The organism is Maribacter algicola (assembly GCF_003933245.1).
In the GTDB taxonomy this organism is placed as follows: Bacteria; Bacteroidota; Bacteroidia; order Flavobacteriales; family Flavobacteriaceae; genus Maribacter; species Maribacter algicola.
The window spans coordinates 1,153,432-1,211,102 of sequence record NZ_QUSX01000002.1; the positions used below are offsets into that span (position 1 = coordinate 1,153,432).

A 57,671-nucleotide genomic window follows, 5' to 3' on the forward strand; every position below is an offset into this window, starting at 1 on the left:
GTAAATATGTACTATTTCAAGGAACCCAAGGGGAATATATTAAAAAAGGCGTGGATGTCCTTAGTAGGTACGGTAAAAATATTATACTATATCCTTACGATAAAAGCGGATGTTATTCATGCGCAATCCCCAAATACAACCCTTTTCCCCTGGTTATTGGGAAAGAAATTCGTATCTACGGTTCATACGGACACTATTAGGCCTAACTTCTCCTACAAACACCCCCATTTATTGATTGCAGTAAGTAGTGGCTCCAAGGACTTTACCGAAAAGGTCATGGGCACCGATCCAAAAACCGTTAGGGTCGTACATCACGGGATTTCAAAACGTTTCTCCGAACCGGTTCCCAAAGCTGAAATCATTGAACTCAAGGAGAAAAACAATATTCCAAAGGATAAGTTGATTGTTGGTTTTGTAGGCCGATTGGTCAAGGCAAAAGGACTCGACGTACTGATTGAAGCCGTTGCCAACCACCTACCAAAAAATACCCTTGAAAAGATTCATTTGGTGTTCGTTGGGCATTATGATAACTCCACCGATGAAAAATGGCTGATGGATTTGATCGTGAACGGTCAATTACAGGATAGGTATAGTATACTCCCCTTCCAAGATCCAAAACCTGTGTATCAAATGTTCGATATTTTTGCACTTCCTTCTAGAATTGACACCTTTGGCTTGGTCGCCGCCGAGGCCATGATGAGCGGATGTTGTACTATTCGGGCGAATTCCTATGGTGCGGAAGACCAGATTGATTCTGGAAAAAATGGCTTTATCTTCAAAATGGACGATGCAAAAGAGCTGGCGGAATACCTGAATTTGGTCATCAACGATACCGACTTAAGGGAACGACTCGCAGAAGCGGGAAAGAAAAAGGCCTTGGAATTGTTTACCAAAGAGAAAATGGTGAAAAGGACCGTAGAGGTATATAAGGAACTACAGACCTTCTAAATATACGGACGCCAGAGGTTTCATACTTGGGGTAAAATTGTCCATCCCATGCCCTCAGGTTCATTGTTCTTATTCAATCCTTCAACTACCGAGGCTTACTTCGTATCCAATGACCAGATGGTGTTCCTTTATACAATAGCTGCAGCATCCTAACGTTTAAGGTTCTGTAGGCCCAACAGTATTGATGAAGTTGGACAAATCTACAGTTAATTTAAAAAATGGTTTGATATCCAAAATGGTTCCTATGAGACTTTATTATAATAAGTGTACCATTTTTGTTTTCTTTGCGCTATGAACAAACTGCTAGGATACGGGTCCTTTTTTCACGCTGTCACTCCCGATGGATTTAATACATCACATTCCAATTTCATGGAAGAATATCAATTGTTCTATACGGGGAGATATGCCTTAAAGGCAGTTTTTAATGGAATTCTTCAAGAGAAACCCAATGCTAATATTTGGCTGCCAAACTATTATTGTCCCTTTGTTAAGGATTGGTTGGAAAAGGAGTTTAGGCAGATTCGTTACTATAATATTGATCCCTTTGACACCGATGCTGTCCTGGATTATAAGCAGTTTCCAGCTACCGATATCGTCCTCTTTAACAATTATTGGGGACTCAAGGAAAATTCTATTCCAGAAGGTTCTAGACCCATTATTGTAGAAGATCATTCCCACGGATGGCTTAGTCCGGGCTGTGGGCAAAGCAATGCCGATTTTTGCATCGCTTCACTACGTAAAACCCTCCCCGTTCCTTTGGCTGGAATCGCTTGGAAACCTAAGAACAGTAACTTGTCCATTGACCTTTCGTCTTACGGGAGCCAAAAAACAACTGCTGAAAACCCAATGGTCAAAGCTTGGAATGGAATACAGGAGGCCATGATCTTGAAGTCAAAATGTGACAAGGAATCGGATAAAAAACGTTTTCTGGAGGTACATGGCGAAGGTGAATCCATCTTGGGGGAAGAACAAAGGATATGGCCCCTCGATATTGAACATGAAAAAAGGATCAGGGAATACCTGTTCTTAAACTATGACGATTACAAAGAGAAAAACCTTACATATATCACCGGGAAAATAGTGCCAACAAATCATTTTAAGATTTTGGAAACCAAGACCAAGGGAATTCCTTTTGGGCTTCTCTTGATCTTTAAGGAACGTGAAATGCTACAGGGGCTTAAATCTTATTTGATACAGGAGCAAATTTATCCCGCAGAACTTTGGCCAAAAAATGAAATGGACCAAAAATTCAAGTATCTCTTGAACGTTCATATGGATTTCCGTTATTCCCAAAAGGACCTGGATTATATTTTGGCCAGAATAAACAATTGGAACCAACAACAAACAGCCTAAGCATGTATAAAAAATATTTTAAAAGACCCTTGGACTTTTTTCTTTCTTTACTCGGATTATTAGTGGTTTCCCCAATACTTCTATTGGCCATTATCGCCATTGCGATCAGCTTTCGGGAAAATCCATTCTTTACCCAGAAAAGACCCGGCAAACATGAAAGAATATTTTCCGTTCTGAAACTAAAGACAATGAACAGTAAAAAAGACAAGGACGGAAATCTTCTACCGGACAAATTCAGATTAACGCCCTTTGGTATTTTCATAAGAAAGACCTCTATTGATGAATTACCCCAACTGGTAAATGTGCTTAAGGGCGACATGAGCCTTATTGGTCCTAGACCGCTGTTGATACGGTATCTCCCATACTATTTGGAAAACGAAAAACCGCGTTTTCTAATTCGCCCCGGAATTACAGGACTTGCCCAAATTTCCGGTAGAAATTACATGACCTGGGAAGAACGTTTTGAAAAAGATATTGAATACATGAACAATATGAGTTTCAAAATGGATTTATATATCATCTGGAAAACCATCCAAAAAATATTCAATCCGGGTGAAATAGAAGTAGATCCCAATTCAAACCCCGCCATGTTGGCCATGGACCTACAACGAAAAGAGTGGCCGGAATTTAAAAACGTAAAGCCCTGAATTAAGGATTAATTTTCAAGAGCCCGAAAAAAGTGTTATGGGATTTTGCCAGCGATAAATTCCAAATTCCACAGACTACAAAACTTTATGGAAGTTGCGCTTTTGGTAATTTTCAAGTATCCTAAAAACACCTAAAGTTAAACCCAAATTATGCATAAGGGGAGTGTCGTGAAGGTAAAAAGCGCAATAAAATAAATTGGTTTGGAAATTTTGGCATAGCACCGCTATGGTGAAATTGAAAATATAGCGTAGCGTTTTATTTTGAAGCGATTTTTAGCTGTAACAGCTTTTCTAAAGAATAATCCGGGTTAAACTACCAAGGGAGGATTTTAATGTAGAGACTTTACTAAGAAGTAGGTGCATCCAGAATAAGTGGTTGCTTTAATATAATAATGGATTTTTCTAAGATCCCCAAATTATCCACAAAGGTAAATTCAAGATTTCCAACCTACCTTTCCCTATATCTTGGAAAAAAGCCAGACGTAATTTCATCATTTTGGGGTTTTCCTGCCCTAAAATTAAGATCTTTATAGACTTCTGGCATGATAACCTTTCGACCGGTATAAAAGTCTATGTCAGTATCCAAAGGAAAGTACTTTTTCTTATATTGATACAATTTGTCCTCGGTTCCATCCGATAGCCCACCCCCAATCATGTAATAAGACATTCCTCTTTCGTGGGCCCATTTGACGGCATTGATCTTTAAAAACTCATTGGGCCTTAATTTAAAGAATTCGGAGTCCGTTCCGCCCAAGAAGGAATAGATCGTATTTTCTGAAATAAGAAAAAACTCGGAAGAAATAGGAATACCATTAAAATGAACAAGGCCTACCGCCAGGTTGGATGGGTTCGCCTTCGCAAAATTCAAAAAGTAGGATTCAGGATGATAAAAGGAGTCAATAGCGTCCCTTCTATCCATCGTTCCAATATAGACCTTATAAAAGTCTTTGATATCCTTTTCATCTATGTTTCCATGGGCTATACTGAACACAAGGCCAGACTTCTCTGCCTTTCTAAACTGGTTACGTGTATTGGATTTAAGATTGGACCAAAATTTATCCCAATCGGTAATATCGCCTTTAACGTTCAACAAGGTATGGACGGCCTTGCCTGAATAATGCTTATAGTTCCCAAAAAAATTAAATCGCAAGAACTCCGTAACAACATTGTTTTTTTTGTACCAAGCGTCCAACTCCGTCCAAAATGACATAATACCCTCTTGGTCTAAATGGGAGCTAAAAAAGGGCCCATTGTAACCCCAAGGACTACTGACATCGAAATATCCCGTATCCTCACCATTCAAATGAATATTCCTAAGCAAAAAGGGCATAACGGCAATCACCTTGCCGTCCTCAGAAGTAAAAAGAAAATAATTCAGTCTTTGTTGGTCGTTCTGGTTGCTATTCAGTAATTCATATCTATAATAAGCACTTTCACAACCTACATCATCAAGTGCCTGATGGTAGAGATCGATATTTTCAGCGCTTTCAAAAGTATATTTCCTTAGGCCAAAAACCTGAGTGGTCGTCATAGTATGCTTGTTTAAAATTGTAAAACGCGAATGAATAAAAAGAATTGCCCTAGTTGAAAAGAAATTTAATTTATTACAAAGATTAAAAACAGGACCCTTTTAGATTAAAATAATTCAAACATAGCTATTCGTATTTGTTCACCAATTAATCTTCCATATTTGGTTTTTAACAGAATTTTATGGTAATTTTAGCACCTCCCCCAAATTATTAAAGTAAAAGTGTATGAGAAAATTTGCTTTGGGGGCTTTTTTGATTGTATTAGTTTCCGCAACTTATATAAGTTTCGCTCCTATATTTTATGAAGCGGGTCTAACCAACCCTGAGTCAGTAGGCCCTTTTTTAAACGGTAATTTTCCGGATAAAAGCGCATCGGACGAAAAATATCAAATTGCGTTTCCAAATCTTTCTTTTGATTCACCACTTACGTTTTCAACAATACCCAACACAAACAATCTTATTGTGGCACAACAGAATGGAATGATATTCCAGTTTGAAAACAACAACAACGTAACCCAAAAAAATATAGTGGCCGATCTTTCCAGTAAAGTTGGAGTTGTTTGGGACGGTGGTTTTTTAGGATTAGCAATTCATCCAGAATTTGGACACTTGAATAAAAACTATTTTTATATATACTACACTACAAAGGATGGTCAAGAGAGAAATTACCCTGATTCATTTGTTTCAGGTTTTGGCTGTAATAGGGAAGATTACTGGGGAGGTTTTTTGATTTTGGAAAGAATTTCGGTCGACCCTAATACGCTTACTCGAATCCCCGGGGAAGATCTTATAATGATAAAAAGACGAATGTTCAGCTCTACCCATAGGGGTGGGGGTCTTACCTTTGGCAACGATGGATTTTTATACCTGGCTACCGGGGACCAATCGGCTTATGCAAAACCCCAGGATATTACCACGAATCTGGACGGAGGGGTGCTGCGTTTGGATGTTGACCAAAATTCAGCGAAAAGTCATAACGTTATTAGAACACTTTCTGAAGGTGGCAGATTTTTAGATGAAATCTCCGGTATTGGATATGGGATTCCTAATGATAACCCATTTCCAAGCCCAGATGGAAGTCATTTTGAGGAATATTATTCCATTGGCCATAGAAATCCCCACAGAATGACCTTAGACAAGATTACAGGGTCTATTTTTATTGGAGAGGTAGGAGAAAACCGACATGAGGAAATTAACAGAGTAATAGCCGGAAAGAATTATGGTTGGCCAGTATACGAAGGAGATTACTATAGGGGAACTGCTTGTGTAGGACTTTTGGACGGCATGGCCCACGAATCTCCCCTATTAACTTTTCCTAGGTCAGACGCCAACGCAATTATTGGGGGATACGTCTACAGAGGGTCAGAAATGTCCCAATATTTTGGAAAATATATTTGTGCCGATTATGGGGTTGGCGAGGAAATTTGGGCCGTAGACCCAAATGATGGATCCTTCGAAGTAATCACACAATTTTCACCTACAAATATTATTTCCTTTGGTCAAGATCAACAAGGCGAACTTTATTTATTAAGTGAGGGAAACAACGTAAAATTGTACAAATTGACACAAGGAGGCCCTTTTCAAGGTAATTTACCGCAACTTCTTTCAGAAACCGGAGCCTTTTCAAATTTAGAAAACTTAGTTCCAAATGAAGGACTAGTTCCATACGATCTTATTGAATCATTTTGGTCCGATGGCGCTGAAAAGAAGCGATGGATGGTAATTCCAAATGACGGTACCCATGACCAAGTGGATGAACAAATTCAATTTTCAGAAAATGGAAATTGGGGATTTCCAATTGGGACAGTTTTGATCAAACACTTTGAACTTCCCTTGGATGCAAACAACCCCTCCCTTACCAAAAGATTGGAAACACGATTTTCAGTCAAGGCCAGTGATGGATCTTTTTATTTCGTGACATATAAATGGAATAATGAAGAAACCGATGCAGTATTGCTAAATTCTGGCTTGGACGAAAATATTGAAATCAGAAATTCCAATGGTTCTACATCAATCCAAAAGTGGACCTATCCCTCCACACAGGATTGTGTAGCTTGTCATAATCCTGCCACGGGAGGAAGTTTAGGACCAAGAACACGTTACTTGAACTCGCAATATACCTATGAAAAAACGGGGGTAAGGGCGAATCAATTGGTTACCCTTAGTCATCTTGGCATTTTAAATCAAGTGATTGATGATAGCAGGACTCAGAACTATCTAACTTATAAAGCACTTAATGATGGAAGTGCTACCCTTGATGAAAAAGCGAGATCCTATCTTGACCTCAATTGCGCCTACTGCCATAGGCCGGGAGGCACAGGTGATAGGGCACAATTTGATTTGCAATTATTCAATAGCTTGCAGGAGACAGGTTTATTAACCTCAGGAATCAACACCCCCCTTGGAATTTCAGGTGAGAAAATACTATATGCTGGAGACGCATCAAAATCAATATTGTATCATAGAATAAATTCTGATGACCCCTCAATAATGATGCCCCCAATAGCAAAAAACAAAATAAATGAAGAGGGGGTCGTTTTAATAGAAAATTGGATTAATCAAATGGAGTCGACTTCCCCTCCAAATCCTGTAGGCGACTGCAACGGCCAGCTCGCAGATGTCACGGAACCCGTGGGAAGCGGCACCATCACATCCAGGAACGACTTCGTGCCGGCCGAGGACAGGTTCAAGGCCTTCGACAACAAAAGTACGAGCGGGGACCACTCAAAATGGCTGGACGCCGGAGGCGTACCCTCATCGGCAAGCCCAAGCTGGATCCAGATAACCCTCCCGCAGCCCAGGCGCGTGGAACAACTGGCAATCACAAGTGCCAACGACGACTACGGAAGGGACCCAAAAGACTTCAGGCTAATGGCCTCCAACGGCGGAACCTTCGAAATGGTTGGCTCGTGGTCCGGGGAGGAGTTCGCACAACGATACCATAAAAGAACTTTCGACCTTTCAGCTCCGGGAACCTACACTACTTACAGGCTGGAAATAACCAAGAACGACCTGAACGCGGAAATGACACAGATCGCGGAGATAGAACTCATGGGGTGTGTGACAATGGAGACAAATTTAAGCGTAGGACTTTCGGCTAGTTTACAGCCTGAAAGCAATATAAACAATGCATCAAAATTTATCATAGCCCCTAACCCCCTAGGGATGGATAGAATTTTAACATTGTCCGTACCCCAAGGCATTACAAACAAGAAAAGATTACAAATCCTAATATTCACTATTAATGGTAAATTAGTCTTTAAATCAAATTCTTTTGCCCCAACCTTTGGGAATCATCAATTTTATTTGGATGAAACAATAGTTTCTGGAGTATATGCATTACAGATAACGGATGAAAAACAAGGTGAGACTTTTTTTTGGTCAAAGCTTGTAGTAAAATAGTCAGATTGTTTTATGGTCTTATTCTAAAATTCTTAAATAAAAAAGCAGAATTAATAAAGCTGATTATAAAGTTTTTATAAAAAATACATTATTCGATTTGCATCCTACTATTCTACTATAAAGAATAATATTTATAATCTATACTTTTAAGTTTGAATAGACCTATACAAAAGAAGTTTGATCAATTCCACCTATATTTCTAAACTAGAGTAAATTATATTAGTTTTTGCTCATATCCTTTTTGTGTTCAATCCGCTTGAAATACTGAAGAATACTATTTACCCATGGAATTGAAACCAATTTTTTTGTAGTGTCCGTTCCAATAAGCAATCTAATTTTCCTTCTTAACTTTGAAAAATAAGGGAGCCAAGAGCTGTTGAAATGATGTATTGTGTATGTGTTCTTAGTAGTATGAATTTTTCCTGTCTGCACATCCTTTGGGCTAAAATAATCAAAAGGGAAAAGATAAAATTTATCTTTATTTGAAAACAAATCCTTATTAATCAAATTTAACTCCTCATAGTGTAAGGGGATAAGTTCTTTATGGGTTAGTAATTGTGTTTTTAGGATGGTTGGTAAAATGGTCGTATCATAACTTCCATCACCCTTAACAAAGAGTCTATTATCGTAGTATTGCAAGCAGAGATCAAGCCATTCAGATTCCTTCTCTGCCCCAAAGACGGCTGCTTCGATAATATTGGCGTGTTCAAGACCTACAAAGTAAGGTAAGGATAATAAATCATCAAAGGACTTTAATACCTCCACATCCGTATCCAAATATATACCCCCATACTTTTTTACAGCAAAAAGCCTGACGATGTCTGAGGCAAAGGCATACTTTTTTCTTTCAAAAGCCTCTTTTGCAAAGGGCCAATCTTCTAAATTAAACCTCTTTGTATCCCAGAGCATAAACTTGTAATCAGGAAGCATTTTTTTCCATGAATCTATATTTCTTTTTATATCCTTAGGGAACTCCTCTCCACTTAACCAACAATAATGGATAATCTTTGGAATCATAATCTTTTCATATTTAATTATTTTATCCCGGATGTAATCACCGATGAAAAACAATAATAACCATAAACACTAATACGCACCCAATAAAAACGTTTAAATATCAAAATAAAAGGACTACGACATACCGGAGTTATAAAATCAAAATTGTTCGGTTAAAATTTAAATGCGAGATTTACAAAATCAGATTTACCACTTCTTGGCTATTTTGATTTCTCAAATAAAATACTATAAATAATTCGACATACTTAAGCGGACAATTTATTTACAAGAAACCACGGAAGCTGATTCCTTATGATATTTTTTCCGGATTCAAAACGGCCAGATAGTAACCTTTATTATACACATTTAAGAGAAAAGACATTTTAGCAACAATACTATATGCTACCTTGAGCGTTGTAAGTTTGTTTCGAAACCATCTAGAACAATGGTTGCATTCAAAAGCAGGATAGGACATTTGCACCTCAAGAATTCCATAAAGATCAGCAAACTTTCTAATGAAGATAAAAATAATGGCGTTAATGTTTTTCCAACTTCCAACATTAATCATAAGGTAATAATGTTTCCCTTTTATTGAATGTCAACTTCCTATCATTGCCGGTGAGGTATTTCAAAATAGTAAATTGGACTATTATAAGCCTCTTCTCAAATATGTCAAAAGGTGTTTGAAATAATCCCGTCAACGAGGAAAAGAAGGGGGCATACAGATGCATGCGATTATCAATATACTGGAGAACATACCATGTATTCTCCGTTTTCGAAGCTCAAATATACCTAAAGAAACATTTTATAAGAGATCTTTACCTGAAAAATGATATTTTGTGGTGTCTGACAAAGCATATAATGGATGAAACAAAAATTGCAATGGTCCTAATTTAATATCTACTGAGTACCCCACCAAAAGAGAAATGTATTCAATATAAGTGAAAAAGAGTCCGATTTGTTCCTTGCTATGGCAGTTTTGAAGAAGATACATCTATGTGTCAAAAATAAACATTCAGCAAAGAGGTATTGATTGTTGGGAGGGCCCACTATAAAAAGTATATACGTTCATCAGCAACCTTTTTGCAATGGAATCCGATAAAATAGCCACAATTTATAAGTATCGATTGTAGATAGAAATAATGCTCAATAGTTTCAAGAAGAACTTTCCGTTGAATTATTTTCATGTTGATAATCAAAACACCATACAAATAAAACTCTGTTTTGGGCTTCCATACAAATATTGATGCCATTGACACAATGCATTAGTAAAGAAAAAGGTCCTAAACTAAATTGGTCTCGATCGTCAGGTTCCACTTACTACTGTTATCAATTTAATCCAGTGTATAATTAATCCTAAATTATAACGAAAATAACCAACAATTAGACTACCAAAAAAAACAACCCTCAATGTTCCTTTGGACGGACACCTTATTATTTGAAAAAGAAAACTATTATAAAAAGGGCCGACCTTTACTTTAAGGCCAGCCCTTTTTAATCATTTTTATTAAGAAACTTTAATTTCGAATTACAAGCCTTCTAGAAACAGGCTCGTTATTATTGAACATGACGGTAACCACATAAACCTCATTTCTGTAAACGGATACAGGAATCCGAATCACATTCCCAGCCAATACTTCATTGAGGGTATATTGACGAATTAACCTACCCGACATATCATGTAGCATCACTCCAATAATTTCATCCATATCAAAATTGTCGCTCATTATTACCTCAACAAATTCACTGGATGGGTTTGGCGCCAACACAAATTCAAAAGAAGGTTCTTCCAAAGTTTCATTATCCTCGTTCACAACAATGGTCAAGGTTTCCGTGTCTGTAGTACCTTCTCCATCCATAATCGTCAAAACGACACTATATTCACCTACTTCTGTAAATGTATGTACCGGATTTGCTTCGGCGGAAGTATTTCCATCCCCAAAATCCCAGGCATATTGAATGTCACCCGATGAGACTGTTGATTGATCTCCTGTAAAGGTCACCTCCAAAGGAGCCACTCCCTCTGATACATCAGATGTAGCGATGGCAATAGGTGCCTGTCCGGTTTCGGCCACAGTTATCGTTATTGAATCAGTATCCTCAAGGCCTTCAGCATCGGTTACCCGAAGTACTGCAAGATACACACCGGGTGTGTTATAAATATGCGTAACGTTCGCCTCATTGAGTATGGTTCCGTCACCCAGATCCCATCTGTAGGAGACAACAGCATCGTCATCAATGGATTGATCTCCTGTAAAGTTTACCTGCAACGGTGCTGGCCCGGTTGTTACATTGGAGTTGGCAACTGCAGTTGGTGGTGCATTCAATGAAGTGACCACTATTTCTAAAGTATCGTTGTCCATTAAACCCTGATCATCCGTAACCGTAAGCGTTACCGTAAACGTTCCAGCCGTATTAAAGGTGTATACAGGGTTCGCCTCCGTAGATGTTCCACCATCCCCAAAGTCCCATTCAAAGGACTCTATGGTCCCATCATCCGTGGATTGGTCACTATTGAAACTTACCTCAAGAGGAGCATTCCCCTCAGTAATATCCGAGGTGGCATTTGCTACCGGTGCTCCAGGTGCAGGATTTACGGTTATTTCTATCGTCTCGGTATCCTCCTGTCCCGAACCATCGGTTACTGCTAGTATCACTGAATAAGTTCCCGCTATATTGAAGGTATGCACTGGGTCAGCTTCCGTAGAACTTGAACCATCACCAAAATCCCAGGTGTAGGTTACAACAGCGATGTCATCCGTGGATTGACTTCCCGTGAATTGTACTTCCAAGGGTGCATCGCCCTCTGTCACATTCGCCGAGGCCACGGCCACTGGAGGCATGTTGTCATTTACCGTAATCGTCACGCTTGCGGTATCCTCAAGTCCACCCTCATCCTGAACGGTAAGTTCAACGATATAGGTCCCTGGAATCTCAAACACTCTTGTTGGATTGGATTCTGTGGAAGTTCCGCTATCACCAAAAACCCAACTATAGGAAGTAATACCTTGATCATCAGTAGACTGATTACCTGTGAAATTAACCTCCAATGGCGCGATTCCAGTCAAAATATCGGCAGTAGCAACTGCAACAGGGCGACCATTCACGACTACTTCGATGGAATCGCTGATATCCGTGTAACCATCACCGTCCGTTACCGTTAAGGTTGACGTAAAAGTGCCTCCCTGGGTGTAGGTGTACACAGGATCGGCAGCATTTGAGGTATCGCCATTCCCAAAATCCCAGAGATAGGATACAATATCGTTTTTATCATCCGTTGAAGCACTTCCTGTAAATTGAACCTCAAGATCTACATTGCCTGAAGTTACATTGGCAGATGCAATTGCCTCCGGTGGGAAACCAGTAGGCAAGAAACGCCATCTAAATGCATCATCGCCATTATCTTGGTTCACGACCACATTTCCTGTCCCATCTACGGTTAGATAACGATTTGCGGTCAAAGCACTGATGATGTGATATGTTTCATTACCAGCTTCCACAATGGACCATTTTTGAGCATTGAAAATATTGGAAGTGTACGTCCACACATTAGCTCCAGCCGCAGTATTACCCAACTCAATATCGACATACATATCAGCATCCACCAATTTTAACTTGTACAGGCCGTTTCCATCATCAACCAATTCAAAATGTTGGAAAGATGATGCATCGTACAATTGTGTAAGCATATTCGTTCTCCATACCAATCCACCATTTTCGGGGGTTAGGTTATTTGTATTACCTACATTCTGTATCTGATAGATTCCAGGTCTTGGAGCACCATTGTCACCGCCATCATTATCATAATTTAAACCAGATAACAAATCCCCTACACCTTCATCATAGCTAGGATCGTTTATAGGCGCAACAACCAAGGCTTCAATTGTGAATTCCTGAACCCCATCAGCGACAGTGTCATCCACTCCTGTAACAGTTATTGTTTGTGGAATGTTCCAATTACTTGAATCAAAGCTCAATTGGTTCGTTGAAAGTGTAATTTCATCATCACCCTGGATTATGAAAAGACCAATATTCACCTGTGCCGTAGGCATTTCGTCCAAAACAACGGTAAAGGTATCCTCATCCCCATCCTCATCCGTGTAAAGGGTTTCGTCACTCATGGTTAGACCTGCATTGTTTAGGTTTTGAGTATCCTCAAATCTCCATTTGAACCTATCGCTACCGTCATTTATATTTACCTGAATATTTCCGTTGGGTTCTACTGTTAGATAATGCCCGCCACGTTCGCTAATTATATAATACGTACCGTTTCCAGCATCTTCCAAGGTCCATACCTGGGCCAAATTGGTAGTACTGTTGCTAAACGTATATTGCCATATATTTGTTCCTGCCGCAGGGTTACTTCCTTGTACGTCAATTGCCTTACCAGTGTGTTGGACAACAAAAGAATATAATCCACCTCCCATGAAAATCAGCTCAAACTGTTCGTGAGCATTACCTTCATAAGGACCTTCAAGAACATTAGTCCCATCTGGAATACCCGCGTTCAAGACTTCCATGGAAAGCCCTGTATCCTCATTAATGATTCTGTAGATACTTGGGGCAGGAGGTCCTGCGGCACCACCATCATCATCTTCATTATAACCACCAATAGTTTCCGAAAAACCGGCATAATCAGGATCACTCTGTGCATTAACTATGTCAACTTCAATACCATAATATTGAACCCCATCAGCTGCACCGTCATTTTGCCCAAAAACCGTTATCAATTGTGGTTCATTCCAGTTTCCATTCGTGAATGTCAATTGATTTGTAGAAAGGGAGAATTCATCCAAAGCACCAGTTCCTTCCAAGGAAACAACTACATCCGTATCCGGTGCCGATTTTAATCGTATGGAAAGTTCATCATTCGTACCATCCTCCCCTGTAATAACCAAACTTGGAGTCACTTCAAGACCAATGGTCAATGGAGGGCTGGTAGGCCTAAACTCCCAACGCACAAAATCACTCAAATCATTTTCAAGGACCCGAACATTTCCGGTGGCATCCTGACCCAAGAAATATCCAGAAAGTTTACTAATAATATTGAAAGTACCATCACCGGCATCAATAATTTCCCAGGTCTGGGAGGGAGTTAGATTCCCTTGAAACTGCCATACATTTGCGTTCATTGCAGTGCTACCCCCTTGTACATCCGCATATTTATTACTGTGCAGTACTCGCAATTGGAAATCACCTGCAATAGGTTCCTCCAAGGCAAAATGCTGCTTGGGAAGGCCTTCATATCCAGCCCCGGCAATATTTGCTCCATTAGGCTGGGTACCATCAGGCACTTGCAAGGTTTCGCCAGTCGCCCTATTCACAATTCTATAATTTCCAGGTGTTGGAGGATTTGCAGGAGGCTGCAATTGATTAATCCAAGCCTCTAATAAGGCCACACCTTCCGTATCAATAATACCTTTGGCCACGGGAGGCATTTTCACGCCAGGGGTCAAACTATTTGCCCTATGGTACAATTGGGAATTGGCGGCATCCCCTGGGACCACTATATAATTAATGGTCGGCTCCCCTGGAATATTATTCCCAATGGTAGTCAAAACTCTTGTTTGTGCCAATGAATTTGAAAGACGCAAATCAATGGGTGATGCATTGCCCGTAGCAGGCTGATGGCAATACGCACAGTTATTGTCCAAATAGGATCGCGCCCTTTCGTCCAACGAGGCGTTTAGATCATCCATTGCCTTATGGGTTAAATAACCAGGCGTATCCAAATCTGTAATAGTTTGATTCAATATTCCCAGAGCACTTAAGGTAACCAATTGGTTTCCTACCGTACCACTCTTTTCGGCATAGTCAAAATCCTTGTTCAAGAAACGGGTTCTTGGCCCTAAGGAGCCACCAAGTGCCGGACTGTGACATTCTATACATTGGGCGTTATTTGGATATAACCAATTAACGTTTCGGGTTCCACCACCACTGGTGGCAACCGAAATCGTTGCATTATCACCTACCGTCATATCCACCAATGTGGCATCCGTCTCGGTGGCGTTCCACTTATAGGTAAGGAAATAAAACTGTCCGTTGGTTCCCTTAATAGAAAATCGGGTCTCAATTTTTCGTGTAACATTGGGATCGGTGTCATCGATTGGATAATTAAAATGTTTTACCAAAACTGAACCAATTGGAAACTGCCAGTCACCATTTTCAGACCATTGAATTTGTTCTGCAGCACTATTGTGCGAACCATCATTGGGTATAGCCATCCAACGACGTTTGTAAGCGCCATCTGACCAAAAGGGATCAATCATTTCATAAGGAATAAACCCTTGTGTGACCGTCAATTCACCAATATCAGAAAAATCATTATTAACACCTGTATTAAAAACCCCCGTTTCTGAAAGTAATTGCGGCGCTCCGTTGGTATTAATCGACTCCGTTAACCGGAAGATACCACTATCTCCACCAGCGCCTAAGGTCAACATATATAATTCTCCATTCCTGTCCTGACCAAAAGAAATAACCTGTCCAGGCCCCACACCTAAATTTTCCTTGGCACCACTCTGGGTGTTGATGGCAAACATCTGATTAGTCTGATAATCAGCGGCGATATACCTACCCTGAAATTGGGCAATGGACCCGCGATATACATATCCTCCAATAATCGAGCCAGCTTCCGATCTCACAAAATCCGTGAGCGGACCTTCATGCGGATTGTTATTATATAACTGTGTTAAAGCAGGTGTACAATTTGGATTGAAATTGGCATTACCTTCCCAAAGGGGCCAACCATAATTTTTTCCAGCGGTAGAAGGTGTATTTCTTAAAACATTAATTTCTTCATGGGTAGATTCCCCTACTTCACCAATATAAAGGTCACCAGTAGCAGAATCCATAGTCAAGCGGTGCGGGCTTCTATGGCCAATGGTGTAGTATTCCTCAAAAACAGGGGAAGTAGTATTTCCTAATGGTACATTATACGGGTTGTCATTAGGGATGAAGTAAAAGGCACCGGACATTTCCAAACCTGCACTTGGCAGAAAGCCCGGGGTACCGGGATTTGTATTACCTACTCCAGGGTCCTGTAAAAATCTTTTGGGGGCATGACTTGTAGCTCCACCGATCATATCCACATCCAATCGTAAAACGCCACCATCCAAATTGTTGGCTATATCCTGTGCGCTGGCATAGGTAGCTTGATCTCCCGTAGTCAAATACAAGTATCCGTCCATACCAAAGGTCATACCTCCCCCTCTATGAGTGGTGTTATACAATTCCCTACGAATCATCATCTCTCTACTCCCAGCTACAAAGGCCATGGTTGCAGGATTTACCCTAAATCGTTCCAATATCAAATAATTGCCACTGAAATCTTCCTTATTGCAACTAAAACCTTGTCCAGTTCCCAAGCCATTGTTTGCTGCATTTGTTGAGTAATAAGCAAACATTAAATTTTTTGTAGGGTCCACACCAAACTGCGGATGGATGGCCAGACCTAAAAATCCACCATCCCAAACAGCTCCTTCGTTCCGATCACCAACCTCGGGTGCCCAGTTCACAATTAATTGTTTTTGATTGGTGGCATTATCCGATCCAATTGCATAAATTTCGCCGTTCAGTTGAGCCACTACAATCCTTGAATTGTCATTGGGAACAGGTAGAAAGGCAATGGGCGAATCAAACGTTATATTGGGAAATGCCGATTCAAAGGCAGGTGTTCCAACGCCTCCAGGTGGAAAGGCCGTGTTTCCGCCTAAGCTAAAAGGTTCCGGATTGGTCATACCTGGCCCCATAAACATGGGACCGAAACCAGCTATTCCTGCCGCCAAACCCGTGAAAGCAATGAAATAGATGTATTTTCTTATTGTTTTGGAATTCAAAGTGTAATTTTTTTTCATAGCATTTTGTCAATGGTAATAGTAATTTGAGCCTACAAAAGAAAACATTGTTTTTCCGACATTAGATAAATATCGTCAAATGACCCTATAAAAACGATTAATTTCAACGCCGCAAATTTACGCGAAAAGTATATGCTAAATTGTTAATAACGAAGGCAAAAAAATAGAATTATCAACAATATTACCAGTATTTGCGCGTTCTTAAGGGAACAATATGGGGAGGAATGGCAGAGTGGCTTATTGCAAACAGTAACCTAGTTACTGTTGGGGTTCACGCCCCCGAGGGTTCGAATCCCATCTTCCTCCGCAAAAGAAACCCACGACGTAAGTGTCGTGGGTATTGTGTTTCCAAATGAGTTGCAAGCAAACTTGCAAAAGTATTTGGAAGCGCAGAACGGGCAGGCAAAGCTTGCGTGGGTTTCATGCTTGCACAGGATTCCCTTTTCGGCATGTTGGGACAAAATCCCTTCTCCATACCAAAATAAAAACCTTCTGGTTTTATTTTTTTGGTTATTCACATCCGTCGAATGTACTAAAGGGGTACTCAATTTTTTTATAAAACAGGCATCCAGACCATTTTAGGTTGACTTCATAGCGAATCCCTTCGGACAATGGTAAATGAACGGGATTTTAAGTGAATTGGTCAATTTTTAATGGAACAGTATGGTATTTACCTCTTAAATGAAGATCTTTATAGAAATTATAGATTACAAGTATGTCCAGAAAAATCGCATTCGTTGGTGCAGGCATAGCCACTAGCTATACCCTAATACCTTTTTTAGAGCAGTGGGAAGAAAATTCCCTAGATCACTTAGAGCTCTATATAATTGACAAGAGCAATGATTTTTTTAAGGGTATGCCCTATGGGGAACGTTCCGGGAAATCGGTACTCTTGATCCAAGACCTTAAAAACTTTATCTCAGAACCTCAAAGAACGCATTTCAAAAATTGGTTGAATGAAAATATAGATGGATTGGCACAAGAGTTCGTGGAACATGGCGGACACTATGCTTCAGATTGGGTGCGAAAAAACAATGCCACCTATATTAAAGGTGATTGGGACGATCTTTATATTCCCCGTTTTTTCTTCGGCAGGTATATCGAACAAGAGGTGCTGCAGAGGATAGAGAAACTAATGTCAAAAAATTGCCTTTCAGTAAATTATATAAAAAAGGAAATTGTTAAAATCACTAGGCAGGGAGAAAATTTTAGATTATTTTTTGATGATGGGACGCATTTAGATGTCGACAAAACAGTTCTCTCCATTGGTTCCTTGCCTTATAAGCAACTGTATGAAAAGCCCATTTTGAATAAAGAAAATGCCCTATATATAAAAGAACCTTATGGGGTTGGGATGGAAGAAAATATGACGCAAATTGTAAATTTCGTAAAAAATAGAAACAAAAAGAACCTCCCAACAAAAATAGCCGTTTTGGGCGCCAATGCCAGTGGATTGGAAATGATCTATAAAATCTGTGATAAATTACCCTTGGAAGAGTACCAAACAAGCTTTAAGACCTTGTCTTCCCATGGGGTTATGCCCGACGGAACGGTAGACCATGAAAAAGCAAAATCCTTTGAGCCAAAGCATTTGATCGCTTTGTCCCATAAAAAAACATTAACTGCCAAGGAAATCTCCGAGGCCGCACATAAGGATATTGATGCAGCAGAATCCCTTGAGATCGGAGCTGCCACTTCTGTGGGAATTATTTCAAAAGGTTTTGGTGCATTATTACCAAGACTAGATGAGGGAGAACTTTCAAATTTCGCTTGTTTTTACGGAAATCAAATAGGACGAAGACAACGTTGTGCCGGAAGCCACTACCTTTCAGTTGTTGATGAGCTTTCCAAAAGGAATCGATTTTCCCATATCAAGGGCAGATTCGTACAGCTTCAAGAAAATGAAAACGGATTGGAGGTTAGTTATACTAGTACCGATATTAATTCCGGGAAAAATACGGGCAAGGAAGATTTTAACATTGTGGTAAATTGTCTAGGAAGTGTCAACCTGATGGCAGATGACCTTTCACCCTTCTTTAAAGGCTTGATAGCAGATGGACTTTGTACCCCAAATCCTTCACAAATAGGATTCCATATTGACAAAAAAATGCAGGCGTCCAAAAACCTATTCGTAGCAGGACCCTTATTGGCTGGAAACCAAATTGAGGACAAAATATTTTGGCATTTGGAGCATTGTGTACGAATCATTTGGTCCAGCAATGTACTGTCCAAAAATCTTTGGGCCAGTTTGACCGAAAAGGTGGCCGTATAGACCGTTCTTCCTTTTCGAGTCCATATTTTATGGATTTGAAGTAGTCAAATGTCTGAGACTTTGTATTTTTGAGGTTGTGAGAATAAAAAATTTCATGACCCCAACATCTGTTTCTAAGTTCCAACTTGTCGTTCTTCTGCTATTTGTAAGCACCTCATTTTTCGCCCAGGTTACCTATGAAAATGCCTTTCCTAACCTTTACTTTAATTTCCCAGTGGAAATGCAGGCACCACCTGATGGGAGTAACCGATTATGTGTTTTAGAACAGCCCGGAATCATTAAAGTATTTCCGAATAGTCCTTCCATCTCCCAAAACGAAGTGGCCACATTTTTAGATATTTCCAACAAAGTGGCCTATAGTTCCGGGCAGGAAATTGGCCTTTTGGGCCTTGCCTTTCATCCACAGTTTACATCAAATGGTTATGTCTTTGTTTACTTTATAGATAGACCGAATAATTACAGGATCAATATCGTTAGATACACCGTATCCCAAGAGAATCCAAATATTTTAGATGAAACCTCCGAGTTTGTTATTGCACAATTCCAAAAAAACCAGAGTGACTCCAATCACAACGGAGGAAAAATCGCCTTTGGTCCGGACGGATATCTGTACATTTCCATAGGGGATGGCGGAGGGGGCGGAGATCCCCAAAAAAACGGCCAAAACTTAAATACGGTATTTGGTAGTATTTTAAGAATCGATGTAGATATTGATGGCGATAATCCATTGGAAACCAATCCTGAACTACCCAATGGAAATTATGAAATCCCAAGTGACAATCCTAGGGTAGGACAAGCAGGTTTGGACGAACTCTTTGCTTGGGGCATACGAAATACTTGGAAGTTCTCCTTCGACGAACAAGGTAGACTATGGGGAGCGGATGTTGGTCAAAATGTATTCGAGGAAATCAACCTGATAGAAAAAGGCGGAAATTATGGATGGAACAGATTTGAAGCGGAAAGCCAACCCAGTTATGGCTCAGGAACTTCATTGGTTACCACGCCGGATAGTAAGCCGCTATTTTATTATGATCACAATTCTGGGGATGTTTCCATTACCGGAGGTTATTGGTATAAGGGCGGCCTTCAGGATTCCCGCATGCAAAATGCCTATATTTATGGGGATTATGTTTCAGGAAGGGTCTGGGCTATGCGTTACGATGAAGCCTCCAATACCGTGACCAATGAACTTCTATTCAAAACAAACGGCACGTATATCTCATCTTTTGGCGAAGACGAATCGGGAGAACTTTACTTTCTTGGCTATTCAAATACCGCCAGAATATATCGATTATCAGGGAATTCTTCAGAACCGGAAACTATCCAAGTCAATGGTGTAGGTAATTGGACCCCTTTGGATGCAGGAACCAATGGCACCGTTGAGTGTTTGATAACCGACAGTAATGGAAATCTGATAATTGGCGGTAATTTTAGCAACGGTGGGGGTGTAAGCGTTGGAAATTTGGCGATGTACGATTCCAACGGTAACTGGAGTGCCTATACATCCGGCTCCAATGGCCCCATATTGGATATGGCCCTATCTGCTAACGGCAATCTTTTTGTAGCAGGTGATTTCAGTGAAATTGGTGGAATACCCGCGAATAATATTGCATATTATAATGGGGATAATTGGAATTCATTGGGAAATGGAACAAACGGACCTATTTCCAAAATTTCCTTTGACAAGAGCGGCTCCGTTCTGTACGCCGGTGGTGTGTTTAGCAATGCGGGAGAATTGACGGTAAATAATATCGCAAAGTGGGAAAACGGAAATTGGCTAGGTCTAACAGATAGTAGCACAGGTATAACTGGAACCAACAATGAGATTAGGGCTATTGCCTTTGACGAAGAAAACAACTTGTACATTGGCGGAAACTTTGATTTGGCAGGGGGTCTAGGTGCCAATAGAATTGCGAGATGGGATGGCACCAATTGGTATCCGCTGGGAACTGGCACAAGTGGTTTTGTTCAGGCTATTATTATAAACAATGGTTTTGTCTACGCTGGCGGAAACTTTGTGAATGCCGGTAACAAACCAGTACGTAGAATAGCCAGGTTTCATCTTCAAAACCAGACATGGGAGGCCTTGGGTGCTGGTATCAGCGGTAATGTCAATGATTTGAATTGGTACGACGGACAACTTTATGTTACCGGAACATTTGAAACGGCAAGCGATATTTCTACAGAAAACAAAGTGATGAACAATGTTGCCAGGTGGAACCCTACTCTTGGCTGGGAAGCATTGGGGCCCGGAATGGACGTTGGAATAGACAATAGAGGTAATTCCCTTTATTATATTGAGGAAACCAAGGAATTATTTTTGGGTGGGAATTTTGGCCGTGCCGGTAATAGTTCCAATACAAACAACATTGCAATATGGTCGCTTATGGATACGGATGGGGATGGGGTTCCAGATACCGAAGATGAATGCCCTAATACTCCACAAAATACGACGGTTTCCCAAAATGGCTGTCCCATACCTCCCACAACAAATACTCCTCCATTTCCATCCGATCAGTTCACCCTAAGTACATTTAAGGTATCCTGTCTGGGGACGGCAACCGGAAAATTATCGATAACAAGTAAGTCCAGCGGCAACTATCAGGCCGTTTTATCTGATGAAGAAGGTTCTGAGAGCTTGAATTTTAATGAAAGTATTTCCTTTACAGACCTTGCATCGGGAACCTATAATGTTTGTCTAAATTCAATTGATGGGCAGTTCCTTGAAAGTTGCTACACCATAACTATTGGAGAACCTGAACCCTTATCGGTATCCACTTCCATGAACTTTATTGATAATACAGTTTCCGTTTCTGTCACAGGCATTTCACGATTTAGGGTTCAACTAAATCAGGAATTTTGGGAAGAGGTAGAAAATGAAATTACCCTTCCCCTAACCCAAGAGGTAAACAATCTTACCATCATATCGGAAGAAGGTTGTCATGGTTCTTATACGGAGACCATACTGATGGAAAATGCCATAACCGCTTATCCAAGTCCATTTACCGAACAATTGGAGCTATTTCTTAACAATTTCGAAGGTAAAAAAGAGGAAATTTTGGTTTATAATACTTTAGGACAAATTGTATTCAGTGAAACACTACCTGTTTACAACAAAACCATTAAATTAGACACCTCACAATGGACGGATGGGCTTTATGTCGTTCAAATTGGGAATGGTATGAAAAAAAGGATAATCAAAGTACTAAAATCATGAGGAAAGTCGCATCTTTAATGATGATTGCCCTCTTTCTTGGAAATTGTTCAGCGGACAGCGACCTAGCCGAATTATTGGGTCCGAGCATTAACATTGAGCTTACTTTTCCAGAAAATCTTTCGGAATGTACGGAAGGAACTTTGGTTTCGGAAACAGAAAGTGAATTGACATTCCTTTGGGAGGGTATTGATCGCGTACAAACCTATAAAATGACGCTTACAAATCTCAACACCTCCAATATCCAAGAATTTGAAAGTGACCAACCGCAACTTAATGTGCTCTTAAAGAGGGCTACCCCATATTCCTGGAGTATTTCATCAGCATCCAGCCCCAATAAAATCCGAAGTGAAACTTGGTCTTTTTACAACGAGGGTCCTGGACCTGAATCTTTTGTTCCTTCGCCTGCTACGGCGATTTCGCCTGCCAACGGAGCTTCCATCTCAGCGACCGCAACTACAGTAAACTTACGATGGAATGCGGAAGATCGAGATGACGACATTGTAGGATATGATCTTTATTTTGGAGAGGACAATGACCCTGCGTTATTTGAATCGGATTTGGAAAATGACCAATTCCTTGGTATTCCTGTGGCTGCGGGTATAACGTATTATTGGAAAGTGATCACGAAGGACAGTCAAGGGAATGAATCCATTTCCCCTATTTTTTCATTTACCGTTGGATAATATCACTTATAAGTAAGATTTCAGTAACATAAAATTTATTCTTGTTTATAAAATAATTCTACCGGACATAATCAGCAAATAACAAAAAACAAGGCGCCTTTTATCTTTAGGTTTTAGATAATTCTTTGGATAAAGTTTCAATTATATTTATTTCAAAAAAAGAGCCGGATCATTTTAAATAATAATCCGGCTCAAATTTTTCAACGACTAGGTTAGAACTCTATAATACTAAACTGTGATCTTCTGTTCTCCTGATGCTTTACCTCTGGACATTTTACCCCATTGCCACATTCGTTTGTAAGCTGTGATTCTCCCTGGGCCTTTCCAACCAAACGATCGGATGTAATTCCCAATTCATTTAAGTAGTTGACCGTTCTTTCCAATCGTCTTTCAGATAACCATTGGTTAAATTCCTCGGGACCCCTAGCATCCGTATGGGCAGAAATCTCCAATTTGACGGTTTCATGTTCTTTGAGTATGGCTGCAAGTTTATCCAACAATTTCTTATCCTCATTTGTCAAATACGAGGAATTAAACCTAAAATATACTCGCCCTAGGCCGTCTATTTGATCTTGAATCGCTTTTTGCTCCGCCTCTTTTTTATCCCTAGCGGCTTTTTCCGCGGCGGCCAGCTCGGCAGCCTCCTTTTCCTTTTGAAGTCGCTCCGCCAACAAAGCTTCCTCTTTTAATCGATTGACTTCGGCAATGGAATCTGCCTGCCGTTGTTTTTCCTTTTCAATGGCCGCCAACAATTCCTTCTTCTCCTCGCCCCTTTTTGATAGTCCCTTTTCGATACCAAATTGGTAAACGACCCCAGCGGCATGTTGAATGTGATTGCTTGCCCCATCCGACTGGCTCATCGCCCATTTACCGGACGAGTTGAAATCCAAGCCCCATCTATCCGAAAACCAAGTTCTAAAACCAACTATAGCGTTATAAGTTCCCCTTCCCAAATTATTGGCATCGGTATAACCCGCCCCTATACCTACGTATGGGTCGAACCAGCCTGTCTCACCAATTATTTTGTTCAAATCGTAGGTAATTCTTGCATCAATGGCATAATAGTCGATATCTTCAGGATTCACTTGCCCATCAATAATTTTGCCCTCTTTATACTTGTTCAAAGTCCCTATGGCCTCTATACCTAGTCCACTTTTGAAATATCTACCCAAGCTAATTCTGGAAGGGTAAGGCAAGATATTCCACTCATCACCAATATTGAAAAGTCCGTCAAAGACGTTTCCAGAATCATCTACGGCATTGAATCCAACGCCTACCATCCAAGAACTCTCTACAATACTGTCCTTTGAGGTTATTTGAAGTTCTTCTTCCTGCCCGAAAGACGTATTTACTACGACAAGAATCGCTACTACTAAGAATAAATATTTGGTTCTCATGTCCATTGAATTTGGGTATTACTGCGTAAAACTAGTACAATATTGGCTAGTTTTCAAAAAAGTCCTTTGTAAGGTATTTTTTATCGTTTGATAGATGTATTCCTATAAATATCCGATGTAATCTATTGGATTTTTAAGCTCTTCGTAGTTTTAGGAATGGTATAGATAAAGAAAGGTGTCAAAACAGCGGTTGTTTCATTTCTAGAATTTGTCTTTATCTTATTAAACAATAATGTTTCATTGGATGATATTCCTAAGGCTATATCGGATTTATTATTGGTAGAAGTTCCTTTTAACCGAAGGAGAACCGACTTTGTTTCAAAGTCGATATCCGGAATGGGAATCCCTGGCTTTCTGGTCTTATTGATCTGTCCAAAAAATTCTTCAAATGCAACCTGATCATCAATTTTAATCAACTGCTCCTTTTCTACACCACTGTAGTCCCCACTTAGGATAAGTTCCATTTCATTATTTTCATCATTATCTTGCAGCACATTTTCTTTACTCTTGCACGAATAAAGGCAAACGACAAGAAATGAAAAAATAAAAAAAATGTGCCTAGACATTTTTCAATCGGCTTTTATAAGCGCTTTCGTAGACCTTCTCGTACAATGGCAACACGTTTAATATATCGAACTTTTCAGCTTCCTTAACGGCATTATTCTTGAATTTTTCCAAGGTTTCATCATCTTTTAAAATAAAGATTGCATTCTCCGCCATTTCCTCTATATTGCCAATATTGCTTAAAAATCCCGTCAAGCCATGAACGTTCACTTCCGGTATTCCACCGGTATTGCTTGAAATCACCGGTACTTTATTGATCATCGCTTCCAAAGCCGCTAAACCAAAGCTCTCTGTTTGGGAAGGCAAAAGAAATAGATCAGAAAAGCAAAGTATTTTGTCAATTTCATTACTATTGCCCAAAAAGATAACTTTATTGCCAATACCCAGATCTTCACATAACCTTTCGGCCGCTTCCTTTTCAGGGCCTTCTCCTACCATAATCAGTTTTGAAGGAATCCTTTCTTGAATCTTATTGAATACCTTGATTACATCGGGTATACGCTTTACTTTCCTAAAGTTGCTAATATGGGTAATAATACGTTCATTGTCCTTTGCCATGGCCGACCTTTGGCAATCCGTAAACGTATTCTTGTATTTGTTTTTGTCTATAAAGTTGGGAATGACCTCAATCTCGTTCTTGATATCGAATATTTCCAAAGTACCTTGCTTTAGGCTTTCGGACACAGAAGTCACCACATCGGATTGATTGATACTGAAATTCACCGCTGGCTTATAAAATGGATGTTTGCCCACGAGGGTTATGTCCGTACCATGAAGCGTAGTCACCATCGGAACATAAATCCCTTCCTCTTCCAACATCTTTTGGGCCATATATCCCGCATAGGCATGGGGAATTGCATAATGCACATGCAATAAGTCTATATTGTACAATTTTATGGTATCCACCAATTTGCTTGAAAGTGCCAATTCATAGGGTTGATAATGAAATAGCGGATATTCTGGCACATGGACTTCATGAAAGTAAATATTGTTGTTCAAAAGTTCCAGTCGCACCGGTTGCCTGTAGGTGACGAAATGGACCTCATGCCCCCTATTGGCGAGCGCAATTCCCAATTCCGTGGCCACTACACCACTACCGCCAAAAGTTGGATAGCATACAATTGCAATTTTCATTCGTTCTAAATCTATGTATTTATTTGGTCAGATTTAATGAACCATTGCAATCATGAAGGGTATCAAGAATTGCACCGGCTCACTTTACATGTACAAAACTACTCTTTAATTTATAATGGAATCGTAAATAGCCTGTTGAATACGGGTTCTTAACCCAGATTTAACTAAAAGCGTGTTTGAGGCCGAAGGATAGGTCCTGTTAGATAAAAACACATACACAATTTCTTCTTCCGGGTCCGCCCAGGTATAGGTTCCCGTAAACCCGCTATGACCAAAACTTTTTCTAGAGACACAACCACATGTAGGACCACTGTGTTCCAATTGGGGCTTGTCAAATCCTACACCCCTTCTAACATTTTTATCACAAAAATAGCAAGTATTGAATTTTTTTACCGTTCTGGAATCAAAGAACTTAGTTCCCCCGTAATATCCGTTCTGTAAATACATCTGCATAATTTTAGCCACGTCGTTGGCATTGCTGAACAGTCCCGCATGACCTCCTACTCCACCCTGCATAGCTGCTCCCATGTCATGAACATAGCCTTGTACCGTCTGATACCTGTAATAATTATCCTCTTCGGAGGGAACTATCTTGTTCTTTGGAAACTTTTCCAATGGGTTGTAGGTAGTACGGTCGGCCCCTATTCTACTGTACAGAAAATCGTTCGCTAATTCATCCAATTTATCGCCATAGGTATCCTCTACATACTTTTTCATTACGTAATATGGCACATCACTGTAGCGATATCTGTTGGATTTTAAATCCTGTCTTCCTATCCTATCATAAATGGAATCATTGTAGGCATCTGTCAAATAAAGATTTTCCGCCACCTTTACAGAGAAACCTGAAGTTGGTTGGCTCCTGTAAAATTCCTTGGAAGGTTTCCTGTTTTCATCCAAAGTACGGACATAAAAAGGAATCCAAGCAGGCAACCTTCCATAGTGAGACAAGGCCTTTAATACCGTTACATTCTTTATTTCGGTATTGGAATACTCAGGAACCAGTTCCTCAAAGGTATCGTTCAGCGCTATTTTACCTTCTTCCTCCATTTTCATGACCATGGGCAAAGTAGCCAAAATTTTGGTCAGGGAAGCCAAGTCGTAAATGTCGTCATTGGACACGGCAACCTGGGAATCGTACGTAGGTTTCCCAAAACTTTTGTTATATACCACTTTGCCATGTCTAGCGACCAAAACCTGGGCACCGGGAAACATGAGACTGTCCAGTCCATCTTGAACTAATTTGTCCACTTTTGAAAGACCCTGGGAACTAAGACCAACCCTTTCTGGAAGACTATATCCCAACCTACTTAACGAGGACAATTGTATGCCCGTTCCAGCCTTAAATTCAAAACCTCCACTCACAGGTAGCTTACCGGAGGCATGAATTGCCCCAAAAAGTAGCTCTGCCGTCTTTTTTTGGGCAATAGCGCTATTTTGATAAGATACCACCACAGCGTCAATATTTTGGAACGTTGAAATATCCGAAAGTGTATAAGGCTTCGCAAAGACGGTTAAAATCAGGTTTGAAGATCTTAAATTCGATATTTCCTGAAGCCAAGCCAATTCCTTATCCGTAAACTTATAGGCTTTCCAAGGGCTCTCATTGCTTTTATGATGTCCAATGATGACCAAATTATAATCTTCCAATTGCCTTTTTAGTGATTCTATGTTATCATCGTTGACTTGGGTGACCTTGGTATATTTATTCAATTCCTTAATAAAGGAATCGCTTGGTGCATCCCCAAATTTCACATAGGCTATTTTCTTATTTTCCAAGTTTTTGATGCCAATCAAATCAAACCGATTTTTCACTACCGTAAGGGCGTTCTCAATAGCTTCCTCATAGAGGATATCATCTTCTACGGTATTTAAATCTTCATAGAGATTTTCCAAGACTATCGGTCGATAATCGTTGAGGCCTACCTTATATTTCGCCATTAAAATCTTCTTCACGGATTGACCTAGCCTCGCTTCGCTGATCCTGCCCCGATTGTAGCTTTTGATCAGTAGGTTCTTGGCAGCCTCAACATCCTGAGGCATTAAAAGTATGTCATTACCAGCATTGAAAGCAGCCAATTCGACCGCTCCCTCGGTACCGAATTTTGTTGCCCCCTTCATGTTCAGGGCATCCGTAAAAACAAGTCCTTGAAATCCCAGCTCCTCCTTGAGTATGCCTGAAATGATCTGTTCCGATAATGATGACGGTAATCCTTCCCTTATCTCCATGGAAGGCACTTCCAGGTGCGCCACCATCACACTGCTCAAACCTTCGTTGATCAATTTTTTAAAGGGATATAGTTCTAGACTATCCAAACGTTCCCTGGAAAAGGGAATAACGGGCAAATCATGGTGTGAATCCACCTCGGTGTCGCCATGACCTGGGAAATGCTTGCCGCTCGAAAGTACACCGGCACTTTCCATGCCTTTCATAAAGGCAATTCCCTTATTGGCGACCAGTTGACGGGTCTCTCCAAAGGATCGGTTCCCAATTATAGGGTTTTTAGGATTGGTATTGATATCGATATCTGGTGCAAAGTTAATATGTACCCCTAGACGTTTTGCATGCTCCCCTACCCTGTAGCCTACCTTTTCGATGATTTTATCATCCTGAATGGCACCTAAGGTCATGTTCCATGGAAACGCATAGGTTGAGTCCAAACGCATGGCCAGGCCCCATTCGGCATCCATTCCTACCAACAATGGGAATTTCGAAATTGATTGGTAATCATTACAAAGTTTAGCCTGCCGCACAGGCCCTCCCTTAGAAAATATGATACCACCTATTTTTTGATCTTTTATAAGCTGTTTGATTCGCTCCTTTTCCCCATTGGTTGGATTTGAGGTTACCATTACCATGAACAATTGACCTATCTTTTCCTCCAAGGTCATATTTTGGTACTGCTTTTCCACCCAACCTGCCTGTGCCAGACTATCTGAACTAACCAATGGGTTTTGTCCAAAAGAGGTAAAAGAACCAAAAAGAAAAAAGAAAAGTCTAAAAAAAAGCTTCATGTGTTTTTGCTGTATGGAGATAACATAAAACCATGAAATTTATTGCATTTCATCGATAAAACCTAATAAAATTAGATGTTCACACGCCATGGAGTCTCAAACAAAACGCGCATGCCAACTTTCTGAGGCAGGTACTTCCCAGTGTTCCAGATATTCGCCCTTGGTTGCAACAAGGTTGTTGAAAACAATGGTATTCTTGGAAATAGATTTTTGTTTGGCCATTGCTTTAAAGTCCAACAAGGTCTTATAGGCTATATATTCGCCTTGCTTGAACGTAACGTTCATCTTGTCCAACAGTTCCACATTGTATTTTTTTTCCAATTGCTGTATGAAATGAACCGAAGCATCAATGGAACAGCCTGTGGCCGACTGACCGCTTTGGTCCAGGGAAATTACCAAGAATCTGTTATATTTTATTTCAAACCCGGCTTTCAAGTCCTTTCCATGTGCGGTCCAATTTTCTAGAAATAGATTGAGGTCCTTTTTTATTTCAAGCAACTCCTGTTCGGAAAAACTTCTGTTCGCCTGATAAATCCAAACTCTGGAATCATCTGGTAGTGTATTAAAATCTGCTAACATGCATGTTGCTTTTATACCGTTAAAATCTCTTCGTTATAAATCTTCAGCTGCGGCTATAAGTTCTGCAATGTCCATGACCTTGATGTCTGCTTCCCTTTCCTTATGTTTTACACCGTCTGTCATCATGGTATTACAGAAAGGACATCCGGCCGCAATAATATCCGGAGTAGTTTCTAGAGCTTGTTCCGTACGCTCTATATTCACATCTTTATTTCCCTTTTCAGGCTCCTTGAACATTTGGGCACCACCTGCACCACAGCACAACCCTCTTTGCTTGCAGCTTTTCATTTCTACCAGCTCCGCGTCCAATTTCCTGATCAACTCCCTGGGCGCCTCGTAAACGCCATTGGCCCTGCCCAGATAACATGGGTCGTGAAAAGTGATTCGCTTGCCTTTAAAGGTTCCTCCTTCCATGGCAATACGTCCCTCCTTCAACAACTCCTTTAAAAACTGTGTATGGTGTACCACTTCATAACTACCGCCAAGACCGGGATATTCATTCTTTATGGTATTGAAGCAATGTGGACACGCGGTAACGATTTTCTGAATTTCATAGGCATTGAGCACTTCGATGTTAGTAACCGCCTGCATCTGGAACAAAAATTCGTTTCCTGCCCTTTTGGCGGGGTCACCAGTACAACTTTCTTCAGTTCCCAAGACGGCAAAGGATATTTTTGCCTTGTTCAAAATCTTCACAAAGGCCTTGGTAATCCTTTTGGCCCTATCGTCAAAACTACCTGCACAGCCCACCCAAAAAAGTACTTCGGGTTTTTCACCGGCAGCAAACATTTCTGCCATTGTAGGAACTTTAATTGTGTCAGTCATTTTTAGTTCTTTATGATTCCTTGCTCCAATTTAACCTGTCCATTTGATTGAATGGCCAAGGAGCCCCATTGTTCTCAATATTACCCATCATGTTGTTTAGATCTGAGGGCGCAGCGGATTGCTCCATCACCAAATACTGCCTCATATCCATGATAATGGACAAAGGGTCTATACTTACCGGACAAGCCTCAACGCAGGCGTTGCAGGACGTACAGGCCCACAACTCTTCGCGGGTAATATAATCGTCCAACAATTGTTTACCGTCCTCTTTGAATTCTCCCTTATTGGCATCCAGAATTTTTCCTACTTCCTCCAATCGGTCACGGGTATCCATCATGATTTTCCTAGGAGACAATTTTTTTCCGGTCTGATTGGCAGGGCATTCACTCGTGCATCGTCCACATTCTGTACAGGTGTAAGCATTCAGCAACTGCACCCAACTTAAATCCATAACATCGGATGCCCCAAATTTGGAAGGCACATCCCCTGCATCGTCGGGCGCAGCAAATGGGTCTACATTAGGGTTCATCATTAATTTAACCTCTCTGGTTACAGCCTCCAAATTATTGAACTTTCCTTTAGGACCCAATTTCCCATAAAACGTATTTGGAAACGCCAAAAGAATGTGCAGATGCTTCGAAAAATATAGATAATTTAAAAAGAAGAGGATACCTACTATATGCAACCACCAAGCCGTTCGCTCCAAAAATATCAAACTAGGAATATCCATTCCGATGAACCAATTTGATATATACTGGCTCACTGGAAAACTACCTGCCTGAAGATAATGTTCCGCTCCCAACTGTTGCAAACGGAAATCTGCCGCATTCATTGTCAGGAACAAAAACATCAAAACTAGTTCAATGTACAGGATAAGGTTTCCATCCTTTTTAGGCCAACCCTTCATTTCAGGCTTTAGGAAACGCTGAAGCTTGATTATATTTCTTCGCACCCAAAAAGCTACAACCGATATAATCACCAAGAACGCCAGAATCTCAAAGGATGCTATCAAAAAATCATAAACAGGGCCTAAACCGGAAAATACCCTATGCGTCCCAAAGATTCCGTCAATCACAATTTCCAATACTTCTATATTGATGATGACAAAACCAACATAGACAATCACATGAAGTAATCCTGCCACAGGACGCACTACCATTTTGGATTGACCAAAAGCAATCCGGAGCATGTTACGCCATCGTGTGGGTCTATCATCCGAGACGTCCGTATCCTTTCCCAATAATATGTTCCGCCTAAGTTTTCCAACGTTTTTGGCGAAATAACCGGTTCCTATAAGAAGAACCACTACAAAAAGGATATTGGGTAAATACTGCATTCGATTTATTCTATTTTAGCGGCAGGGTCATCTTCTGGAACTTCATATTCCTTCTGTTTTTTACCGAAAACGGACACATTTACATATCGTTTTGGATTCAGTCTAAAATCCTGGAGCAACAAATCCAACTCCTTTGAAGCATCGGTTAAATTGGTATACAACTCCTTGTCGTTCATCAACTTGCCTAATGTGCCATCACCCTTATCAATTTTAGAGATGACCTTGTCCAAATTGGACATTGTAGTTTCCAAACTAGCAAATGTCCTTCCCAGACCAGCGTTGTTCAAGGTATCCGAAAGCATGGCAAAATTATAGGTTAGGGTTTCAAAATTGGTAAGGGAACTATCCAGTTTTTTTTCGTTGTTGGCCAAAATATCGTTCAATACCTTGGCACTGCCATTGAGGCTGGCCATAAGCTCGCTAAGCCCATTTATAGCGGTCTGCAAATCCTTTTTGGTTTTGGTATCCAGAACCTCGTTCACGCTAATCAGAACAGAATCCGCATCCGAAACTGCCGATTCAAATTTCCTGAACAAGGGTGTAAGTTTTTCCTGGGCAAGTTCCGTTAGGCCCGGTCTTGTTTCAGTAGCAAGGGTATCGCCTGATTTTACGGTTTCCGCTCCATCGAAAACCGGGGTAATCTGTAGGCCCTTTCCCCCAATTATTCCCGTGTCATATAATTCAACGGTACTGTTTTTGGAGAATTTAAAATCACTGCTTACCGTAAATGTGACGACCAAATTGCCTTGGGCGTCCTTAAATTTTATGTCGTTTACCTTTCCCACTCCAAATCCGTTGATAGAAACGGCGGTACCTGCTTGAAGGCCCCCTACATCTGGATAAACGGCATACAAGGTTTTACTGTTATCAAAAAGAGGTGTTGATTTTAAATAGCTAAACCCCAATATGAACAGGAGTATTCCTCCAATCACAATAATTCCGGTCTTAATTTCCCTGGATAGTTTCAAGCAATCAATTTTATGTTTCTAACAAAATTAGGAATAAATAGCATACCAAAGGATTTTATTGGGATTCCTCTTCCACCTCCTTGGGTATCGAAACTCTTTCCCCCTTTCTATAAGCAACAATATACGCTGAAGAATAACCGGACCTAGCAGCCTTTGACTGAAGCATTTTTGCCTCTCTATAGGATTGGGTAGCCCCATACATATATCGGTATAGACTATTGTAAGGTTCCTTCGTGATTTGGGGCAGCCCTTTGAAATTTTCCGGTGTCAAAGCCAAATCCTTACTACTTGCCATTAACTGGACTTTATAGATAATGGCATTTTCATCCATCGTTTCCCCAACCTTCTCTTTTAGTTCGGGTACGGCCAATTCCTCCTTTTTACGCTCAACCGTTTCCGGTATATTAGCTTCTTTAATTTCCGATGTTTTCTCCTTAGGAACAATAACCGCAGCGACCGCAGTACCTTCGTCTTTTATTTGTATTTCAGGTGCTTCACTGCTCGTTACTTGGGTAGTTTGGGACCCTCCCTGCACATCGGCCTTGTATTTTAGAATAGCGTCCGCGATGGCCGTTCCCATTTCGGATTGCCCTTTTTTGGAATTCAAATAGGCACCTTCTTCCTTGTTGGTGAGAAAACCTGTTTCCACCAACACACTCGGCATAAAGGTTTGGTGGAGCACAATAAAACCGGCTTGTTTTACCTTTCTATCGACCCTTTTTAACCTCCCCGACATGTTATCCTGAATATTTTTTGCCAAGGCGATACTTTGGTCCAAAAATTCTTCCTGCATAATGGTAAGTCCAATAACCGATTCAGGAGAATTGATATCATAATCCGCATAACGGATTTCGTAGTTATCCTCTAAGTAAATTACGGAGTTTTCCTTTTTTGCAATTTCAAAATTCTGCTTGTTCGCATGTAGCCCCAAAACAAACGTTCCAGCTCCATGGGCATCGGAGGAATGCGAGTCACAATGCACCGAAACAAAAAGATCGGCATTGGCCTTGTTGGCAATTTCCCCTCTTACAAATAAATCCACGAACGTATCGTCCTTTCTAGTATAAATTACCTTAATGTCCTTGTTTGCAGAAAGAAGTTCACCCACTTTAAGCACAATATTAAGGGCAATGTTCTTTTCAAGATATCCGTTGCCCAAATTCCCTGGATCATGCCCCCCCATGACCGGCGTCCAACACTACAACAAATGGGTCAACGGTAGACTTCTTCCCATCCTCTAAGGGAACTGCCTGCAAAGGCAGAAAAAACAATGAAAAAAAGAAGGCGATTAGTGAGTTGATTTTCATATTCTAATTAGGTTCCTCTAGCTCTCTATATGGTTAAATTTATGGTAACACCCTATAAAGAGAATAAAAAATATATGTAAGTTTGGCATCTGAATCTCATGGCTTCTAGATTGACAAACCTTTACAAAAATAGGATATATAGCCTTGCAATCAAATAAACAGAACGTACTTTTCCTATTCCTACTTTTTGTTGGTGTATTTTTCGTAACAGCACAAGAGGGCAAGGTAGTCCCCCTGGAGATTAAGGCAGAAAGAGATTCCATTGTAGCACCCCTTCTCCCCAAACCAATCGTTAACGATACCATTTTGAGGGATTCCTTGCAACGAGATTCCCTGAATAAAAAACCTCCTGTTTTATTGGACAACATAACCTACAAGGCCAAGGACTATGTTAAATTAAGCCAGCGGGAGAACAAAATCTACTTGTACAATGAGGCTGAAATCCATTACCAGGATACCGAATTGAAGGCCGGTATCATCATTATGGATTATGTCAAAAACGAAGTATATGCTGGCAGGATAAAGGATTCCGTGGGCAATTACACCCAACTTCCCTATTTTAAACAGGGTTCCAATGTGGTAATACCGGATTCGATCCGTTTTAATTTCGATACGCAAAAAGCCATTATTTGGAATTCCAGGACCGAACAACAGGCAGCAGCAGGCCAACTGGGGAGCGACGCCATGAAGGTCTATGCGGAAATCACAAAAAAGGAGAACGACTCCGTCTATTTTCTCAGCGAGGCAAAAATAACGACTGCCGAAGATACCATTAACCCAGATTATTACATTAGGGTGCGAAAGGCAAAGTTCGTACCAAAGAAAAAGGTGATTGCGGGGTTTAGCAACCTTTACATAGCCGATGTTCCCACGCCCATCGCCATGCCTTTCGCGTATTTTCCATTATCCGTAGGAAGTGCGCCAGGAGTCTTAATGCCCACTTTTGGAAACGATCCTGACAGGGGTTACTTTTTACAGGATTTTGGATACTACGCTCCGTTGGGAGATTACGCCAATGTGGAGTTTTCGGGGGATTTTTACACGAACGGAAGTTGGGGCTTTAGAACTGCTTCCATATACACTAAACGCTATAAATACAGGGGAAACGTCAATTTTAGATACGAAAACCTGGTGACAAGTCAAAAGGGCTTTAGCGATTATAGTCTATCAAAAAACTGGAATTTACAATTTTCCCATTCCCAAGATCAAAAGGCGAGCCCCAATTCCAGGTTTTCAGCATCCGTCAATTTGGGGAGTAGCGAGTATTATAGAAATTCATTACAGCAACGCAATTTGCCCAACACGCAAAACAATACACTTTCCTCTTCCATATCCTATTCCAAAACGTTTCCCGCATACCCCTCTGTAAACCTAAGTGTAACCGCAACGCACTCCCAATTAACCTCACCAACGGCTACGACGACCAACAGGGACAATATTAACATGACCTTACCAACCTTTCAAGCAAGCATGGAGCGTATTTTTCCATTCGCCAAAAGGGATGGCATTAAAAAAGGGGCTATACAGAATATCAACTTCCAATACGACGTAAATGCACAGAATAGGCTCACAACGAATGATGAGGACTTTTTAACCGGAAGCATGTTCGATAACGCCAGAATTGGGGCAAGGCACCGCATTCCCATCAGTACCAATTTTAAAATTGCCAAATACTTTAGCGTTACTATGGGAGGGAATTATGAGGATGTATGGACGATGGAAACCTATGAAAGAAGCTTTGATCCGGAAACGGAACGTGTGGTTGTGGATAGCGTAGCCGGGTTTGACCGTTACAATCAGTATAACTTAAATGCAAGTATAGGCACTACGCTGTACGGTACGTTCAATTTTGGCGAGGACAAAAAGATACAGGCCATTAGACACGTGCTTAGGCCAACGATAAGTTATGGTTATGCCCCTTCATTTGAACAATTCTATGATGAATATGAGGAAGGAATCAACGGTGAAGGCCGTGTGGTGCAATATAGTAGGTTTGACGGGACCCTGAACGGCGCGCCACGGTTAGGGCGCTCCAACAGCCTAAGTCTTGCTTTAAATAATGTACTGGAGGCAAAGATCAGGGACAAGGATTCCACAAAAACGGAACCAAAAAAAATACCCTTATTGAGCAATTTTAATATATCAACGGCCTACAATTTAGAGGCCGATTCCCTGCGCCTGAGCCCCTTGAATATAAATGGGGGAACCAATATCCTGAACAACAAAATGTCCATTAACTTCGCTGCCGGTCTAGACCCCTATGCTATTGACAATAATGGAAGGCGAATCGATACATGGAACATCGATAATGGAGGAAGTCTATTTCGATTGACACGTGCCAACATGAACGTTTCCTATTCCATAGACAGCAAGATGTTCCAAAAGAAGAAAGAAGAAGAGGAGGAAGAGGAAGAGGATCCTTTTGATTATGTTGCCCAGAGTGGGGGTAGAACGGACGATCTTTTTGGTCGGGCCGATAGCTTTAGGGACAATCCTAGGGAAGACAGGGAAAAGGGGGATGTGGAGAACCCTGTTTATGGGACCAAAATACCCTGGAATTTTAGGTTGGCCTATTCTGCAACCTATCTAAACAGTGCAAGACAAAACGAGTTTAGCGCGCATTCGTTAATGTTTTCTGGAGACATAGAACTATCGCCGCGATGGAAAGTGGGCGGATCTTCTGGTTATGATTTTAAGAACAAAGGTTTTACCTTGACCCAATTACGATTTCAGAGGGACTTAAAAAGCTTTTCTATGCGATTCAATTGGACTCCTTTTGGGGAATATAGGAGATGGTACTTTTTTATAGGTATCGATGCCTCCATTTTGAGTGACCTCAAATGGGAAAATAGAAGTCAGCCTTTTAGAAATTAAAAAAACATACTTTATGAAAAAAATAATAAATACCACAAAGGCTCCAGCGCCAATAGGACCTTATAACCAAGCTATTTTAATTGGGGATACCCTTTATATTTCCGGACAGATTCCCTTAAATCCAGAAACAGGTGAATTGGTTACGGGGGACATCAAAAAAGAGACCCAACAATCCATGGAAAATCTAAAGGCCATTCTGCAAGAAGCTGGAATGACCTTTGAAAATGTTGTAAAATCGGCTATTTTCTTGAGCGATATGAACCAATTCGCCCACGTTAACGAAGTATACGGTTCTTATTTTAATCCAGATACCGCGCCTGCAAGGGAAACCGTGGAAGTAGCCAATCTACCGAAATTTGTAAACGTAGAAATCTCAATGATCGCCGTACAGTTCTAATAGTTACATATTCTCCCTGTGAAATACGACCAGGCCTTCGATGGGCTTTTGGCGAATCACCCCAACAATCAAATCATTGCGCTGTAGCACGGTTGTAAGTTCATCCCTAAGAAAATAAGCTATACTGCCCACAAAATTAATGGGAACTTTGGTGGCCAAATCGAACTGCATGATGTAATTGTTGATGAATTGCTGGAAGCCTTTATCTATAACGCCCTTGGAATACGGATGATTCTTATTTTCTATCAAAAACCTGGCGAAGGTTGCCAAATACGTATTAGGATTAGGTTGTTTGTATAAATTATCCTTGATCACATCTGCATCTAAATTGTATTGGCTGGCAAATTTATTCGCAAGATCTTTGGGAATCTTATTGAAATAATAGTCACGTATCAATTTTCTTCCAAAGAAATTCCCGCTGCCGTCATCCATGGGAATATATCCCAAAGAGGTTACTTTCTGATGTAATTTTTCTCCGTCGTAATAACTGCAGTTGGAACCTGTACCTAAAATGCATACAATTCCCTGTTGCCCAACCTTGGTTGTGGCAAATATGGCTGCATAGGTATCTTCCTTGACATCGGCTACGGCATTTGGAAAAAAATCCTTGAAAATGTCCTTGAGAAAATTTTTCATTCGGTCCGTACCGCATCCGGCACCATAAAAAAACAATTGGCTAACTTTTTCCCTATTCTTGGAAAGCTCAAAGTTATTCGCCAACCTATCCTCGATGACATCCTTGGTCAAAACTTCCGGACTCAACCCTAGGGTCTGGGTCAAAAAGAGCTGATCACCATTTTCATCCAATGCGATCCAATCAGATTTGGTCGCTCCACTATCCACTATTAAAATCATGCCTTGCTGTTTAAAAAATAATCCTGAAAATAAGGAAAAAATACCTCATTCACAGGATTATCATTATAAATCTAATTGCCTATTATAGGCTGTTAACGTGTTGCATCAAATCTACCATTTTGTTGGAGAAGCCTGATTCGTTATCGTACCAAGAAACCAACTTAAAGAATTTGGAATTTAATTCTATGCCAGCATCGGCATCAAATACACTGGTGTTCGTTTCACCAATAAAATCCTGGGAAACCACAGCCTCTTCCGTGTAGCCCAAAACGCCGTTCAACTCGCCTTCGGAAGCCGCTTTGAACGCTTTCTTGATTTCTTCATACGAAGTTTCCTTTTCCAATCGTACTGTCAAATCCACTACGGAAACATCCGCAGTTGGAACCCTAAAGGCCATACCTGTAAGTTTACCTTCTAGTGCGGGAATCACTTTGGTAACGGCTTTTGCCGCCCCGGTAGAGGCCGGAATAATATTCAACATGGCACTTCTGCCACCTCTCCAATCCTTTCTGGAAGGACCATCAACCGTCATTTGTGTAGCCGTTGTGGCATGAACGGTGGTCATCAAAGCTTCCTCGATACCAAAGGCATCGTTCAAAACTTTGGCCATGGGCGCAAGGCAGTTCGTAGTACAAGATGCATTTGAAACAATGGTATCAGATGCCTTTAGTTCTTTATGGTTTACACCCATTACAAACATTGGGGCATCCTTGGAAGGAGCAGAAATAACTACCTTCTTGGCACCACCATCTATGTGATATTGAGCCGTTTCCAACGTTGTAAAAATACCGGTACACTCCGCTACGATTGTGGCTCCCACTTCATCCCATTTGCAGTTTTTAGGATCTCTTTCCGCGGTAATCCTGACCGTCTTACCATTCACGATCAAGTTCCCATCCTTCACATCTACAGTACCATCAAACCTTCCATGTACGGAATCATATTTTAATAGGTAAGCCAAGTGCTCCACGTCCAATAAATCGTTTATCGCGACTACATCTACATCGCCTCTTTTTACGGTAGTTCTAAACACCAATCTACCTATTCTACCAAAGCCGTTAATTCCTATTTTCAAATTTGACATTTTCTATTGTTTTTATCGATTATATTTTTAAGTTGTCATTATTTCTGAGACACGGATAAGTTCCTTGTCTATTTTAGTATGCCCTTTGATCGCTTTATTAATGGGCGTAAGGGTTATTTTATTATCCTGTACGCCAACCATAAGACTGGTCTTTCCCTCCAGCAGGGATTCCACGGCCTTTACACCCATTCTACTGGCCAATACGCGGTCGTAACAAGAGGGTGCGCCTCCACGTTGCATATGCCCCAATACGGATACCCTCACATCATATATAGGAAGATGTTTTTCAACATACTCTTTGAGCTCAAACACATTTTTACCCGTTTTGTCACCTTCGGCCACAATAACGATACTTGAAGATTTCCCCGACTCCTTACTTCTCTTTAAAGATTCCAACAAGCGATCCAAACCTAGGTTTTCCTCTGGAATCAAAATCTCCTCGGCACCTGCGCCAACACCCGCATTTAAGGCGATATGTCCAACATCCCTGCCCATAACTTCCACGAAGAACAAACGGTTGTGGGAACTGGCCGTATCCCTTATCTTATCAATGCAATCGACCACTGTATTCAATGCAGTATCGAAACCAAGGGTAAAACTTGTTCCAAAAATATCGTTGTCTATGGTTCCTGGGATTCCCATAATAGGGAAGTTGAATTCCTTATTGAAAATCATTGCGCCGGTAAAACTACCATCACCACCAATTACGACGAAAGCGTCAATACCTGCGGCGACCAATTGGTCATGGGCCTTTTTCCTGCCTTCTGGAGTTCTAAATTCCGTACATCTGGCAGATTTCAATATAGTACCGCCCTTGTTGATAATATTGTTAACGCTTCTGGCATCCATAGGCTTAAAATCCCCTTCTATCATTCCTTGATAACCCCTATAGATTCCAACACAATCAACCTTCATGTACGCGCAAGTTCTTACAACCGAACGTATGGCCGCATTCATTCCGGGAGAATCACCCCCAGAAGTTAGCACTGCTATTTTTTTTATGTTTGAAGACATCCGAAAAATTAAGCCAACGAAATTAGTAAAACTTCTTTCAATTATGAAATGTGTGATCAATGACTTTGACCATAAAACCCTGAAATAGCATAATGATGTTACATTTTAACCAAAAAATGACCTAAACCTGTATTTAATTAACATTGGACTATGAATCCGAAATCAAAAAAAGAATTTAGAAGGATTTTGGTTTTGCATAAAAGTTGAGCAAACTATCCTTTCCCATTACAGAAATAGGCGGTTCTTGGGGCTCAATGATCTTGACTCCTGGGGGATTCTGCTTTGTATCCTTATTGAGTATTTTCCTGAACAGTTCCTTAAAGCTATCAAAGTCGACTTCATAGGATAACCCGGCGCCCTGAGTAGAACCTTGTTGATCGGGTAGGAAGGCCTGGATTTCACTTTGCCTGCTGAAGAATTTTGCACTCAGACTTCCTTCCTCGTTCAACAGCAATTGAATTTCAAAATCCCCTGCAACCAAGGTTTCACTGGTTCCACCCACTGGAACCCCTACTTTACCGTTGAACAATACCCGATCTGATATTTGCGTAGAGACCGTTACGCCTATTCTATCGTCCGTTTCCAATTGGGCCCCTTGATACCCTTGTTCGTAGGACAAACCAAAGTTCAACTTGTCATTTCCGCCGCCCAAAAGTGAATTCAATATACCCGATGCGCTTTGTACCAAGTTGCCCGTAATGGCCTGTTGGTTGATTCCACTCTGGTCGTTGACAAAATTTCCTTGGGCCAAAAGGAATATGGCATTTTTCTCGGCCACCGTTGGATCCTGTAAGGCATACTCCAGTTCAGATTTAACAATGGAGTTCGTGCCCGGAAAATCTATACCGAATTCAATATCTGGATTTTGAAGTTCACCGGTCAACTGAATGATCACATCCGTTGGTATTCTTTGGGTATATCCCTGATTTTCCAACAGGGGTGCAGGGTTTGCGGTTAGTGAATACACCGCTTCCATATTCAACTGGGCCTCTAAGGGTTTTTGATTCCAGTTTATCTGGCCCCCAGGCTCCACGACAAATGTCTTATCTATTATGCCGCCAAATTTGTACCTGAACTGCCCGGTCACCACCACAAAATCACCATACATTTCAAATTTGCCATTCGTGTTTATCTGTATCAGAAGAATACCTTCCCCGGTACCTTTTAGGGAACTTCCTGTTTTGGTATCCGTCACTATTTCCACCTCGGCTTCTGGGGTAACATCCAAATTGAATTCCAATTCCAGTCCTTGGTAATCCTTTAATTGCCGTTGTTCGTCGATGGAATTGACCTTATCCTTTTCCACAAAATTGATAAAGGAGTAGTCCCCTACACTCGCAACATCGCTTAAAGGTATTTTCAAGGAAGTTCCCCTGGCCGTTTCTCCATCAACGGTTATGTTCAACGCCGTTGTTGGCCCATAAATTCTTCCCGTACCATTAAGATAGCCAGTTCCATAATATAGATCACCTTCCTTAAACTCCGTATTTAAGATCAAGAATCTATTATTATTGGTGTCCACGTTGAAATTTAATACCCAATTGTCAAAATAACTATGGGTGATGGTGCCGTCCAAATTGGCCCGTGTACCCATGGCAACATCAGAAAGTGCAATATTCTCAAAATCAAAAGTCTGGTTTTCCAACCGTACCCTTGACCTTGGGGCAAAGGCATAGTCAACATTTAAATACGGTATGGCGATGCCAGCATTTTCCAAGGTCACTAATCCGTTGAAGTTTGGATTGTCTACGGGTCCAGTCACGTTGACCCTCCCCTCTAGATTACCCCGAATATGGTCAATTACGCCCTCGCCCAAGGGATTGAATGGATTTAGTGGGAATTTATTGAAATTTGCTACCAAGTTGGCCGTAGGCATTTCGTCCTTATTCTCGATTTTGCCCACAACACCAAACTTCTCGACACCATTGTCGGACAGTTGTGAATTTACCTGAAACTCCGTTAAATCCCTATTCCCCACGATACTTATGGCCAAATCCCCCATAGGCATTTCATTGATGGCAAATCGATCTATGTTCAAATTGGAAGAAGGTAGGTATATGCCATCCTTTTGTAGTATGTTCAGGTTCCCGTTAACCTCCCCTTGCAACTTCAGGCTGTCTATTACCGGTGTAATTTTGTTTAGGGATACAATTTTAAATTGAAGCTGAAGGTCCTTATAGGTAGAGTCTGCCAATTGTCCCCGCAACCTAATCTGCTCCTCTTCATCGTTGTTCATGACGATTTCCTCAATCGAAATACTGTCAAGTGCCCTATTTAGAATCACCTTGTTTTTGGTATTCCCGTCCTTGTTCAAAATCCATTTGTTCCCCTTAAAACTGACATCCGAGGTTTTTAGACCTATAACCGACTTGTTGTTCGCATTGAACGTATGATAGAAGTTAAGGTTGTAGCTGTCGTTATATTCACTACCTCCCTTAAATTCCGACCTAAAAAATAGGGTATCCTTCAAGGTGGTATTGATAAGATTGAAATCCTTGACATCGTAGTAGGGCGTCTTTAAGTCGCCCACGGAAACATAGGTGTTGAACAAGGGGTTCTTATTGTCTATCTGCACCTCTATATTATCGGCCTCGTTACCAAAGGCCACAATACTGGGCGATTCAAAGTTCAGTTTAAAATCACCTTCGTCCGATACTATTTTACCGCGGATAAACGTATTGGGGTCAAACCTCACTTCTGGAAAGAACACATCCACAATCTTATTGTATATCTTAAAATTGAAGCTCAGGTTCTGTCCGCCGGAAATCTTAAAGGGCCTATAATTGGTGTAAATACTACCAATTGAATTCTGCACCAATTTGCCCAATTCCCTAACGCGGAAGTTTCCTTTCATAAAACCCGTGATAATGTCCGGGGAATTGATGTCGATTACGCGTACAGAATCGCTTTCAAAGGAAGAGGTAACGGTAAAATCCTCAAAGTAGTAGGTATCGTTCTTGTTCTGAAAATTGGTCTTGGTAAAATTTACGTCACCAACGATGTTGTCCAGAGTATTGCCACGGATGTTCATACTTACATCGCCCTTGAAAATGGAAACACTGTCATTTATAAAATTCAGTCGTTTTAAATCCGCGTAATCTACGGAAGCCTTAAAATTGAAATTGTTGCTTTCCTCTCCAAAATCGGCCAGACCCTTAAAATTGAACTTTAAGTTTTCATCATTGCTCGTCAAAGAACCATCGAACAATTGTTCCTTTAAGATACCGGACACTTTAATATCCTGATAATTATAATTATTGAACTCAATTGAATAGATCTGCCCAATGACCTCGGTATTCAATTTTTCCGTAACGAATCCCTGTCCTTCCACATTAAAGTCCAAATTGGTTTTTCCAAAGCTTTTGCTATTTACAAATTCACCCAAATCAAAATCGATCAAGGAAATGAACCCGCTGTAAGTGGCATTGTCGATATTGTTGAAATTGGTCAAAAGAATATCAGAATAACTACTACCAACCGCGGTATTTAGATTCACTTTTGCATCAATGGAAGAATCCGTAACGAGCGCATCTCCCCGGATCGTGAACTGTCCTAACTTACTGAAGGTTGATGGTAACGAATTACCTATCAAATTGGGCAAAAGGGCATTCAATTGGTAGTAGCTACTGGTTACATTTCGCATGTGCGCATCCAGTATAAAGGATTCCTGTTTATTAAAGAGGTGTTTAAAATTGAAATCCCCCCTTATCCCCGTATTATCGGAAACCAGAAAAAGATTATTAATGTTTATATCGTTCAGGACACCGTTTAAACTAGCGGTAAGGGTCGCTGTTTTTCCTTGTCCAAATTCGTTATAAACCAAATTGATTTCATCAAATGAAACCGTTGATTCCTCAAAATCGGCCACTACATTTACCTTATTTAAGAAATCCTTAAAATCCTCCCTATTGTAGTTGAAGACGATGGTTCCATCAAGATTGGAAAGCGGCGTCTTGATTTTAAGGGAATCAAATCGCATTTGTTCCTTGGTATATTTAAACTCCGTTTTTAAGTTTTCGACAAGGATTCCCCTTTTGCTCAAAAAGGACATTTTATCGATACCTGCGGTTACTTCCGGCCCAAGAATTTGAAAGTCGTTCGCCTCTATGTTCAAATTCTTAAAATGCAAAGCTTCTTCGTTCTCCAAGTTTTCATCAATGTATTGAAACCTACTGTTTTCTATATCCACAAAAGACGAAGAGAAAAAGAAAGGCGGCGTTCCAGGAGACCTGGGCTTGCCATCATCCAGTTTGTCCACAAAGACATTTATATTGGTCTCTTGCTCACCAAAATAGGTTTTAAGTTTAAAATGCAGTTCGTCAATTTCAATGTCTCCAAACTCCAACCGTCCCTTTGCCAAATTGCCTATACTGACTATGGAAGTTTTCAATTCGTTGATATAAAACAATGTATCCCGCCTATAATCCTCCACATAAATACCATTAAGAGAAGTATCCCAGGATATTAAGGAGACCCGTAATCTATCTACATTGATATTGGTACCAAACTCCTTGTTTATTGAGTCCGTCGCATACTTGGCAAGTGTGGTCTGAACAATAGGCAATGAGAGTACAATAGTCCCCAAAACACAGGTCAACAATAGAACCAAAAGTGTTCTAACCAGTATTTTTCTAAGTTTTTTGATAGGGCTATTATGTTTTACCTTTGTATTTCAATTTTTATTCCAAACCCGTTGCAAAACGAAACAATTTATATTCTGGCCATTGAATCCTCCTGTGACGACACTTCCGTAGCGGTACTAAAAAACGATACCATGCTCAGCAATGTGGTCGCTTCCCAAAAAATTCACGAGGAATATGGCGGGGTCGTACCGGAACTGGCTTCCCGTGCCCATCAACAAAATATTGTCCCGATCACCAGCCTAGCCCTAGCTAAAGCAAATATCGATAAAAATCAATTATCAGCCATAGCATTTACACGCGGACCTGGTCTTTTAGGTTCGCTGTTGGTTGGCACATCCTTTGCAAAATCACTATCCCTGGCCCTAGGGATTCCTTTAATAGAAGTAAATCACATGCAGGCACATATATTGGCACATTTTATCAGGGCAGAAAATATGAAACCCCCTTCGTTTCCCTTCCTTGCCCTTACCATTAGTGGCGGGCATACCCAAATTGTAAAAGTGACCAACTATTTTGATATGGAGATCTTGGGACAAACCTTGGACGATGCCGTTGGGGAGGCATTCGACAAGAGTGCCAAAATACTTGGACTCCCCTACCCTGGTGGACCACTGATAGATAAATATGCCGTAAGCGGAAATCCATATGCCTTTGAATTCCCAATACCCAAGGTTAAAGACCTAGACTTTAGTTTTAGCGGCCTCAAGACGAGTATCCTCTATTTCATTCAAAAACAAACGACACAAAATGAAAACTTTATAGAGGAGAATCTGGAGGACTTGTGTTCGTCCATTCAATATACCATTATCACTATTCTTATGGGAAAACTTAAAAAGGCCGTCAAAAAAACCGGAATTAAAAGAATTGCCATTGGTGGCGGGGTCTCCGCAAACTCAGGAATTAGGAAGGCCTTAAAAGATGCCGAAAAAGCATTGGGTTGGACCACCTACGTGCCCAATTTTGAATTTTGTACCGATAATGCAGGTATGATCGGAATAGTGGGATATTATAAATACAAATCCGGTCAATTTGCTGGTCAGGAAACTTCCGCCAAAGCCCGATACCACTTAACCTCCTAAACATGCAACTATTCTATAACCCCCATTTGGACGAAACTTCATCCCAATTTTCTTTTGATACCGAAGAAAGTAAACATATGGTACGTGTTCTAAGAAAAAAAGTGAACGATGAAGTCTTGATTACGAACGGTAGAGGATTGATGCTCAGTGCCAAAATTACCGATAGCAATCCAAAAAAATGTGCCGTTGAGATTACCGGCGTAAAAAAAGTACATCTAAAAAATCATTGGCTCCACATGATAGTCGCACCTACCAAAATGAACGATAGGTTCGAATGGTTCCTGGAAAAGGCTACGGAAATAGGTGTAAACGAAATCACCCCTGTCCTATGTGAACATTCGGAACGGAAAACAATAAAATTGGACCGTTATACCAAGGTAATACAGTCCGCCATGAAACAATCGATGCAAGCCTATTTGCCCAAATTGAACGACTTGGCCAATTTCGACGAGATTATTGAAATACCTAGGGAAGGCGGTCTATTTATCGCCCATTGCGATGATTCTGAAAAATATGAATTAAAAAGGCGCGTAATCCCGGACAAACCCATTACAATATTGATTGGTCCGGAAGGTGATTTTTCCACTAGGGAAATTAAAGCGGCAAAAGAACAGGGATACCTTCCAGTCTCCATGGGGAGAAATAGGTTACGTACGGAAACCGCTGCAATTGTGGCCTGTACCACAGTGGCCATGATCAATAATGGTTAATTATTGCAAGGCCACATTTTCATATGTTTATTTTTATTGTTTTCATGCTCCACATATAACCTTTGATGATTAAATCCATTACGCTGTGTGTTCAAGGATTATTATAATCATGTCGGTTTCATTTGTACTTAATGCTTATTTTTGAAAGATAGGTTTAGTCCCATGCAAAAAATACTAGTCACTTTATTACTGTTAATCTGTTTTGGTTTATCGACCAAAGCTCAGGAGATTGCCATTTTGAAATATCAAGGTGGTGGGGATTGGTACGCGAATCCAACGGCCCTGCCCAATTTGATAGCTTTTTGCAATTCAACTATTGGGACCAGGCTAAATTCCAAACCTGAAACCGTGGAAGTGGGAAGCAACTCCATTTTTCAATATCCCTTTTTACATATGACCGGCCATGGAAATGTGGTTTTTTCTTCGGAAGAAAAAGAAAACTTGAGGGATTATCTCCTTTCCGGTGGATTTTTACATATTGACGATAACTACGGAATGCGGGAATATATCATTGGCCAAATCGAGGAATTATTCCCAAATAGCGACTTGGAGGAAATAGGTCTGGACCATCCTATTTTTTCACAGGAGTTCAAATTTCCACAAGGCTTGCCCAAAATACACGAGCATGATGGCAAAAGACCGCAGGCAATGGGAATATTTGAAAACAATAGACTAGTTTTATTATTGACTTTGGAATCTGATCTTGGGGATGGTTGGGAAGATCCGGCCGTACACAACGACCCGGAAGAAATAAGAAAAAAGGCCCTGCAAATGGGCGCGAATATTGTGTCCTACGTATTTAAAAATTGACCATGACTTCTAAGACAATTGCCAACGGGATAATACGGGCAGTGGGAATAATCACGGGAATACTTCTCCTGCTCTATTTTTTTTATATGATACGTTCCGTTTTGGCCTATCTGGCTGCAGCCGCTGTTATAGCCTTGATCGGAAGACCCGTTGTACTCTTTTTAAGACGAAGGTTGAATTTCCCCAACACGTTGGCCGTCATTCTTACCATGATTCTCATGGTAGGGATTTTAGCGGGTATCTTGGCTCTATTCATACCATTGATTACGGAACAGAGCAAAAACCTATCTCTACTCAATATAGACGAACTCCAGAAAAGCATCAATACCCTTTATCTAAAAACGACCCAATATTTTGGCCTTTCCACAAATGTAGTGGAAGATGTACTTCAGGATTCGGAAATTGAGAGAAATATCATCCAAGGCTTGGATATAGGATTTGTGCCAAATTTCTTGAATTCCCTATTAGACATCCTCAGTTCTGCGAGCATAGGCTTGTTCTCCGTACTTTTTATTTCCTTTTTCTTCCTTAAGGATAGTAAGCTTTTTCAAAATGGCCTGCTCATATTTGTTCCGAAAACCAAGGAAACTGGTACCGTAAACTCCATCGATAAAATCAACAACTTGCTTTCAAGATACTTCGTGGGGCTTCTCTTGCAAATATTTATCCTCTTTGTCATCTATACAATAGTACTTTTAATTGTAGGTATCGAGAATGCAATTGTTATCGCCTTTTTGTGCGCCCTCTTCAATATCATACCATATATAGGACCCCTGATCGGTGGGGCCCTGATGATAACCCTAACCATGACCAGTAACTTGGGAGCCGATTTTAGCGAGGTAATCCTTCCAAAAACGGGCTATGTGCTAATCGGACTGGCAATTGGTCAGTTGGTGGATAATTTCTTCTCACAGCCTTTCATTTTTTCCAATAGTGTAAAGTCGCACCCTTTAGAAATTTTTTTGGTAATCATCATTGCTGGACTATTGTTCGGGGTTGTTGGCATGATCGTTGCCGTACCCGGCTATACGGCCATTAAGGTTATCCTTAAAGAGTTTTTGGCCGAAAACAAGATTGTCAAATCCCTTACCGAAAACCTTTAGCACCATTTGAACTTAAACTTACTAAATCCAGAGGTACAGGAATTTATCGACCATAATTTGAATACGGATGTGCACTCCGTCCTTTTGGGAAAGAATTTATTCCCAGGTATTGAAAATAGGGAACTGGTCGAACAACTTGAGTCCAAAAAAAAATCCCAAAAGAAATTGCCAACTTGGTTTGGGACCGAAAACATTTACTATGCAAACAAGCTGAATATTTCCCAAACATCCTCTGAGGCTACCGCAAGATATAAGGCCGATTTAGTTTCGGGAGATACACTTACGGACCTTACCGGGGGATTTGGGGTTGACTCCTATTACTTTTCAAAAAAGATCAAACTTGTTTTTCATATCGAAAAGAACAAGGAGCTATCAGAAATCGCCGAACATAATTTAAGGAAGCTTGGCATCACAAATGTTTCTTGTTTTTCGAAGGATGGTATTGAATTTCTGGAAACCCTTCAAGATACAACCGATTGGCTCTTTCTTGATCCTTCTAGGAGGGACAGTAACAATAAGAAGGTTTACTTTCTTCAAGACTGTGAACCGGATGTAACCCGGTGGATGCATCTTTTTTTTTCCAGATCCAATAATATCCTAATTAAGACTGGGCCGTTACTGGATATAACCTTGGGCCTCCAGCAATTACAAAATGTATATAGGGTTCATATCTTAAGTGTTGAAAATGAGGTGAAGGAGATTCTTTGGGAACTAAAAAGAAATCATAAGGAAGAACCTATGATAAAAGCGATCAATTTGAATGGGAATACCAGGGAAAGTTTTGAATTTTTTAGCGAGAAAGAAAAAACTACTTTCCCTGAATATTCTGAACCACTTTCCTTTTTATACGAGCCCAATGCCGCCATCATGAAATCTGGAGCCTTCAATTTGGTAGGCAAGAGGTATGGATTAAAAAAACTACAGGAGCACTCCCATTTATATACTTCGGGTGATTTGGTTCCATTCCCCGGAAGAACCTTTGAGATATCAAAAGTGTTTCCATACAATAAAAAGTCCATAAAGCGGCTTGGCTTTCAAAAGGCCAATATTACTACAAGAAATTTTCCGGAAACCGTGGCCCAAATTCGAAAGAAAACAAAACTTAAGGATGGTGGCGAGCACTTCCTTTTTTTTACCAATAATCACAACAATGATTTAATCATGATTTTAGCATGTCAAATAGGTAAAACGAAGCGCTAAAAATCCAGTAAAAAAATCCACCTTCTTTATCAAAACAATCCCAAACTATAACGTTTGAAACCTGCGAAAAGGTTCGATTATTGACACAGCAAGAGACAATAATGTTAAAATTCGTAAATTACCAATTTGATAATTTTCCACACCCTAAAATTTCTTTGAAGGCAATAAAGACGGACAATTATAGGATATACCTAATATTTTAAGAAAATTTTTGATACTTATTTTCAAAAAATAATGAATTGTCCATTATTTATATTTCATAATATTTTGTTATCATTACGCTGAATTTGGTTTTTTTTAACAGTTTCCGGCACGTACGGAAACCCTTTAAAAACCAGCTCAAGGAGATTAATTTAAACTAACAAACAACAAGGATTATGAATCAAAAACATGATTTCAAATCGGTTAAATCCAAAAGAGGTCTTTCCTTTTTTAAATCCGGGATTTTATCGATGGTCATTTGTTTAGGAGTGCAACTGGCTTCTGCAAATGCGACAACTGCCAACTACAAGATTGTGTTGGACGAAACTTTACAGTCCACTGTTACCGGTACGGTAACGGATGAAACCGGAACCCCACTACCAGGTGCCAACGTAGTGGAAAAAGGTACTACCAATGGTACCCAAACTGATTTCGACGGAAACTTTACCCTAAACGTCGAATCTGGAGCTACACTAGTATTTAGCTATATTGGTTTTCAAAGACAGGAGGTTGCCGTTAACGGCCGCTCCTCAATCAATGTTACACTTCTGGAAGATGCTGCTGCATTGGATGAAGTTATTGTAACGGGTTATTCTACTGAAACAAAAAGGGAAACAACTGCTGCTGTTTCTGTTGTCGCGGCCGAAGACCTAGCAGCGATACCGTCTGGTAATGTTGAGCAGCAATTGGCTGGTAGGGTTGCCGGTGTAACAGTAATAAGTAATGGCCAACCAGGAACAACTTCCCAAGTAAGGGTTAGGGGTTTTAACGCCTTTGGCGGGAACGAGCCTTTGTATATTGTAGATGGTGTACCTACCCAAAGTGTTGACTTTTTAAACCCTGATGACATTGCAAGTGCCCAAATTTTTAAGGACGCTGCAGGTGCTTCCATTTATGGTGCTAGGGCTGCAAACGGGGTTATTGTATATACCACAAAACAAGGTAGCCGGTCTGATCGTAAATCAAGAATATCACTGAATATTCAAAGTGGTGTACTTGATCCAAATGTATCCGGCGCTCCTCAAAACTTAAATCCGCAGGAAATGGCGGAATACACCCATTTGGCCTATGAAAATAATGCGAGGGCAAATGGTACGGCACCACAATACACGCATCCACAGTATGGTACAAATCCTACACCAAGATTCCCCGACTATCTGCATGCAGATGGTCAAAATGGTGTTTTTGAATCGGATATCGATTTGGCACAAATCAGAGCCAATTACGAAGCAGACCCAGATAACGTATTTTTGATTAGACCTAACTTACAAGGCACAAATTGGTACAAGGAATTGACCAGAGTGGCACCTTTAAGTAGAGTTACCTTAGGTTTTGATGGAGGGAACGAAAACAGTCGTTTTTATATGGGTATTGGTGCACAAAATCAGGCAGGTGTACTTTTGAACAATGATTTCACAAGATATAGTGCAAGAATTAATTCAGAATGGGATATAGCACCATGGTTATCTATAGGTGAGAATTTCCAAGTTACCTATCGATCCGTTGTCGGAGGCTTTGGGGGTAATGGAGGTATTAATGGCGCTACAGAAGAATCAGTAATCTTATCTGCATATCGTATGCCTACCATCATTCCTGTGAGAGATGAATTTGGCAGTTTTGCCAGTACAAGGGCTACTGGTTTCAATAACCCAAGAAACCCCGTACGTCAGCAAACACTAAATGCAGGCGATGATAAGTCATATAATATTGGTGGTTTTGGAAATATTTATTTATTGTTAAAACCATTGGAAGGCCTTACACTTAGAAGTAGCCTAGGTGGCACCTACAATAATAATTATTTTGTTAATTATGGCTTCCGTTATTTGGGAGATTCAGAACCAGAGGCCAGTAATACCTTCTCAGAAGGTAGTGGCTATAATTTCCAATGGACTTTCACAAATACTGCTACATATGAAAAATTATTTGGAAAGCATAGAGTTAAACTATTAGGTGGTATAGAAGCATTGAATAACGGAAGAGGTAGATTTATTTCTGGATCAGGTATCAACCCTTTTTCTACAGATTTGGACTTTCAAAACTTAAGTGTAGTACAAAGTCCTGTAGTTAACAGTACTTTGTTCAACGGAGTAAATTTCTTCTCTACTTTTGGCAAATTGGATTATAGTTTCAATGAAAAATATATAATTTCCGGTACCATAAGAAGAGACGGAGCTTCCCGTTTTGGTGGAAATAATCGTTACGGTACTTTCCCTGCAGTTTCAGCAGCATGGAGGGTAATCGATGAGCCATTTATGCAAAATCAAAATATCTTTAGTGATTTGAAGTTCAGAGGAGGTTGGGGCCAGATGGGCAACTCAAACAACGTTGATCCTAACAACCAATACTCCCTGTTTGCATCTAATAGAGGAAATACATGGTATCCTATTCAAGGACAGAACAGTGGTGCGGACGAAGGTTTTGCTCAAAGTAGGATTGGAAACCCAGATGCAAAATGGGAAACTACAACAACCTTTAACGTAGGATTTGATGCCAGTTTCTTTAACAACAAATTAGATTTAATATTTGAATACTGGGAAAAGGATACCGATGACTTATTATATCAATTGCCATTAGCTGGAGTTACTGGAAATTTTGCTTCTGCACCTTCCGTAAACATTGCAAGTATGGCCAACTCAGGTATTGAAATTGATATAACCGGTAGAGGTAGCTTTACTGAGGACCTGACCTTCATGGTAAATGTTAACGGTAGCTTTTTAAATAATGAAATTACCGCCTTGGCTCCTGGACTTGAGTTCTTTGACGGACCTGGTTTTAGAGGTATTTTCCCAATTAGAAACGCAGTGGGCCAATCAATTTCCTCATTCTTCGGTTACGAAGTGATAGGCTATTTTAATAGTGAGGAAGAAGTTGCCAACTCACCAGCCCAGGACGGAAAGGGATTGGGCCGTTTTCGTTATGCGGATATAAACGGAGATGGTGCAATCACACCAGATGATAGAACTTTTATTGGAAGTGCCGTGCCAGATTTTACCGGTGGTGCAACTTTAAACCTTAGATACAAAAACGTATCATTGGAATCATTCTGGAGCGCGACATTTGGTAACGAAATCTTCAACCAATCCAAATGGTTCACAGATTTCTTTGGAACGTTTGAAGGTTCTGCAAAAGGACAGGCCGCTAAGCGCTCTTGGACTCCAGAATTAGGTAATAATGCCGCTGCTCCAATTTGGGAAAGTGCTACCAACCTAAGTACAAGTGGAGCCGCAAATTCTTGGTATATAGAGGACGGTAGTTATGTAAGGCTACAACGTCTCGCCTTATCCTATGATTTTACCGACTTAACTGAGAGATTAGGTTTATCCAGATTTAGATTAGGTGTTTCTGCCAACAACTTATGGACAATTACAAATTATAGTGGCTTAGATCCTGCAGTGGGTGGTCCTGACACAAACTTTGGTATCGATGTAGGTAACTATCCTGTTACTCCTCAATATTTGTTTACCCTTGAAATGGGATTATAAAAGCCAAGGTGATAAAAATGTGATAGTTATGTATAAAATATATTATATCTTTAAATAAAAATAAACTATGAAAACTATGATTAACTTAAAAAAGACAGTCGTTGCTTCGATGTCCTTCCTAATGATAGGGGTATCGTGTAACGATGAATTCTTGGAAGTACTTCCTACCGGCTCCTTAGCGGATGCACAGGTGGGCACGAAGGACGGAATTGAGGGTCTACTTATCGGTACGTATGCCGCCCTCAACGGAGTGTTTGGAAACCGCTTTGAAGGACCCAACCACTGGGTTACCGGCTCGATAATGGGCGGTGAGGCCAACAAAGGTACAGATGCTGGGGATTACTCCACCATCAACCCAATTCAAAGATATGAGGCCGACCCTACCATTGGAGATTTTAATAATTTGTGGAATGGTCGTTTTGAGGGTGTTAGTAGGGCCAACAAGGTTTTAGCTGCCCTGGCAGTGGCCACTGATGTATCAGCCGCTGATGCCGCACGCATTGCGGGAGAAGCGCGTTTATTAAGAGGACATTTCTACTTTGATTTGAAAAAGCACTTCAACAGTATTCCTCTCTTTGATGAAACCGTGCTCCCTGCCGATTTATCAAGTATTCCCAACACACCGGATGTATGGGGATTCATTGAGGCAGATTTTCAATTCGCTTATGATAACCTTCCTGCTGTAAATGGTGCCGGCAGGGTAAACAAATGGGCCGCTGGAGCCTACTTGGCAAAGGCCTACCTGTATCAGCAAAAATTTGGTCCGGCAAGAGATCTATTCACTACAGTCATAGAACAAGGTGTAACGTCAAACGGATTGCCCTATGAACTTTTGGATGACTATGCCCAAATTTACAATGCTGAAAATGACAACCATGCTGAGGCCGTAATGGATGTGGAATCTGCCAATAATACTGGTAGCACAGCAAATGCCAATTACTTTGATGATTTGAACTACCCTTATAATACTGGACCTGATGGACCTGGTAACTGTTGTGGATTCTTCCAACCCAGTATGGAACTGGCCAATTCCTTTAGAACGGGTGCGGATGGGTTACCCTTATTGGATGGCTCTTATAATGACCCAGCTAATGAAGTGGACAATATCTACAGACATGTCTTCACAAATGATAATGATGAATCGACCTTCGTAGAAGATCCAGACCCATTAGATCCAAGAATTGACCATTCCATTGGTAGAAAAGGCATTCCATATTTGGATTGGATCGAGCATCCAGGATCTGCTTGGATTCGTAGCTTCCCATACGCTGGTCCGTATTCTCCTAAGAAATATATTTATTACAGAAGTCAAGAAAACAGCTTTACGGATGGTAGCTCTTGGACCAGAGGCTATGCGACTATGAACTATACCATTATTCGTTTTGCGGATGTGCTATTAATGGCCGCTGAAGCAGAAGTGGAAGCCGGATCATTGGACAAGGCATTGGAGTATGTAAACAGAGTGAGAGCTAGAGCTGCCAACTCTGAATTTTGGGTACAGGAATACGATGGTAGTGGTCCAGCGGCCAATTATGTGATATCTGAATATACTTCCTTCCCAAATCAGGATTTCGCAAGAAGGGCCGTCCGTTTCGAACGTAAATTGGAGCTTTCGGGTGAAGGACACCGTTTCTTCGATTTGGTTCGTTGGGGCGTAGCCGCAGCCGAATTGAACGCTTATTTGGACTACGAATCCCAATATTTGGTGACCAAGTTTGGCGGTGCTAGTTTTACCGCTGGTAAAAATGAGTATTATCCAATACCTCAGCAACAAATTGACATTCAAGGTTCGGATGTATTATCCCAGAATCCTGGTTATTAATTAATCAACCTAATATTTATTAGAAAGGGGCATGTTAACATGCCCTTTTTTATTACCCAAATATTAATAATGTTTAATGATAATTTAATAGCTTAACCTTTTACCAACTTAGATTTTTAAAACCTTACCTTTTCTTTAAATTTGTCGATTGTCAAACATCACTAATTTTTTCACTTGTTTACCTATGCTTTTCCTGAGCCATTAAACAACGTACTACTTTACCATGAAAAAAATAATTTGTCTATCATTACTTATTGGCCTTGCCTATACTTCATGTCAAAAAAAAGAAGAAAAACTCTTTACCCAAATATCAGTTGAAAGTTCTGGCGTAGACTTTAACAATAGGATTATAGAAACGGACAGCTTTAATATTCTCACTAGCGAATATATCTTTAACGGTGGTGGGGTGGCCATCGGCGATTTCAACAATGATGATAAACCGGACATTTTCTTCTCTGGAAATCAAGTTTCAAATAAACTTTACATAAACGAGGGAAACTTTAAATTCAAGGATATTTCTAAACAAGCAAATATTGAGGCGGGTGACAAATGGAGTACGGGAATCGCCCTTGTGGATATAAATAATGACAATTACCTTGATATTTATGTATGTGCGGCCATGTTGCAATCCGAAAATGAAAAGGCCAATATGTTATTCGTAAATCAAGGGTCCAACAAGGAAGGAATTCCCACTTTCAAGGAAATGGCCAAAGAATACGGTATCGCCGATAGTAGTAACAGTATGGGAGCCACCTTCTTCGATTATGATAAGGATGGCGATTTAGATCTATATGTTCTAAACAACGTGGATATTCATGTACTTCCTTCCAATTATAGAGAAAAGATAACGGACGGTTCTGCGTTGAGTACTGACCATCTATATCGCAATAACGGGAATGGCACCTTTACCGATGTTTCCCTTGAAGCCGGTATCACTATTGAAGGGTACGGACTAGGATTGGCCATAGCGGATATCAATTATGACACTTGGCCAGATATCTATGTTAGCAATGACTATCTCACCAATGACTTGATGTATATCAATAATCAGGACGGCACTTTTACAAATAGAATATCGGAGTTTGTGAAGCACCAAAGTAAATTTTCCATGGGAAATGATATATCCGATTTTAACAATGACGGTTATTTGGATATCATCACCTTGGATATGTTGGGCGAAACCAACCAGAGGTTGAAAACGACCATTGCCAGTAATAATTATAACAATTATGTCCTTAATGATAGATATAACTACGAATATCAGTACTCAAGGAATATGTTACAAAAAGGGAATGGGAATGGTGTGCCTTTTAGTGAGATTGGATTAATGTCCGGAGTTTCAAAAACGGATTGGAGCTGGTCCCCACTCTTTGCGGATATGAACAATGACGGTCATAAAGATTTGTTGATAACCAATGGATTTCCAAGGGATATAACTGATCTGGATTTTGGTGATTTTAATTTCAATGTTAGTAGGTATTTGGGTCCAGGTAAAATATTGGACTCCATACCTACCATTAAAATTCCCAATTATGTATATGTTAATAACGGAACCGGACAATTCGAGGATAAAGGAGAGGATTGGGGCCTAAACATTCCTTCCTTTTCCAACGGTGCTGCATTTGCCGATTTGGATAATGACGGCGATTTGGACTATGTGGTTAATAACATCAACGACCCGGCTTTCATCTTTAGAAATAACTTAAATACAAATAATGCTTATTTAAGACTTAATCTTAAGAACTCAAATACCTTTGGAATTGGAGCCAAAGTGGTGGTTAGGTTTGCCGACGGTACGTTTCAATATCATGAAAATTACTTGTACAGGGGCTATATGTCTTCATTGGAAGGCATCGTTCATTTTGGACTTGGAGAAAGAACCGAAATTAAATCGGTCGAGGTGTTATGGCCCAATGGTGATTATCAAAAATTAGATAATGTCCTACCAAATCAAACTTTGGTTTTAAACCAACACGACGCCTCCTCCATTAAACTTGGCGCTCTTGAATTCCCTTTTACTCCAAAACCCGAAAAAAAGGTTTATGCAGAAGTTTCAACGGAAAAAGGTATAGACTATGAACATAAAGAAATGGATGCGGTAGATTTTAACATACAAAGGATATTGCCGCATAAGCTAACCCAAAATGGTCCTTGTCTTGCCTCTGGGGATTTAAATGGCGACGGTATGGATGACTTCATAGTTGGAAGTTCCGCAAGGTATTCCCCGGTTTTGTTCTTTCAGGACCGTGAAGGAAATTTTTCAAAAAGGGAACTTTTTACGGAAGAAGGGGATAAAAAGTATGAAGAGGAGGCAATTTCCCTTTTTGACTTGGATAACGATGGTGATCTGGATATTTATTTTGTATCAG

General features: G+C 40.5%; 32 protein-coding genes and 2 pseudogenes (2 of these 34 only partly in view). 18 read left to right on the forward strand and 16 right to left on the reverse strand.

Annotation, left to right across the window (positions count from 1 at the left end):
* From DZC72_RS14270 to DZC72_RS14280, 3 genes are all read left to right on the forward strand, one after another.
* On the forward strand, nt 1-948 hold the 3' portion of the coding sequence (locus DZC72_RS14270) for a glycosyltransferase family 4 protein (RefSeq protein WP_125223576.1). Its footprint begins 189 nt before the window's first position; only the last 948 of its 1,137 coding nucleotides appear in the window; the start codon falls outside the window, past its left edge; its stop codon occupies nt 946-948.
* Between the two features lie 291 nt (nt 949-1,239).
* On the forward strand, nt 1,240-2,301 hold the full coding sequence (locus tag DZC72_RS14275; RefSeq protein ID WP_125223577.1) for a hypothetical protein: 1,062 nt from the start codon (nt 1,240-1,242) through the stop codon (nt 2,299-2,301).
* Between the two features lie 2 nt (nt 2,302-2,303).
* Nucleotides 2,304-2,948, forward strand: coding sequence for a sugar transferase (locus tag DZC72_RS14280; RefSeq protein WP_317127160.1), 645 nt, complete (start codon nt 2,304-2,306; stop codon nt 2,946-2,948).
* Nucleotides 2,949-3,396: 448 nt separating this feature from the next.
* Here the strand turns inward: DZC72_RS14280 and DZC72_RS14285 are convergent, their stop codons facing one another.
* On the reverse strand, nt 3,397-4,479 hold the full coding sequence (locus tag DZC72_RS14285) for a GNAT family N-acetyltransferase (RefSeq protein WP_125223578.1): 1,083 nt from the start codon (nt 4,477-4,479) through the stop codon (nt 3,397-3,399).
* 223 nt (nt 4,480-4,702) lie between these two features.
* On the opposite strand from DZC72_RS14285, the gene DZC72_RS14290 reads away from it, so the two are divergent.
* The gene (locus DZC72_RS14290) at nt 4,703-7,879 is read left to right on the forward strand and encodes a PQQ-dependent sugar dehydrogenase (RefSeq protein WP_125223579.1); all 3,177 of its coding nucleotides are present in this window, start codon (nt 4,703-4,705) and stop codon (nt 7,877-7,879) included.
* A 219-nt stretch (nt 7,880-8,098) separates the two neighbouring features.
* On the opposite strand, the gene DZC72_RS14295 is transcribed toward DZC72_RS14290, so the two are convergent.
* Together DZC72_RS14295 and DZC72_RS14300 are read right to left on the reverse strand one after the other, a co-directional pair.
* Nucleotides 8,099-8,950 (reverse strand): glycosyltransferase family 32 protein, encoded by an 852-nt coding sequence (locus tag DZC72_RS14295; protein WP_262707265.1) that lies wholly within the window; start codon nt 8,948-8,950, stop codon nt 8,099-8,101.
* A gap of 1,442 nt (nt 8,951-10,392) precedes the next feature.
* Nucleotides 10,393-16,731 (reverse strand): PKD domain-containing protein, encoded by a 6,339-nt coding sequence (locus tag DZC72_RS14300; RefSeq protein ID WP_125223581.1) that lies wholly within the window; start codon nt 16,729-16,731, stop codon nt 10,393-10,395.
* A gap of 218 nt (nt 16,732-16,949) precedes the next feature.
* On the opposite strand from DZC72_RS14300, the pseudogene DZC72_RS17830 reads away from it, so the two are divergent.
* The 4 genes and pseudogenes from DZC72_RS17830 to DZC72_RS14315 all read left to right on the forward strand — a co-directional run bounded on the left by DZC72_RS17830 (nt 16,950) and on the right by DZC72_RS14315 (nt 22,903).
* A pseudogene (locus tag DZC72_RS17830) lies at nt 16,950-17,038 on the forward strand.
* A gap of 408 nt (nt 17,039-17,446) precedes the next feature.
* Nucleotides 17,447-19,003, forward strand: a complete 1,557-nt coding sequence (locus DZC72_RS14305) for an FAD/NAD(P)-binding protein (protein ID WP_125223582.1) — start codon at nt 17,447-17,449, stop codon at nt 19,001-19,003.
* A 94-nt stretch (nt 19,004-19,097) separates the two neighbouring features.
* Entirely contained in the window at nt 19,098-22,220 is a 3,123-nt protein-coding gene (locus DZC72_RS14310) for a PQQ-dependent sugar dehydrogenase (RefSeq protein ID WP_125223583.1), read from the forward strand.
* Nucleotides 22,217-22,903 (forward strand): hypothetical protein, encoded by a 687-nt coding sequence (locus DZC72_RS14315; RefSeq protein ID WP_125223584.1) that lies wholly within the window; start codon nt 22,217-22,219, stop codon nt 22,901-22,903. Before DZC72_RS14310 ends, DZC72_RS14315 begins: the two co-directional genes overlap by 4 nt.
* Before the next feature lie 212 nt (nt 22,904-23,115).
* On the opposite strand, the gene DZC72_RS14320 is transcribed toward DZC72_RS14315, so the two are convergent.
* The 9 genes and pseudogenes from DZC72_RS14320 to DZC72_RS14360 all read right to left on the reverse strand — a co-directional run bounded on the left by DZC72_RS14320 (nt 23,116) and on the right by DZC72_RS14360 (nt 34,028).
* The gene (locus DZC72_RS14320; RefSeq protein WP_125223585.1) at nt 23,116-24,300 is read right to left on the reverse strand and encodes an OmpA family protein; all 1,185 of its coding nucleotides are present in this window, start codon (nt 24,298-24,300) and stop codon (nt 23,116-23,118) included.
* 122 nt (nt 24,301-24,422) lie between these two features.
* A complete protein-coding gene (locus tag DZC72_RS14325; RefSeq protein WP_125223586.1) occupies nt 24,423-24,764 on the reverse strand; it encodes a hypothetical protein in 342 nt (113 codons plus the stop codon).
* A 94-nt stretch (nt 24,765-24,858) separates the two neighbouring features.
* Nucleotides 24,859-25,998 carry an N-acetyl-alpha-D-glucosaminyl L-malate synthase BshA gene (gene bshA, locus DZC72_RS14330; RefSeq protein ID WP_125223587.1) on the reverse strand — a complete coding sequence of 380 codons (1,140 nt, stop codon included), beginning with the start codon at nt 25,996-25,998 and terminating at the stop codon, nt 24,859-24,861.
* A gap of 105 nt (nt 25,999-26,103) precedes the next feature.
* Nucleotides 26,104-29,013 (reverse strand): glycoside hydrolase family 3 N-terminal domain-containing protein, encoded by a 2,910-nt coding sequence (locus DZC72_RS14335; RefSeq protein ID WP_125223588.1) that lies wholly within the window; start codon nt 29,011-29,013, stop codon nt 26,104-26,106.
* 96 nt (nt 29,014-29,109) lie between these two features.
* On the reverse strand, nt 29,110-29,592 hold the full coding sequence (locus DZC72_RS14340) for an ABC transporter ATPase (protein WP_125223589.1): 483 nt from the start codon (nt 29,590-29,592) through the stop codon (nt 29,110-29,112).
* Between the two features lie 33 nt (nt 29,593-29,625).
* Nucleotides 29,626-30,417 carry a (Fe-S)-binding protein gene (locus DZC72_RS14345; RefSeq protein ID WP_125223590.1) on the reverse strand — a complete coding sequence of 264 codons (792 nt, stop codon included), beginning with the start codon at nt 30,415-30,417 and terminating at the stop codon, nt 29,626-29,628.
* Between the two features lie 10 nt (nt 30,418-30,427).
* Nucleotides 30,428-31,753, reverse strand: coding sequence for a (Fe-S)-binding protein (locus DZC72_RS14350; RefSeq protein ID WP_125223591.1), 1,326 nt, complete (start codon nt 31,751-31,753; stop codon nt 30,428-30,430).
* A 5-nt stretch (nt 31,754-31,758) separates the two neighbouring features.
* The gene (locus tag DZC72_RS14355) at nt 31,759-32,721 is read right to left on the reverse strand and encodes an MlaD family protein (RefSeq protein ID WP_125223592.1); all 963 of its coding nucleotides are present in this window, start codon (nt 32,719-32,721) and stop codon (nt 31,759-31,761) included.
* A 55-nt stretch (nt 32,722-32,776) separates the two neighbouring features.
* A pseudogene (locus tag DZC72_RS14360) lies at nt 32,777-34,028 on the reverse strand (N-acetylmuramoyl-L-alanine amidase family protein).
* A gap of 144 nt (nt 34,029-34,172) precedes the next feature.
* On the opposite strand from DZC72_RS14360, the gene DZC72_RS14365 reads away from it, so the two are divergent.
* Nucleotides 34,173-36,902, forward strand: a complete 2,730-nt coding sequence (locus tag DZC72_RS14365; protein WP_125223593.1) for a putative LPS assembly protein LptD — start codon at nt 34,173-34,175, stop codon at nt 36,900-36,902.
* A gap of 13 nt (nt 36,903-36,915) precedes the next feature.
* Nucleotides 36,916-37,299, forward strand: a complete 384-nt coding sequence (locus tag DZC72_RS14370) for a RidA family protein (protein WP_125223594.1) — start codon at nt 36,916-36,918, stop codon at nt 37,297-37,299.
* Nucleotides 37,300-37,302: 3 nt separating this feature from the next.
* Here the strand turns inward: DZC72_RS14370 and DZC72_RS14375 are convergent, their stop codons facing one another.
* The 4 genes from DZC72_RS14375 to DZC72_RS14390 form a co-directional block, all read right to left on the reverse strand.
* Nucleotides 37,303-38,154 carry an N-acetylglucosamine kinase gene (locus DZC72_RS14375; RefSeq protein WP_125223595.1) on the reverse strand — a complete coding sequence of 284 codons (852 nt, stop codon included), beginning with the start codon at nt 38,152-38,154 and terminating at the stop codon, nt 37,303-37,305.
* Between the two features lie 82 nt (nt 38,155-38,236).
* On the reverse strand, nt 38,237-39,238 hold the full coding sequence (gap, locus tag DZC72_RS14380; protein WP_125223596.1) for a type I glyceraldehyde-3-phosphate dehydrogenase: 1,002 nt from the start codon (nt 39,236-39,238) through the stop codon (nt 38,237-38,239).
* A 27-nt stretch (nt 39,239-39,265) separates the two neighbouring features.
* Nucleotides 39,266-40,252 carry a 6-phosphofructokinase gene (gene pfkA, locus DZC72_RS14385; protein ID WP_125223597.1) on the reverse strand — a complete coding sequence of 329 codons (987 nt, stop codon included), beginning with the start codon at nt 40,250-40,252 and terminating at the stop codon, nt 39,266-39,268.
* A gap of 175 nt (nt 40,253-40,427) precedes the next feature.
* Nucleotides 40,428-44,837 (reverse strand): translocation/assembly module TamB domain-containing protein, encoded by a 4,410-nt coding sequence (locus DZC72_RS14390; protein WP_243641752.1) that lies wholly within the window; start codon nt 44,835-44,837, stop codon nt 40,428-40,430.
* 69 nt (nt 44,838-44,906) lie between these two features.
* Between DZC72_RS14390 and tsaD the strand changes: the two genes are divergently transcribed.
* The 8 genes from tsaD to DZC72_RS14430 form a co-directional block, all read left to right on the forward strand.
* Nucleotides 44,907-45,974, forward strand: a complete 1,068-nt coding sequence (gene tsaD / locus DZC72_RS14395; RefSeq protein WP_394340654.1) for a tRNA (adenosine(37)-N6)-threonylcarbamoyltransferase complex transferase subunit TsaD — start codon at nt 44,907-44,909, stop codon at nt 45,972-45,974.
* Between the two features lie 2 nt (nt 45,975-45,976).
* Nucleotides 45,977-46,684, forward strand: a complete 708-nt coding sequence (locus DZC72_RS14400; RefSeq protein ID WP_125223599.1) for a 16S rRNA (uracil(1498)-N(3))-methyltransferase — start codon at nt 45,977-45,979, stop codon at nt 46,682-46,684.
* A 162-nt stretch (nt 46,685-46,846) separates the two neighbouring features.
* Nucleotides 46,847-47,494 (forward strand): DUF4159 domain-containing protein, encoded by a 648-nt coding sequence (locus DZC72_RS14405; protein WP_125223600.1) that lies wholly within the window; start codon nt 46,847-46,849, stop codon nt 47,492-47,494.
* 2 nt (nt 47,495-47,496) lie between these two features.
* The gene (locus DZC72_RS14410) at nt 47,497-48,597 is read left to right on the forward strand and encodes an AI-2E family transporter (protein ID WP_125223601.1); all 1,101 of its coding nucleotides are present in this window, start codon (nt 47,497-47,499) and stop codon (nt 48,595-48,597) included.
* A gap of 6 nt (nt 48,598-48,603) precedes the next feature.
* Nucleotides 48,604-49,797 carry a THUMP-like domain-containing protein gene (locus DZC72_RS14415; RefSeq protein ID WP_125223602.1) on the forward strand — a complete coding sequence of 398 codons (1,194 nt, stop codon included), beginning with the start codon at nt 48,604-48,606 and terminating at the stop codon, nt 49,795-49,797.
* A 377-nt stretch (nt 49,798-50,174) separates the two neighbouring features.
* The gene (locus DZC72_RS14420; protein WP_125223603.1) at nt 50,175-53,480 is read left to right on the forward strand and encodes a SusC/RagA family TonB-linked outer membrane protein; all 3,306 of its coding nucleotides are present in this window, start codon (nt 50,175-50,177) and stop codon (nt 53,478-53,480) included.
* Nucleotides 53,481-53,547: 67 nt separating this feature from the next.
* Nucleotides 53,548-55,302: a RagB/SusD family nutrient uptake outer membrane protein gene (locus DZC72_RS14425; protein WP_125223604.1), complete on the forward strand. Its 1,755-nt coding sequence runs from the start codon at nt 53,548-53,550 to the stop codon at nt 55,300-55,302.
* Nucleotides 55,303-55,525: 223 nt separating this feature from the next.
* Nucleotides 55,526-57,671, forward strand: partial view of a VCBS repeat-containing protein gene (locus DZC72_RS14430; RefSeq protein WP_125223605.1) — the 5' portion only. Its footprint extends 1,172 nt past the window's final position; the window shows 2,146 of its 3,318 coding nt (coding positions 1-2,146); the start codon lies at nt 55,526-55,528; its stop codon lies off the right edge, out of view.

Bases quoted from the DNA above. Each gene is read 5' to 3' on its own strand.
- DZC72_RS14275 (WP_125223577.1), top strand. From the start codon at position 1,240: ATGAACAAACTGCTAGGATACGGGTCCTTTTTTCACGCTGTCACTCCC.
- DZC72_RS14280 (WP_317127160.1), top strand. From the start codon at position 2,304: ATGTATAAAAAATATTTTAAAAGACCCTTGGACTTTTTTCTTTCTTTA.
- DZC72_RS14285 (WP_125223578.1), bottom strand. From the start codon at position 4,479: ATGACGACCACTCAGGTTTTTGGCCTAAGGAAATATACTTTTGAAAGC.
- DZC72_RS14290 (WP_125223579.1), top strand. From the start codon at position 4,703: ATGAGAAAATTTGCTTTGGGGGCTTTTTTGATTGTATTAGTTTCCGCA.
- DZC72_RS14300 (WP_125223581.1), bottom strand. From the start codon at position 16,731: ATGAAAAAAAATTACACTTTGAATTCCAAAACAATAAGAAAATACATC.
- DZC72_RS14305 (WP_125223582.1), top strand. From the start codon at position 17,447: ATGTCCAGAAAAATCGCATTCGTTGGTGCAGGCATAGCCACTAGCTAT.
- DZC72_RS14310 (WP_125223583.1), top strand. From the start codon at position 19,098: ATGACCCCAACATCTGTTTCTAAGTTCCAACTTGTCGTTCTTCTGCTA.
- DZC72_RS14315 (WP_125223584.1), top strand. From the start codon at position 22,217: ATGAGGAAAGTCGCATCTTTAATGATGATTGCCCTCTTTCTTGGAAAT.
- DZC72_RS14320 (WP_125223585.1), bottom strand. From the start codon at position 24,300: ATGAGAACCAAATATTTATTCTTAGTAGTAGCGATTCTTGTCGTAGTA.
- DZC72_RS14325 (WP_125223586.1), bottom strand. From the start codon at position 24,764: ATGGAACTTATCCTAAGTGGGGACTACAGTGGTGTAGAAAAGGAGCAG.
- bshA (WP_125223587.1), bottom strand. From the start codon at position 25,998: ATGAAAATTGCAATTGTATGCTATCCAACTTTTGGCGGTAGTGGTGTA.
- DZC72_RS14335 (WP_125223588.1), bottom strand. From the start codon at position 29,013: ATGAAGCTTTTTTTTAGACTTTTCTTTTTTCTTTTTGGTTCTTTTACC.
- DZC72_RS14340 (WP_125223589.1), bottom strand. From the start codon at position 29,592: ATGTTAGCAGATTTTAATACACTACCAGATGATTCCAGAGTTTGGATT.
- DZC72_RS14345 (WP_125223590.1), bottom strand. From the start codon at position 30,417: ATGACTGACACAATTAAAGTTCCTACAATGGCAGAAATGTTTGCTGCC.
- DZC72_RS14350 (WP_125223591.1), bottom strand. From the start codon at position 31,753: ATGCAGTATTTACCCAATATCCTTTTTGTAGTGGTTCTTCTTATAGGA.
- DZC72_RS14370 (WP_125223594.1), top strand. From the start codon at position 36,916: ATGAAAAAAATAATAAATACCACAAAGGCTCCAGCGCCAATAGGACCT.
- DZC72_RS14375 (WP_125223595.1), bottom strand. From the start codon at position 38,154: ATGATTTTAATAGTGGATAGTGGAGCGACCAAATCTGATTGGATCGCA.
- gap (WP_125223596.1), bottom strand. From the start codon at position 39,238: ATGTCAAATTTGAAAATAGGAATTAACGGCTTTGGTAGAATAGGTAGA.
- pfkA (WP_125223597.1), bottom strand. From the start codon at position 40,252: ATGTCTTCAAACATAAAAAAAATAGCAGTGCTAACTTCTGGGGGTGAT.
- tsaD (WP_394340654.1), top strand. From the start codon at position 44,907: ATGTTTTACCTTTGTATTTCAATTTTTATTCCAAACCCGTTGCAAAAC.
- DZC72_RS14400 (WP_125223599.1), top strand. From the start codon at position 45,977: ATGCAACTATTCTATAACCCCCATTTGGACGAAACTTCATCCCAATTT.
- DZC72_RS14405 (WP_125223600.1), top strand. From the start codon at position 46,847: ATGCAAAAAATACTAGTCACTTTATTACTGTTAATCTGTTTTGGTTTA.
- DZC72_RS14410 (WP_125223601.1), top strand. From the start codon at position 47,497: ATGACTTCTAAGACAATTGCCAACGGGATAATACGGGCAGTGGGAATA.
- DZC72_RS14420 (WP_125223603.1), top strand. From the start codon at position 50,175: ATGAATCAAAAACATGATTTCAAATCGGTTAAATCCAAAAGAGGTCTT.
- DZC72_RS14425 (WP_125223604.1), top strand. From the start codon at position 53,548: ATGAAAACTATGATTAACTTAAAAAAGACAGTCGTTGCTTCGATGTCC.